This window comes from Stenotrophomonas sp. YJH_SMC_37, assembly GCF_059370035.1.
Window position 1 is genome coordinate 223746 of record NZ_JCAFTG010000006.1, and the last position, 51851, is coordinate 275596.

General features: G+C 68.4%; 43 protein-coding genes and 1 pseudogene (1 of these 44 only partly in view). 19 read left to right on the plus strand and 25 right to left on the minus strand.

The window, feature by feature from the left end; all coding sequences use genetic code 11:
• The 5 genes in view from AC5P8J_RS11140 to AC5P8J_RS11160 are tightly spaced (at most 7 nt apart) and all read left to right on the plus strand, a layout consistent with a single transcriptional unit that may run on beyond the window.
• Window positions 1-56, plus strand: partial view of an AAA family ATPase gene (locus AC5P8J_RS11140; RefSeq protein WP_019661957.1) — the 3' end only. Its footprint begins 928 nt before the window's first position; the window shows 56 of its 984 coding nt (coding positions 929-984); the start codon falls outside the window, past its left edge; its stop codon occupies window positions 54-56.
• Window positions 57-63: 7 nt separating this feature from the next.
• Window positions 64-960, plus strand: coding sequence for a DUF58 domain-containing protein (locus AC5P8J_RS11145; protein ID WP_134729786.1), 897 nt, complete (start codon window positions 64-66; stop codon window positions 958-960).
• Window positions 957-2078 carry a BatA domain-containing protein gene (locus AC5P8J_RS11150; protein WP_134729788.1) on the plus strand — a complete coding sequence of 374 codons (1122 nt, stop codon included), beginning with the start codon at window positions 957-959 and terminating at the stop codon, window positions 2076-2078. Before AC5P8J_RS11145 ends, AC5P8J_RS11150 begins: the two co-directional genes overlap by 4 nt.
• The gene (locus AC5P8J_RS11155; protein ID WP_495216785.1) at window positions 2075-4237 is read left to right on the plus strand and encodes a hypothetical protein; all 2163 of its coding nucleotides are present in this window, start codon (window positions 2075-2077) and stop codon (window positions 4235-4237) included. The genes AC5P8J_RS11150 and AC5P8J_RS11155 overlap by 4 nt, the downstream gene beginning before the upstream one ends.
• The gene (locus AC5P8J_RS11160) at window positions 4234-6042 is read left to right on the plus strand and encodes a hypothetical protein (protein WP_346469886.1); all 1809 of its coding nucleotides are present in this window, start codon (window positions 4234-4236) and stop codon (window positions 6040-6042) included. Before AC5P8J_RS11155 ends, AC5P8J_RS11160 begins: the two co-directional genes overlap by 4 nt.
• A 71-nt stretch (window positions 6043-6113) precedes the next feature.
• Here the strand turns inward: AC5P8J_RS11160 and AC5P8J_RS11165 are convergent, their stop codons facing one another.
• Both AC5P8J_RS11165 and AC5P8J_RS11170 read right to left on the minus strand, forming a co-directional pair.
• The gene (locus AC5P8J_RS11165; RefSeq protein WP_111103581.1) at window positions 6114-6788 is read right to left on the minus strand and encodes a hypothetical protein; all 675 of its coding nucleotides are present in this window, start codon (window positions 6786-6788) and stop codon (window positions 6114-6116) included.
• A gap of 39 nt (window positions 6789-6827) precedes the next feature.
• Window positions 6828-7346, minus strand: coding sequence for a hypothetical protein (locus AC5P8J_RS11170; protein ID WP_111098117.1), 519 nt, complete (start codon window positions 7344-7346; stop codon window positions 6828-6830).
• 498 nt (window positions 7347-7844) lie between these two features.
• Between AC5P8J_RS11170 and AC5P8J_RS11175 the strand changes: the two genes are divergently transcribed.
• The 3 genes from AC5P8J_RS11175 (at window position 7845) to AC5P8J_RS11185 (ending at window position 11746) form a co-directional block, all read left to right on the plus strand.
• A complete protein-coding gene (locus AC5P8J_RS11175) occupies window positions 7845-10334 on the plus strand; it encodes a DEAD/DEAH box helicase (protein ID WP_058983247.1) in 2490 nt (829 codons plus the stop codon).
• Entirely contained in the window at window positions 10331-11353 is a 1023-nt protein-coding gene (locus AC5P8J_RS11180) for a ribonuclease H-like domain-containing protein (protein ID WP_346473770.1), read from the plus strand. The genes AC5P8J_RS11175 and AC5P8J_RS11180 overlap by 4 nt, the downstream gene beginning before the upstream one ends.
• A 78-nt stretch (window positions 11354-11431) precedes the next feature.
• Window positions 11432-11746, plus strand: coding sequence for an I78 family peptidase inhibitor (locus AC5P8J_RS11185; RefSeq protein ID WP_019661967.1), 315 nt, complete (start codon window positions 11432-11434; stop codon window positions 11744-11746).
• 44 nt (window positions 11747-11790) lie between these two features.
• On the opposite strand, the gene AC5P8J_RS11190 is transcribed toward AC5P8J_RS11185, so the two are convergent.
• Window positions 11791-13773 (minus strand): M56 family metallopeptidase, encoded by a 1983-nt coding sequence (locus AC5P8J_RS11190; RefSeq protein ID WP_478436135.1) that lies wholly within the window; start codon window positions 13771-13773, stop codon window positions 11791-11793.
• Window positions 13774-13776: 3 nt separating this feature from the next.
• Window positions 13777-14163: a BlaI/MecI/CopY family transcriptional regulator gene (locus tag AC5P8J_RS11195; RefSeq protein ID WP_019661969.1), complete on the minus strand. Its 387-nt coding sequence runs from the start codon at window positions 14161-14163 to the stop codon at window positions 13777-13779.
• Between the two features lie 189 nt (window positions 14164-14352).
• Here AC5P8J_RS11195 and AC5P8J_RS11200 point away from each other — a divergent pair, with 189 nt between their 5' ends.
• Window positions 14353-15420 carry a serine hydrolase gene (locus AC5P8J_RS11200; RefSeq protein ID WP_134735941.1) on the plus strand — a complete coding sequence of 356 codons (1068 nt, stop codon included), beginning with the start codon at window positions 14353-14355 and terminating at the stop codon, window positions 15418-15420.
• Between the two features lie 30 nt (window positions 15421-15450).
• On the opposite strand, the gene AC5P8J_RS11205 is transcribed toward AC5P8J_RS11200, so the two are convergent.
• Window positions 15451-16557 carry an SDR family oxidoreductase gene (locus AC5P8J_RS11205; protein WP_134732406.1) on the minus strand — a complete coding sequence of 369 codons (1107 nt, stop codon included), beginning with the start codon at window positions 16555-16557 and terminating at the stop codon, window positions 15451-15453.
• A gap of 197 nt (window positions 16558-16754) precedes the next feature.
• On the opposite strand from AC5P8J_RS11205, the gene AC5P8J_RS11210 reads away from it, so the two are divergent.
• Entirely contained in the window at window positions 16755-17063 is a 309-nt protein-coding gene (locus tag AC5P8J_RS11210; protein WP_019661972.1) for a putative periplasmic lipoprotein, read from the plus strand.
• Here the strand turns inward: AC5P8J_RS11210 and AC5P8J_RS11215 are convergent.
• Window positions 17051-18109 carry a DNA topoisomerase IB gene (locus AC5P8J_RS11215; protein WP_019661973.1) on the minus strand — a complete coding sequence of 353 codons (1059 nt, stop codon included), beginning with the start codon at window positions 18107-18109 and terminating at the stop codon, window positions 17051-17053. The two genes, AC5P8J_RS11210 and AC5P8J_RS11215, sit on opposite strands and share 13 nt — an antisense overlap.
• A gap of 111 nt (window positions 18110-18220) precedes the next feature.
• Between AC5P8J_RS11215 and AC5P8J_RS11220 the strand changes: the two genes are divergently transcribed.
• The 3 genes from AC5P8J_RS11220 to AC5P8J_RS11230 all read left to right on the plus strand — a co-directional run bounded on the left by AC5P8J_RS11220 (window position 18221) and on the right by AC5P8J_RS11230 (window position 24746).
• Window positions 18221-18610: an I78 family peptidase inhibitor gene (locus tag AC5P8J_RS11220; RefSeq protein WP_026347258.1), complete on the plus strand. Its 390-nt coding sequence runs from the start codon at window positions 18221-18223 to the stop codon at window positions 18608-18610.
• A gap of 174 nt (window positions 18611-18784) precedes the next feature.
• A complete protein-coding gene (gltB, locus tag AC5P8J_RS11225; protein WP_494539893.1) occupies window positions 18785-23239 on the plus strand; it encodes a glutamate synthase large subunit in 4455 nt (1484 codons plus the stop codon).
• A gap of 61 nt (window positions 23240-23300) precedes the next feature.
• Window positions 23301-24746 carry an FAD-dependent oxidoreductase gene (locus AC5P8J_RS11230; protein ID WP_019661976.1) on the plus strand — a complete coding sequence of 482 codons (1446 nt, stop codon included), beginning with the start codon at window positions 23301-23303 and terminating at the stop codon, window positions 24744-24746.
• Here the strand turns inward: AC5P8J_RS11230 and AC5P8J_RS11235 are convergent.
• Window positions 24732-27140 carry an ATP-binding protein gene (locus AC5P8J_RS11235; RefSeq protein WP_495216787.1) on the minus strand — a complete coding sequence of 803 codons (2409 nt, stop codon included), beginning with the start codon at window positions 27138-27140 and terminating at the stop codon, window positions 24732-24734. The genes AC5P8J_RS11230 and AC5P8J_RS11235 overlap by 15 nt on opposite strands.
• 167 nt (window positions 27141-27307) lie before the next feature.
• Here AC5P8J_RS11235 and AC5P8J_RS11240 point away from each other — a divergent pair, with 167 nt between their 5' ends.
• Window positions 27308-28174, plus strand: coding sequence for a methylglyoxal synthase (locus tag AC5P8J_RS11240; protein WP_134735943.1), 867 nt, complete (start codon window positions 27308-27310; stop codon window positions 28172-28174).
• A 324-nt stretch (window positions 28175-28498) separates the two neighbouring features.
• Here the strand turns inward: AC5P8J_RS11240 and AC5P8J_RS11245 are convergent, their stop codons facing one another.
• Genes AC5P8J_RS11245 through ttcA form a run of 3 tightly spaced genes read right to left on the minus strand, consistent with a single transcriptional unit; the run spans window position 28499 to window position 31200 of the window.
• Window positions 28499-29278 carry a M48 family metallopeptidase gene (locus tag AC5P8J_RS11245; RefSeq protein WP_021202266.1) on the minus strand — a complete coding sequence of 260 codons (780 nt, stop codon included), beginning with the start codon at window positions 29276-29278 and terminating at the stop codon, window positions 28499-28501.
• Window positions 29279-29337: 59 nt separating this feature from the next.
• Window positions 29338-30243 carry a recombination-associated protein RdgC gene (locus AC5P8J_RS11250; RefSeq protein WP_021202267.1) on the minus strand — a complete coding sequence of 302 codons (906 nt, stop codon included), beginning with the start codon at window positions 30241-30243 and terminating at the stop codon, window positions 29338-29340.
• Between the two features lie 36 nt (window positions 30244-30279).
• Window positions 30280-31200, minus strand: a complete 921-nt coding sequence (gene ttcA, locus AC5P8J_RS11255) for a tRNA 2-thiocytidine(32) synthetase TtcA (protein WP_171953210.1) — start codon at window positions 31198-31200, stop codon at window positions 30280-30282.
• A 91-nt stretch (window positions 31201-31291) separates the two neighbouring features.
• Here ttcA and AC5P8J_RS11260 point away from each other — a divergent pair, with 91 nt between their 5' ends.
• Window positions 31292-31495 carry a YdcH family protein gene (locus AC5P8J_RS11260; protein WP_005407501.1) on the plus strand — a complete coding sequence of 68 codons (204 nt, stop codon included), beginning with the start codon at window positions 31292-31294 and terminating at the stop codon, window positions 31493-31495.
• A 116-nt stretch (window positions 31496-31611) separates the two neighbouring features.
• Here AC5P8J_RS11260 and plsB read toward each other — a convergent pair whose 3' ends face one another.
• The 4 genes from plsB to AC5P8J_RS11280 form a co-directional block, all read right to left on the minus strand.
• A complete protein-coding gene (gene plsB, locus AC5P8J_RS11265; protein WP_164145430.1) occupies window positions 31612-34248 on the minus strand; it encodes a glycerol-3-phosphate 1-O-acyltransferase PlsB in 2637 nt (878 codons plus the stop codon).
• The gene (locus AC5P8J_RS11270) at window positions 34248-35201 is read right to left on the minus strand and encodes a hypothetical protein (RefSeq protein ID WP_478436131.1); all 954 of its coding nucleotides are present in this window, start codon (window positions 35199-35201) and stop codon (window positions 34248-34250) included. Before AC5P8J_RS11270 ends, plsB begins: the two co-directional genes overlap by 1 nt.
• 424 nt (window positions 35202-35625) lie before the next feature.
• Entirely contained in the window at window positions 35626-36351 is a 726-nt protein-coding gene (pyrF, locus tag AC5P8J_RS11275) for an orotidine-5'-phosphate decarboxylase (RefSeq protein ID WP_021202271.1), read from the minus strand.
• A complete protein-coding gene (locus AC5P8J_RS11280; protein ID WP_021202272.1) occupies window positions 36348-37271 on the minus strand; it encodes a 5'-nucleotidase, lipoprotein e(P4) family in 924 nt (307 codons plus the stop codon). The genes pyrF and AC5P8J_RS11280 overlap by 4 nt, the downstream gene beginning before the upstream one ends.
• A 101-nt stretch (window positions 37272-37372) precedes the next feature.
• On the opposite strand from AC5P8J_RS11280, the gene AC5P8J_RS11285 reads away from it, so the two are divergent.
• The gene (locus tag AC5P8J_RS11285; protein WP_227854069.1) at window positions 37373-38026 is read left to right on the plus strand and encodes a YceH family protein; all 654 of its coding nucleotides are present in this window, start codon (window positions 37373-37375) and stop codon (window positions 38024-38026) included.
• Between the two features lie 117 nt (window positions 38027-38143).
• Here the strand turns inward: AC5P8J_RS11285 and AC5P8J_RS11290 are convergent, their stop codons facing one another.
• The 4 genes from AC5P8J_RS11290 to AC5P8J_RS11305 form a co-directional block, all read right to left on the minus strand.
• Complete coding sequence (locus AC5P8J_RS11290; protein WP_227854070.1) at window positions 38144-38668, minus strand: GNAT family N-acetyltransferase; 525 nt, start codon at window positions 38666-38668, stop codon at window positions 38144-38146.
• A 91-nt stretch (window positions 38669-38759) separates the two neighbouring features.
• A complete protein-coding gene (locus tag AC5P8J_RS11295; RefSeq protein ID WP_167692791.1) occupies window positions 38760-39203 on the minus strand; it encodes a DUF3592 domain-containing protein in 444 nt (147 codons plus the stop codon).
• Window positions 39204-39265: 62 nt separating this feature from the next.
• Window positions 39266-40006 carry a DUF3592 domain-containing protein gene (locus AC5P8J_RS11300; protein ID WP_177179515.1) on the minus strand — a complete coding sequence of 247 codons (741 nt, stop codon included), beginning with the start codon at window positions 40004-40006 and terminating at the stop codon, window positions 39266-39268.
• A 107-nt stretch (window positions 40007-40113) separates the two neighbouring features.
• Entirely contained in the window at window positions 40114-42090 is a 1977-nt protein-coding gene (locus AC5P8J_RS11305) for a UvrD-helicase domain-containing protein (protein WP_111202213.1), read from the minus strand.
• Window positions 42091-42191: 101 nt separating this feature from the next.
• Here AC5P8J_RS11305 and AC5P8J_RS11310 point away from each other — a divergent pair, with 101 nt between their 5' ends.
• Window positions 42192-42812 (plus strand): thymidine kinase, encoded by a 621-nt coding sequence (locus tag AC5P8J_RS11310; protein WP_021204637.1) that lies wholly within the window; start codon window positions 42192-42194, stop codon window positions 42810-42812.
• A gap of 520 nt (window positions 42813-43332) precedes the next feature.
• Here the strand turns inward: AC5P8J_RS11310 and AC5P8J_RS11315 are convergent.
• From AC5P8J_RS11315 to AC5P8J_RS11330, 4 genes are all read right to left on the minus strand, one after another.
• On the minus strand, window positions 43333-44937 hold the full coding sequence (locus AC5P8J_RS11315) for an OpgD/OpgG family glucan biosynthesis protein (protein ID WP_019658845.1): 1605 nt from the start codon (window positions 44935-44937) through the stop codon (window positions 43333-43335).
• Window positions 44938-45042: 105 nt separating this feature from the next.
• Window positions 45043-45855, minus strand: a complete 813-nt coding sequence (gene mutM / locus AC5P8J_RS11320; protein WP_021204636.1) for a bifunctional DNA-formamidopyrimidine glycosylase/DNA-(apurinic or apyrimidinic site) lyase — start codon at window positions 45853-45855, stop codon at window positions 45043-45045.
• A 19-nt stretch (window positions 45856-45874) separates the two neighbouring features.
• Window positions 45875-46207 carry an EF-hand domain-containing protein gene (locus AC5P8J_RS11325; protein ID WP_021204635.1) on the minus strand — a complete coding sequence of 111 codons (333 nt, stop codon included), beginning with the start codon at window positions 46205-46207 and terminating at the stop codon, window positions 45875-45877.
• Window positions 46204-47406, minus strand: coding sequence for a DesA family fatty acid desaturase (locus AC5P8J_RS11330; RefSeq protein ID WP_021204634.1), 1203 nt, complete (start codon window positions 47404-47406; stop codon window positions 46204-46206). The genes AC5P8J_RS11325 and AC5P8J_RS11330 overlap by 4 nt, the downstream gene beginning before the upstream one ends.
• Window positions 47407-47593: 187 nt before the next feature.
• On the opposite strand from AC5P8J_RS11330, the gene AC5P8J_RS11335 reads away from it, so the two are divergent.
• Complete coding sequence (locus AC5P8J_RS11335; protein WP_020723483.1) at window positions 47594-48379, plus strand: ABC transporter ATP-binding protein; 786 nt, start codon at window positions 47594-47596, stop codon at window positions 48377-48379.
• 128 nt (window positions 48380-48507) lie between these two features.
• On the opposite strand, the gene AC5P8J_RS11340 is transcribed toward AC5P8J_RS11335, so the two are convergent.
• Complete coding sequence (locus AC5P8J_RS11340) at window positions 48508-49710, minus strand: DUF4785 domain-containing protein (RefSeq protein WP_019658840.1); 1203 nt, start codon at window positions 49708-49710, stop codon at window positions 48508-48510.
• A gap of 11 nt (window positions 49711-49721) precedes the next feature.
• Entirely contained in the window at window positions 49722-50600 is an 879-nt protein-coding gene (locus AC5P8J_RS11345; RefSeq protein ID WP_021204633.1) for a lipase family protein, read from the minus strand.
• Between the two features lie 262 nt (window positions 50601-50862).
• On the opposite strand from AC5P8J_RS11345, the gene AC5P8J_RS11350 reads away from it, so the two are divergent.
• Window positions 50863-51702, plus strand: a complete 840-nt coding sequence (locus AC5P8J_RS11350) for an acid phosphatase (protein ID WP_021204632.1) — start codon at window positions 50863-50865, stop codon at window positions 51700-51702.
• Between the two features lie 37 nt (window positions 51703-51739).
• Here AC5P8J_RS11350 and AC5P8J_RS11355 read toward each other — a convergent pair.
• Window positions 51740-51851 (minus strand): annotated as a pseudogene (locus AC5P8J_RS11355) (IS110 family transposase); the annotation flags it as partial.

Sequence of the window (51851 nt, forward strand, 5' to 3'; positions counted from 1 at the left end):
AGCGTGCCGACGACGTGGTCGCCGCCCTGCTGCAGGCCGTGCCGTTCCCGGGTTGAGCCACGCGTGAACGCCGGTACCCCGCTGACCTTGCCACCGGACTTGCGTGCGCGCCTGCGCCTGCTGCGGTTGCGGCCGCGCCTGGCCAGCGGGGCGAGCGGCATCGGCCAGCACGCCAGCCGCAGCCGCGGTGCCGGTCTCGAATTCGCTCAGTACCGAGCCTACGAGCCCGGGGACGAACTGCGCCAGATCGACTGGAAGCTGTACGCGCGCTCGGACCGCTTTTTCGTGCGCGAATCCGAACGCGAAAGCCCGATCACGGTCTGGCTGTTGCTCGATGCCACCGCCTCGGCCGGCCAGGCCGATCGCGCGGTGCCGCAACGCACGCGCCTGGACCACATGTGCGGCGTGGCCGCATGCCTGGTCGAACTGGCCCTGCAGCAGGGCGACCGTTTCGGCCTGCTGGCGATCAATGGCGATGGCCTGCGGCTGGTTCCCGCGGCGAACGGCGCACGCCAGCGTGATCGCGTGCATCTGCAACTGCATGCCTTGCAGGCGCGCGGCGCCTGGCCTGCGGCCGATCGCCTTCGGCCGCTGTGGGAACGCGTGCGCCCGGGCGACCTGCTGCTGGCGATCGGCGACGGTTTTGACGAGGCCGGCATTGTGCTGCTGGAACAGCTGGCCAGCGCACGCCGCGAAGTGGCACTGCTGCAGATCCTGACCGCCGACGAGCGCGACTTCCCGTTCGACGCCGGCCACCGCTTCCGCGACCCGGAAACCGGCGAGGAACTGCTGGGCGACGGCGCGGCGATCCGCGCCGATTACCTGCAGCGCTTCGCTGACGCAAGCAGCGCATTACGTGCGCGCCTGCAGGCCAGCGGCATCGCCAGTGCCACCGGCTGGCTCGACCAACCGTTGGACCAGCCGCTGCAAGCGCTGTTCGGCCGTGGGGGCGCTGCATGACCCTGCTGTTCCCGCTCGGCCTGGCCGCTCTCGCCGCAGGGCTGCTGCCGCTGCTGATCCACCTGGCCCGCCGCCATCCGTATACGCCACTGGATTTCGCCGCGCTGCGCTGGCTGCGTGCACAGATACGGCCGCGCCAGCGCATCCGCTTCGATGACTGGCCGTTGCTGCTGGTGCGGCTGTTGCTACTGGCAGCCTTGGCGCTGCTGCTGGCGCGGCCCGCGCTGACGGGCCCGGCAGCGCCCCCCGCTGCATGGACCGTGGTAGCGCCGGGCCTGGATGCTACGGCACTGCGTGGAGCGGCCGAGGATGGCAACTGGCACTGGCTGGCACCTGGCTTCCCCGCCATCGATCAGGCACCACCGGCATCCAGCGCATCCCTGCCCAGCCTGTTGCGCGAACTGGACGCACAGCTGCCTGCGGGCACCGCGTTGACCGTGCACGTTCCCGATCCCCTGCCCGGCCTAGATGGCGCCCGCCTGCAGCTGTCGCGCGACGTGCAATGGCACACGCAGCCGATGCCGGTCACACCGCCGCAGACTGCAGCGGCATTGCCGCAGCTGCGCGCGCACGGCGAGGCATCCGCCACTGCCCAGCACTGGTTGAACGCACTGCGGCGCGCGTGGGGCGTGCAGGCAACGCTCGCTCCGCTGTCGGTGGATGCCCTGCCCGAACGCGGCGAGATCGGCGTGTGGAGCCGCAGCGATGCACTGCCGGCGAACTGGCAGGCGTGGCTGCGCGACGGCGGTCGTGTCATCACCGCCGGCATGCCCGCTGCCGACGCCCGCATCCTGCTGCGCGACGCGGAGGGCGCACCGCTGCTGTGGCAACAACGCGTCGGCCACGGCTATCTGCTGGCGCTGCCGGGCGACTGGAATACCACGAGCAACGCCGCGCTGCGCGATCCGAACTTGCCGCGTGCCCTGCTGCTGGCGCTGCAGCCACCCACGGCTCCGCGCCTGGGCGATGCACGTGACCAGGCACCGCAGCGGGCCGCATTGCCTGCTGCAACACCACCGCTGCGTGAGCCGACGCCTTGGCTGTTGCTGGCTATCGTGCTGCTGTTCGCCCTGGAACGCTGGATGGCCAGCAGCGCCCGCCGCAGGGTGGCCGCATGAATACCTTGCAGCACGCCTGGCAACGTGCGCGCCGGCGCCGTGCGCTCATCACCCTGCTGCTGGGCCTGCCATGGGCGCTGGCTGCGGCGGGGCTGGCCCTGCGTCTGGCAGGTTTCGATATCGCCTGCGTCGTCGGTACGATCAGCCTGGTCGCGTGTGCGGGCTTCGCCACTGCGCATGCCCGCCAACTGGACCGGCAGTGGCTGCAACGCCACCTTGATGGCAGCGGTGCCAGCGAGGACAGTGCCGATCTGCTGTTCGCCGATGCCGCCACGCTCAATCCGCTGCAGCAGCGCCAGCGTGCGCATGTGCTGGCCACGCTGGAACGCGCGATGCCGGAGCTGCGTCCACACTGGCCGCCTGGGGCATTGGCGCTGTGCTGGATCGCAGGCCTGGCCATTGTTGTGCTGGCAGTCGGCTGGCCACGTTCGAACCCCGGTTCCGCGCCAGTCCGCACCTCAGCGCCGGGCAGCACGGCCGCCGCAGGCCCGCTACGCCTGCAGTCCGCCCGCCTGCGCATCGACGCACCGGCCTATACCGGCCAGGCCACGCTTACCCAGAATGCGCTGGACGCCAAGGTCGCCGCCGACAGCCGACTGTCCTGGTCGCTGCGCTTCGACCGCGCACCGGACAAGGCATGGCTGCAGTTCCACGATGGTCGCAGGTTGCCGCTGAGCGAGCACGAAGGACAGTGGCAGGCGCAGGATGTGGCACGCGCGCCGGTGCTGTACCGCGTGGTGAGCGAACCGGCACTGGCAGAGACCCGCCTGCATCGGCTGGATGTGGTGGCCGACCGTGCACCCAGCGTGCGCGTACTGGAGCCCACGGCCAGCCTGGTGCTGGGCACGCCGGGGCAACGACAGTGGGCACTGCGCTTCGAAGCCAACGACGATTACGGTGTCGCGGCGCAGGCAACGCTGTCGATCACCACCACCCAGGGCAGCGGGGAGAACATCACCTTCGTGAAGCGCGGCATCACGCTTGCCGGCAGCGGCGAAGCCACCGCGCGACGTTTCGCCCATACCCTGGATCTGGCTGCGCTGGGCGCGCAGCCCGGCAACGATGTGATCGCCCAGTTGGAAGTGCGCGACAACCATGCACCCACGCCGCAGACCGGGCGCAGCAGCAGCGTGATCCTGCGCCTACCCAGCGCCGAAGTCGCGCTCGGTGCGGAGCTCGAAGGCCGCATCAAGAAGACCCTGCCTGCGTACTTCCGCAGCCAGCGGCAGATCATCATCGATGCCGAAGCCCTGATCCGGCAGCGACGCAGCCTGGCCGACGAGGACTTCGTGAAGCGCAGCGATGCGATCGGTGTCGACCAGCGCATCCTGCGCCTGCGCTACGGCCAGTTCCTGGGCGAGGAAAGCGAAGGTGCACCGAAGCCACCGCCGACCAGCGACCTGCCCACCAGCGATACGCCGTCCGCCGGCGACCACGACGACGATCACGACCATGGCGCCGAGGCCGGCGCGCACGACGCGCATGACCATGATCACGGCGGCAAGCCGGCCAATGCCGATACGCCACCGGTGTTCGGCAGCGACACCGACGTGCTCTCCGAGTATGGCCACACCCACGACCACGCCGAGGCGGCGACCCTGCTCGATCCGCAGACCCGCGCCACGTTGAAGGCCGCGCTTGACCAGATGTGGTCGGCCGAAGGTGAGCTGCGCCAGGGCCGCCCGCAGCAGGCGCTGCCATTTGCCTACAAGGCGCTGGGCTTCATCAAGCAGGTGCAGCAGGCCGAGCGCATCTACCTGGCCCGGGTCGGGCCGGAGCTGCCACCCATCGATGAAAGCCGCCGGCTGGGCGGTGATCGCGCCGGACTGGCCAGTCGCGAACTGCCATTGGCCGCGCGCACCCCGCCCGATCCGGCCATCGTTGAAGCCTGGCAGCGCCTCGGTGATGACAACGGCGCACCGGATCTCGATGCGCTCGCGGCCTGGCAGCAGCGCAACGCGGCCTACCTGCCCGATGCATTGGATCTGGCTGCGGCCATCGAGCAGCTGCGCATCGAGCCCGACTGCATCGACTGTCGCCAGCGCCTGCGTGCGCAGCTGTGGCGCGCGCTGCAGCGTCCAATGCCGCAGGCGATGCGGCGCAGTGCGGCCGATGCGATGGGCCAGCGCTACCTCGATGCGCTGGAGGCGCAGCCATGACCGCCACCAGCCTGAACCTGTGGATTGCGCTGGCACTCACTCTGGTCGTGGTCATCGCCAGCGTGCGCCAGTTGCGTGGAAGCACAACGCACCCTGGCCGCCGGTGGAGCGTGATCGCACTGCAGGTCATCGTCGCCACGCTGCTGTACTTCTGCCTGATGCCGCCCACCCGCCAGCAGCCCGCAGGCGGGCTGGTCGTGCTTGGCGTCGATGCCGGCAAGGCCGGCGCACCCCCGGCCAGCGAAGGCCCGCTGTTGCTGTTGCCCGAAGCTGCCGATGTGCCCGGCGCACAGCGCGTTCCCGACCTGGCCACCGCGCTGCGCCAGCATCCGGCCGCCACGCTGACGCTGGTCGGTGCAGGCCTGGCCGCACGTGACCGCGACACGGTGCTGCCGTCGGATGTACGTTGGCAGGCCGCACCGGAGCCGCGCGGCTGGATCGCGCTGCAAGCACCGGCCGATGTGGCCCCCGGTGCACGCTTCGAAGTACTGGCCCAGGCGCGTGGCGCGGCAAAGGCCAAAGCAGAACTGCTCGACCCGGCCGGCAGCGTGGTCGATCGCACGGACGTTGCCGACGACGGCCGCGTGCAGCTGAGCGGCATCGCCCGCGCCGAAGGCCGCAGCGTGTTCAAGCTGCGCCTGCTCGATGCCGACGGCCATGTGGTGGACAGCGTCCCGGTGCCGCAGCAGACCCTGCCGGCCGCACCGCTGCGCCTGCTGGTGCGCGCCAGTGCGCCGGGCCCAGAGCTGAAGTACCTGCGCCGCTGGGCGGCCGATGCCGGCATCCGTGTGCAGGTGCAGGCGGATACCGGGGCCGGACTCAGCATCGGCGATGGCGCGGTGGCGATTGATGCAGCATCGCTCACGCGCAGCGATCTGCTGCTGCTGGACGAGCGCAGCCTCGCGGCATTGAGTGCAGGCCAGCTGGCCACCGTGCGCCAGGCACTGCGCGATGGACTGGGCGTGCTGGTACGCAGTGCGGGCGCACCTTCGGCCAGTGCGCGCCAGCGCCTCCGCGATCTGGGCCTGCCCGTGCAGGGCGATGGCAGCAGCCGCACCCTCGAACTTCCCGCCGATGGCGAAGGCGCGATCCTCGCCGCACGCCGTGGCCCGCTCGCCGCCGGCACATTGCCCACCGGCTACGGCGAAGAGGCCGACCGCAGCTCGCACAGTGCCGCGCTGCCTTCGCTGGAAGCACTGGCGTTGCAGGCGCCGGGCGGCAGCGCACTGCTGCACGATCGAGCTGGCAACGCCATCGGTGGCTGGCGCGTGGTTGGCAGGGGCCGCATCGGCCTGCTGCCGCTGACCGACAGCTGGCGCTGGGTGCTGGCCGGGCGCGATGACCGCCATGGCGAACTCTGGAGCAGCGTGGTGGCCACGCTGGCGCGCGCACAGGACAGCGATGATGCGCTGTGGTCACCGCAGCCGATCAGCTGGGCAGGCGAACGGAAGGCGCTGTGTGGCGTGCAAGCGCCGCTGCAGGTCTTCAACAAACGTGGTGACGCTGTACCCCTGATTGTCGATGGCGCGACATCGGCGCTGCGCTGCGCCGGCTGGTGGCCCCGTGAGGCAGGCTGGCAACGCCTGCAGCATGGCGACAGCGTTGTCTGGCGCTACGTGTTCGACCCGAAGGATGCACCGACGCTGCATCGACAGGTGATGATCGATGCGACCACGCGGGCGTTGGCTGCCAGCACGCTGGCAGACGCGTCGGTGGTGCAACCCGTGCCGGGCTCGCGCTGGCCGTGGTGGCTGGCGTTCGTGCTGTGCGCCTCGCTGCTGTGGTGGCTGGAGCGGCGGCGCTGACCGCATCGATTGAATCGCGGGCAGCACCCACGCGTGGCGTGGATCTACTGGCCCCAATCCTCATGCGCCCTTCAACGTTTTCCGGCGCGCCGGTACACACCGTTGAAACGCACGTTCATGCCACCGCATTCGCTGTTGTCGGCCACGATCAGCACCTCACCCAGTGAGTGCACGCGAACCCGGCACGTGTCCTCGGCGAACTCGACATCGGCACCCTGCGGTATGGCACGCGCTTCCACCTGGCCCAAGTTCGGCCCATACGGGCGCTGCTCCGGCGTGGGGTTGGCGGAGGGCCAGTAGGCGTCCCCTTCCACATGCAGTTGCCCACCCTGCACGGTGATGCGCAGGCCGTTGTCGCCGTCCTTCCAGTTGCCCGCCCAGTCCTGCAGCGTGGGCACGGCTACCGGCAACGGTTGCAGCTTGCTGCGGTCGACCCAGCCGGCGCTGCCGCCCACCTTGTTCGGGAAGAACGCGCAGCGGTAACGGCCCAGGTCGCGACCGGTCACCACCGTATCGCCGTTGACCACATAGCTGCGCTGGCGGCAGGCCGGTTCGCCCTTGGCGGGGCAGCCATCCATGTCGCCGAGCAGGTACAGGCGCGGTACATCGACCACCCGCGCCAGCGCGAACCGGCTCTGTTCGGAGGGGAATGCGCCATTGCGGCAGGCGCCGCCATCGGCGATATCGGACGCGAAGGCGGAGGCCGGCAGCAACGCGGCCAGCAGGCAGAACGAACGCAGGGACATGACAGCATTACCGGTGGGGGGCCAGCAGCATATACCGGCCTACTTCACTGGCGCTGTGTCGCCGGCATCCTGCTCCTGTGAGAACCGCAGCGCGCGCTGCTGCTGTTCGGCGCTGAGCTCTGGCGGTGGCCGCGCCACGGCCGCCTGGATCTGGTCCGGCCCGCCGGTGAGTTTGTTGATGCCTTTGGCTGCCGCCATCACACCCTTGACCACGCCCATCATGATGTAGCCACCGCCCATGCTGACCTGCTCCGGCGACGGCGGCTCGCTCCAGTCACGGCTGAAGCGGTTGTCGCCGAACTTCACCGGGTTCTTGAAGCGGTACAGGTCCACCGGCTCGTCATCGGGCTTGAGCGCACGCACTTCGCCGAGTGTGGTGACATTGTCCTGCGGCAGGGTGGTGGAGATCGGCGCGGCAGGTGCTGCCGGGGCATCAACAGGGGGAGCGGGCACAGGATCGGACACCGCTACCGGCGCTGCCTGCTGCGCCTGCGCGACGCCCGCCAGCAACAGGCTGGCCAGCAGTGCTCCCTGCGTTCCCGGTCGTGCCACAGCCATCCACCCTGTTGGTTGCGTCCAGTGAACAAGGATACGGATGCGGGCTTCAGATTTCGTTGGCATCGGCGGGGGCATTCAGGGTGTGTCACGCATCATCGCTGCGCGGCCTGGGCGCCGAAGTTTGCAACGAACTTCATTCCCGCCGGGGGATGGGGACGGCATCCTGCGGTTTTCCCGGTAAGGCCTCGCTGATGACAGCTCCCTCCATACGCCTGCCGCGTCGGCCGCCGTTGTCGCAGCACCTGGAGCTGGGCTGGCCGCTTGCGTCTGGGTGGCGGGCGGCGGCATTGCTGGCGTTGGGCTGGCACGCGATGCGGTTTGTGGTCTGCATGGTGCAGTTCCTCCGCCGCAATGAGGCGCTTGACGCGGACATCGCGCAGCGTCCGGACCCGTCCGTGGCAATGAACGGTTCACGCCCTTCGCGCGCGATGTCTCACATCCTGAGACGTGGATGTGGTGCCATGTGACCCCTCGCAATCCGTCCCCGCTTCCTCTTCCATGGCTTACGAACTCGCCAAGCGCACCGCCGATGCCGAGCAGAAGCTCGCCACCCGCGATGGCCTGCCTGCCCGTGACGGCGCCCTGCTCAGCGCGCGCCTGCAGCGCCGCTACCAGGACCGCATCACCGGCAGCTTTGCCATTCCCGGCCGCGAGGGCCGCTATGCCCCCATTCCCGATGCGGTACCGCCGGCCCTGGCCGCGGCCCTGAAGGCACGCGGCATCGAGCAGCTCTACAGCCACCAGGCCGAGGCCTGGGAGGCCAGCCAGCGTGGTGAGCACGTGGCCATCGTCACCCCCACCGCCAGCGGCAAGTCGCTGTGCTACACCCTGCCCGTGGTCAGCGCGGCGATGCAGGACAAGGCCAAGGCGCTGTACCTGTTCCCGACCAAGGCGCTGGCACAGGACCAGGTGGCCGAGCTGCTGGAACTCAACCGTGCTGGCGATCTGGGCGTCAAGGCCTTCACCTTCGATGGCGATACCCCGGGTGATGCGCGCCAGGCGATCCGCCTGCATGGCGACATCGTGGTGTCCAATCCGGACATGCTGCACCAGGCGATCCTGCCGCATCACACCAAGTGGGCGCAGTTCTTCGAGAACCTGCGCTACATCGTCATCGACGAAGTACACACCTACCGCGGCGTGTTCGGCAGCCACGTCACCAACGTGCTGCGCCGGCTCAAGCGCATCTGCGCGTTCTATGGCGTGCAACCGCAGTTCATCCTGTGCTCGGCCACCATCGGCAACCCGCAGGCACATGCCGAGGCGCTGATCGAGGCGCCGGTCACCGCCATCACCGAATCCGGCGCGCCCAGCGGGCCGAAACAGGTGCTGCTGTGGAACCCGCCGGTGATCAATCCGGACCTGGGCCTGCGCGCCTCGGCGCGGTCGCAGAGCAACCGCATCGCGCGCATCGCGATCAAGTCCGGGCTGAAGACCCTGGTGTTCGCGCAGACCCGGTTGATGGTCGAAGTGCTGACCAAGTACCTGAAGGACATCTTCGACCACGACCCGCGCAAACCGCCGCGCATCCGCGCCTACCGCGGTGGCTACCTGCCCACCGAGCGGCGCGAGACCGAGCGCGCGATGCGTGCCGGCAACATCGACGGCATCGTCAGCACGTCGGCGCTGGAACTGGGCGTGGATATCGGCAGCCTGGACGTGGTCATCCTCAATGGTTACCCCGGCAGCGTGGCCGCCACCTGGCAGCGCTTTGGCCGTGCCGGTCGCCGCCAGCAGCCCGCGCTGGGGGTGATGGTGGCCAGTTCGCAGCCGCTGGACCAGTACGTGGTGCGACATCCGGATTTCTTCGCCGAGGCCTCGCCCGAGCACGCGCGTATCGCGCCGGACCAGCCGCTGATCCTGTTCGACCATATCCGGTGCGCGGCCTTCGAGCTGCCGTTCCGGGTCGGCGATGGCTTCGGCCCGATCGATCCGGAGGTATTCCTGGAAGCGCTGGCAGAGACCGAAGTGATCCACCGCGAAGGCGAGCGCTGGGAATGGATTGCCGACAGTTATCCCGCCAATGCGGTCAGCCTGCGCGCGGTGGCCGACGGTAACTTCGTGGTGGTCGACCGCAGCGATGGCCGCCAGCAGATCATCGCCGAGGTCGATTACTCCGCCGCCGCACTCACCCTGTACGAAGGGGCGATCCACATGGTGCAGTCCACCCCGTACCAGGTGGAGACGCTGGACTGGGAGGGCCGCAAGGCCTACGTCACCCGTACCCACGTGGACTACTACACCGACAGCATCGACTTCACCAAGCTCAAGGTGCTGGACCGTTTCGACGGCGGCGTGGCCGGCCGTGGCGATTCGCACCATGGCGAAGTGCATGTAGTGCGGCGCGTGGCCGGCTACAAGAAGATCCGCTATTACACCCACGAAAACATCGGCTACGGCCCGGTGAACCTGCCTGACCAGGAACTGCACACCACGGCGGTGTGGTGGCAGCTGCCTCAGGCGCTGCTGCTGCGTGCGTTCGCCAGCAAGCAGGATGCGCTGGATGGTTTTCTCGGCGCCGCCTACGCGCTGCACATCGTTGCCACCGTGGCGGTGATGGCCGATGCGCGCGACCTGCAGAAGTCGGTCGGCAACGGCGATGGTTCCTGGTTCGCCATCGCCGACCAGAGTGGCCGTGGCCAGCTACGCGGCAGCGAGGGCGATCCCGCTGGAGTGGAGCTGCTGCAGGAATTCGTGCCCACCGTGTACCTGTACGACAATTTCCCCGGCGGTGTCGGCCTCAGCGAACCGCTGTGGCAACGCCAGGCCGAGCTGGTGCAGCGCGCGCGCGAACTGGTGCAGCGCTGCGACTGCAAGGCTGGCTGCCCGGCCTGCGTGGGTCCGGTGCTGGCCGCGCAGGAAGACGATGAGACTTCGCCGCGCACGCTGGCGCTGCGCGTGCTCGACCTGTTCGATGCCGACGCCTGCCAGCATGTGCCCGACGTGGTGATCACCACGCGCGAGCCGATGGAGTTGCTGGCACCGTGAGCCTGAGCCTGGACAAGCTGCGCCTGCTGCGGAAGCAGGCCGGCGACCCGAAGGCGATCACACCGGCCGCGCCGGACGCGCCCCCTGCGCCACCGGCGCCCGTGGCCGCCAACGATGCGCGGCAACCACCGGCCGAACGTTCGGTGTTCGCCTGGGTCGAACAGGAAATCCGCCACAAGCCGACCGGCGCTGCGGCCTCCGCACCGGCACCCGTACCGCTGCGTCGGCCGGAAGTAGGCAGCCTGCATCGCCTGCTCGGCCTGCGCTCCCGCGGCAGTACCACGCCGGCACGCGCCAGCGCACAGGATCGTCAGCTGCCCGGCGAGCAGATCGCACCGGGCCTGTTCCTGATCGAATCGCTGCAGCCGCAACCAATCCCTACCGCCCCGCTGTCATTGGCCTTCGCCAAGCGCGAGGACCAGCACGTAGCTGCGCGCGACCTGCTGTTCTTCGATACCGAGACCACCGGCCTGGCCGGTGGCACCGGCACGCGTGCCTTCATGATCGGCGCGGCCGACTGGTACGTGTGCCCGCAGCGTGGCGAAGGCCTGCGCATCCGCCAGCTGCTGATGTCCACCATGGCTGCGGAAGAAGCGATGCTGGCCACCTTCGCCAGCTGGCTGCAGCCCTCCACCGTGTTCTGCAGCTACAACGGCCGCAGCTACGATGCGCCGCTGCTGAAGGCGCGCTACCGGCTGGCGCGCCAACGCGATCCGATCACCGCGCTGGACCACGTCGACCTGCTCTACCCCACCCGTCGCCGCTATCGCGGCACCTGGGAGAACTGCAGGCTGTCCACCATCGAGCGCCAGCTGCTGCGCGTGGTGCGCGAGGACGACCTGCCGGGCTCGGAGGCACCGGGAGCATGGTTGCGCTTCCTGCGTGGCGGCGACGCCGTGAACCTGCGCCGGGTGGCCGATCACAATCATCAGGACGTGGTGACGCTGGCCTTGCTGCTGCAGCGGCTGGTGCGCGAGGAACAGCGCGAGCGCGAGACACTGGCGCTGGTCGGGCAGTAATGACACGGGGCAGCGTTGACATGCCCTGACGGTGGCAGCGGTGACACTGCCGCCACCATCCACGCCTGGAGCCCGACGATGCGCCTCAATCCCCTGGTCCTGCTCGCCATCCTGCCCTTGGCCGCCTGCAGCCATGCCGGCAGCAGTACCGCGCATGAGACCACGCCGCCACCGGCGGCCGATGGCCCGCATGAGTGCCAGCCCGATAAGCTTGAACCCTTCACCGGCAAGACCGCCGACGAGGCCACCGTGAAGCAGCTGGTCAGCGCCAGCGGCGCGCGCAATGCACGGGTGGTCAAGCCTGGCATGGCGGTGACCATGGACTTCCGCCAGGACCGCGTGACCGTGCAGGTGGATGCGCAGAACCGCATCGAACGCGCCAGCTGCGGTTGATGTTCCGCTGGTAGCGCCGGGCATGGCCCGGCGCTACCGCCGTTTCAGAGGCGCTCGGCCTTGCCGCTGGCCAGTGCACGCGCGATCACCTGCTGTGCCTGCTGCGATGCCTGCGCATGCACGCGTGCCTGGCGCTCACCCAGCGCGGCCTGCTGGCTGCCCAGTGCCGCCTGGCGGCTGGCCAGTTCAGACTGCTGGTTGGCCAGACGCCGCATGTCACGGGTGCGGCCGGACGGCGTGGCCTCGCTGCGGGCTTCCTGCATCGCACGACGTGCCTCGGCAGCGGCCTCGCGTGCAGCCTCACGCGCAACGGCCATATCGCCGGTTGCACCGCGCGCTGCCTTCGCCGCTTCCGCGGCGGCCTCACGGTTGATGTCGTGGGCGGCCATCGCATTGCGTGCAGCCTCGGCGGCAATCAGTGCGATGCGGCGCGACTCCTCGCCCTGCAGGCGGCTCATCTCACCCATCTGCCTGCCGAGTTCGCCCTGCTGGCGACCCAGCGCACTCTGCTGGCGGCCCAGTTCGCTCTGCTGGCGACCCAGCTCTGCGGCACCACTGTAGGCACGCTGCAGGCTCTGGATCAGCATCGGGTCGCGCACCACATAGCGCTTGTCGCCCTGGCGGAACCACAGCGCCGGGCCCTTGCCGAGCTGCCTGCGGGCCACCGTCACGTCGTCCATGCCGCCGTTGGCGAAAGTCGAATCACCATCGACCAGCACAAAAGCCTCCCGGGGCGACTTGCCCAGGTCCAGGCGGCCGTAGGTGGTGATGGAGCGGGCGGCCGACACCGTGCCTTCATCGTCTTCGGCCATGCCGGTGGAATCGTCGACGTCGGCCACGTCGGCATCGTCGGGCCCGGTCGCGTCAGCAGGTTCGGCCGGGGCTGCCGGTGCGGCAGGTGCCGCTGGGGCAGCCGCGGCCGCCGGCGGTGCGGACGGTGCTTCCGGGGCCCTAGGCGGTGGCGGCGCCACGGCCTTCGGCGCGGCCGGAGGGGCGGGCGGGGCGGGCGGCACCGGCGCTGCGACCAGCCGCATCGGCGCCACGCCCACCACCACCACCGCAGCGGTCAGCGCCACCGCCAGCAGACGCGGGCAGGACCGGGGCGACTGCAGCGAAAGCAGGCGACGCTTGAGGCTGGTGGTGCTCGGTGCGGCGCTGGCCACGCCCAGATGCGGCTGCGGGGCCACGCCCAACTGCAGCAACAGGCGGCCATAGGCCTGGCGGCTGGCGCCATGTTGGCCAACCACGGCTGCATCCACCGCTTCCTCGCGCGCCTGTGCATATTCACGCACCGACAGGCGCAGCAGCGGGTGGAAGAAGAACAGGTGCTGGGCCAGTGCAGGCAGCAGGCCCCATTGCAGGTCACGCCGCTGCAGGTGCTGCAGTTCGTGGGTCAGGGCCAGGTCCAGCGCATCGCCCTGCAGGGCATTGTCGCCGGCCGGCAGCAGCAGCACCGGGCGGAACGGCCCGACCAGCTGCGGTGCGTCCACCTGCGTGCTCATCCACAACCGCGGCGCAGGACGCACGCCGTGCGCATCGGAGGCCAGCTGCAGCGCCTGTACCAGCGCCTCGTCCTCGCAGGGATAGGCCGCAGCCAGCAGTGCGCGGCAGCGGCGCCACTCACCCAAGGTGCGCAGCGCCATCAGCAGCACGCCGGATGCCCACAGCGCAGCCAGTGCAACGGCCCACCACGCCACTGCCGGCACGTCCGCTGCAGGCATCGGCATCGCGGCCAGCAACTGTGCCGAGGCCTCCGGGGCCAGCGGGTAGACCATGTCAGCGGCCACGTCGGTTGCGGTCATCGCCACCGCCTGCGGGGCCGGCAGCCAGGGCAACTGCAACGGCTGGCTCCAGAACAGGCCGAGCACGGCCTGCAGCGAGACCAGCCACCACAGGCGGCAGCGGGTGGCCGCCGACAGCGACGGCAGCACGCGGCACAGGCCGTACACCAGCGCCACCAGCAGTACGGTCTGCAGGCTGGTCCAGCCCAGCCGTTCCAGCATCGGGATCAGCATCGTGGTGTCCATGGCTCAGCCCTCGTGGCGACGCGATTGGAGTTGGGCGACCAGCGCTTCCAGCTCGGCCAGCTCGTTGTCGCTGACCTGCTGGCGCTGCGACAGGTAGGCCACGAACGGCGACACCGAGCCCTGCAGGGTGTTGTCGACGAACTGGGCCACGGCACCCTGCAGCACGCTCTGCGGGCCACGGGTGGCCTGGTAGCGGTAGACGCCGTCCTGCTGCCGGCGCTGAAGATACCCCTTCGCCCGCAGCCGCTCCATCATCGTCAGCACGGTGGAACGGGCCAGGCCTCGGGCCTCTCCATACCCACTGGCGACCTCGCCGACGCTGGCCGGCGCATGTTCATCAATGTACTGCAGCAGGGCCAGCTCCTGGTCCCCGATGGTCTTGCCACGCATGACACCACTCCCTTGACTACACGTGTCGCCACTGTCAGCTTGACGACAGCTGTAGTCAACCCCCCGGAAGTCATGGGCCGACGAACGGTAGCGGCGCCGAGCACTTAAACCTTTGGCGCGCTGTCCGCATCCGATCCGCAACGCCCGCTGGAATTCCGCATGTTCCGTCCAATGCTCCGAGTCGTGCTCATGCTCATCAGTGCCCTGCCCTTCACCGCCGTCTCTGCCAGCCAGGACCATGCCAACGACCAGACCCGCCGCCTGATCCGCCAGATCATGATGCAGCAGCGCATCCCCGGGCTGCAGGTCGCGGTGGTCAAGGACGGGCAGATCGTGCTGTCCGAGGCCTACGGCCTGGCCAACGTCGAGAACGGCGTGCTTGCTTCGCGCCACACCCGCTTCCCGCTCAACTCGGCCACCAAGGCGTTCACCGGCGTGGCCGCCGCGCAGCTGGCGCAGGAGGGGCGATTGGATCTGGACGCGCCGGCCTCGCGTTACCTGGATGATCTTCCACCAGCGTGGAGAGACGTACGCGTACACCAGCTGCTGGCGCATACCTCCGGCCTTCCGGACATCCTTGATGCGAACGGGCTGTTGGGCGCTGGCTCAGAAGCGCAGGCGTGGGCGGCCGTCACTGCGCAGCCGGTCGAAGCCGAACCCGGGCAGCGCTTCGCCTACAACCAGACCAACTACGTTCTTCTGGCACGGATCATCGCGAAGCAATCCGGCATGCCCTACGAACGTTTCCTCGCCACCGGCCAGTTCAGCAGCGCGCGCATGGCACGCACCACCTTCGGCGACAGCTACGACCTGATTCCGGATGCGGCGACGATGTACAGCCTGGCCCCGCGTGCCACCGACGCGGCCGATGCACCGCCACGCCTGTCGCATTGGTTCTACGACATACCGCCTTCGCTGTGGGCCGGTGGCGGCATCCTCACCACCGCCGACGACACCGCGCGCTGGCTGGCCGCGCTGACCGAAGGCCGCCTGCTGCCGGAGGCGGCCCTGCGGCGGATGTGGAGCGCAGAGCGCTTGGCGGATGGCCGTGCCGGCCCGTGGGCGGAGGGCTGGCCGGTACTGCGCGCATCGCCCGACCTGCAGGTGGCAGGTATCGGCGGTGCGCGTGCGGCGTTCGTGGTCTATCCCGAGCGCGGCGTGGCGGTGGTGGTGCTGACCAACCTGGTCGGTGCCAATCCGCAGCAGTTCATTCCACGCATTGCCGATCTCTATGCGCCTGCGCTGACCGTGCCCTGAGGCTGCCGGCCAGCGGCCGGCAGCCCCGTCTCACCCACGTGGACCGCCCATCACCGGCAGGATCACCCCGCTGATGTAACTGGCACAGGCCGGAGAGGCCAGGAACACATAGGCGGGCGACAGTTCCTCGGGCTGTGCGGGCCGGCCCATGTCGCTGTCCTTGCCGAACTGGGCGACGTCCTCGGCCTGCTTGTCGGCCGGGTTCAGCGGCGTCCACACCGGCCCCGGCGCCACGCAGTTCACCCGGATGCCACGTGGCAGCAGCTGGCTGGCCAGCGACTTGGTGAACGCATGGATCGCGCCCTTGGTGGCCGAGTAGTCGATCAGCGCCTTGCTGCCGAAGATGCCCGTTTCCGAACCGGTGTTGATGATGCTGGCGCCCTCGCCCAGATGCGGCAGCACCGCGCGCGCCATCTGGATGTAACCGCCGATGTTGGTCTGCAGGGTCTCCTGCAGGTGCGCGTCTTCCAGGTCTTCCAGCCGCTCGCAGTGCAGCTGGAACGCGGCGTTGTTGACCAGGATGTCGATGCCGCCGAACGCCTTGGCCACCTGCTTCACCGCTTTGTCGCAGAAGCGCGGATCGCGCACGTCACCGGCGATCACGATGCAACGGCCGCCTTCGCGCTCCACGTGCTGGCGGGTGATGTCCGCGTCCTCGGCCTCGTCCAGGTGCAGCACGGCCACGTCCGCGCCTTCGCGTGCGAACAGCACCGCCACCGCACGGCCAATGCCGGAGTCGCCACCGGTGACGATCGCACGCATGCCCTGCAGCTTGCCGCTGCCCGCGTAGTCGGGTGCAAGGAAGCGGGGCGCCAGCTCCAGTTCGTGCTCATGCCCGGGCTTGGCCAGCTGCTGCGCCGGCATCGCCTCCGGCTGGCGCCGTGCGCCGGCCTGGGTCGCGGTCTTCTTCGTGGCCTTGCTGGCCGCCCGGGCGTCCTTGGCCTTCTCCTGGTCCTGCAGGCGCCGCTGCCGGGCCGCGACGCGTGCTGCCCGCGGATCGCTGGCGGCCGCCTTGCGGGTCGCGGTCTTCACTACTCGCGGGCGATCGGGGTCGGCGACCGCCTTGGCCGGGGTGCTGCCTTTACGCACTTTCGGCGATGCCTTTCGGCGGGCGGGTGTCTTCTTGGTGGTGGCCATGCAGGTCTCCTCGGGAGGGAACGGGGCTGCCGGCCAGCGGCCGACACTACCGGGGGGGCGGCGCGCGCCGCACCTGCAGTCTCTCTACGCACGCTGTTGGCGGCAGTGAGCGCGCCGTGTCCACGATGTGCACGGCATTCATTCCGCCACCACGTGCGCCGTCGCACCCTGCACGCAACCACACAGGGAACGCCTCCATGAAACATGCCATCGCCACCGCCGCCGTCTGCTTTGCCCTCGCCGCCTGCAGCAGCACACCGATGGCCCAGGTGCAGCCGATCGACGGCGTGATTTCCGGCCAGTGCCACAGCGACAGGGTGCGCGGCGCGGTGGGCCTGGCCGCCTCGGACGCCACTGTGGCCCGTGCACGCGTGGACAGCGACAGCCTGCACGTGCGGGTCCTGCGCCACGACGGCCCGCGGGTGCCACCGGCCAGCGAAGGCGGCGACCGCCTGACCATCGAGAAGGGCCGCACCAACAATATCGTCGCGATCTACTGCGGCTGACGACTGCGGCTGAGCCGGCGTGCCCTGCGCAGCACGCGCAGGGTGGCCTGCTCCCACTGGCGCGGCCCGCGCAGGCCGGCCAGCTTGGCCAGTTCACCGCGCTCCCAGCCGACGAACACGCACGGGTCGATATAGGCCTTGCGGCACACCGCCGGCGTGTTGCCCAACCGGGCCGCCACCTGGCACACCACGCTGCGCTGTGCCTGCGCCAGCGCACGCTGGCTGGCCGGTTCCGGCAGCTCGGTGGCAGCAAACGCCTGCACCGCCGCGACGGTCCCGCCCCAGGTGCGGAAATCCTTGGCAGTGAAGTCCTCGCCCATCACCTCGCGCAGGTAGTCGTTCACCGCACCGGAGTCGACCGGCTGCAGCGCACCGTCGTCATCGCGGTACTGGAACAACGCCTGCCCCGGCAGCTGCTGCAGGCGCCGCACCAGCAGCCCCAGCCTGCGGTCGCCCACGGTCACCTCCTGCAGCTGCCCGGACTTGCCGCGGAAACGCATGCGCACCCGGCCGCCACGCAGCAGCTCCAGATGACGGTTACGCAGTGTGGTCAGTCCGAATGACCGGTTCTGCTGCGCATAGGTCTCATTGCCGACCCGCACCAGGGTGTCGGCCAGCAACGCGACCACCATGGCCAGCACCTTTTCCTTAGGGAAACCCGGCCGTTTCAGATCCCGCGACAACCGCCGCCGCAGCGTGGGCAAGGCCTCGCCAAAGGCGATGATGCGGTCGAACTTGCCGGCGTCGCGCTCCTTCGCCCAGTCGGGGTGGTAACGGTACTGCTTGCGCCCGCGCGCATCGCGGCCTGTGGCCTGCAGGTGGCCGTTGGCGTGGGCGCAGATCCACACCGCGGTGTAGGCCGGTGGAATCGCCAGTGCGCGGATGCGTTGCAGGGTGGTGGCGTCGCGTATCGCGTGGCCATCAGCATCGCGGTAACTGAAACCTTTTCCGGCGCGGCGCCGGCTGATGCCCGGCTGGGTGTCGTCGACATAGCGCAGGCCGGCCGCGCGCGCGGCCTGTCGTTCGGGAGTGGAGGCGGTCGGCATGCCAGTAGTGTCGCGGTCGCCGTGCCGCGATCCTGTCGATAACACAAGACAAACACGTGAGGGCCGGTTCGCCGCTATGCTCGGGTCTTCACAACCCCTTCCGGAGTCATGATGTCGTTCCCGATTCGCGCCCGTTCGCTCTCCGCCCTGCTGCTGCCGGCCGTGCTGGCCTTGACCGCCTGCCAGGCACCGGCGCTGGATGAACAGGATTCGGCCACGGCCCACGCCCAGCAGGCGGCCGAAGCCGCCAAGGCACCGGCCGACGAAGCCGGCAAGGCCATCGAGGCGCCGCCGGTCGGCACCTGCGATGCCAGCCAGGTGCAGAGCCTGGTCGGCCAAGCCTACACCGATGGGCTGGGCAAGCAGGCGCAGGAAGATGCAGGCGCCAGCCAGGTACGCGTGCTCAAGCCCAATGATGTGGCCACGATGGAGTTCCTCGGCGACCGCCTGAACATCGAAGTGGACGCCAAGGGCGCCATCAGCGGCGTGCGCTGCGGCTGAGTCCCGCCCCGCGCCGGCACTGGGTTGCCGGCGCGTTCTGTTGCACCTGCAACCGTGTATTGCGGCATTGCAGCAACCTGTGATCTAGTCGAGGCATCCGGTGGCCTCACGATGCGCTCCAGGGAATGAGCGGGGACGAGTGTCGCCGCCAACCCTATACGCATCGAGGTAGAGATGGCCCCCCGCAACCGCCAAGGGCTTTACGACCCGCGCTCCGAGCGCGATGCCTGTGGATTTGGCATGGTCGCCCAGCTCGACGATCAACCATCGCGCCTGTTGGTTGATACCGCCATCGCCGCGCTTTCGCGCATGACCCACCGTGGCGGTGTTGCCGCCGATGGCCTGACCGGTGATGGCTGCGGCCTGCTGCTGCGCCGCCCCGATGCGTTCCTGAAACTGCTGGCCAGCGAAGCCGGCATTGCCGTCGCCACACGCTTCGCCGCCGGCCTGGTATTCCTACCGCACGACGCCGACGCGGCGCAGGCCTGCCGCGCGCAGCTGCAGGCGCAGGTGGAAGCGGTGGGCTGCAAGGTCGCTGGCTGGCGCGAGGTACCGACCGACGACAGCGTCTGCGGCCAACTGGCGCGCGACACGCTGCCGCGCATCGAGCAGGTGTTCGTCGATGCGGGGGTTGGCCAGGATGATGCCGGCTTCGCGCTGGCGTTGTTCCTGGCCCGCCGCCGCAGCGAACAGCAGCTGCGCGATCACGCCGACTTCTACGTCACCACCCTCACCCCGGATGCGATCAGCTACAAGGGCATGGTGCTGCCGGACAAGCTCAGCCGCTTCTTCCCGGACCTGCAGCGCCGCGAGCTGGCCTCCAGCGCGATCGTGTTCCACCAGCGCTTCTCGACCAACACGCTGCCGCGCTGGCCGCTCGCCCATCCGTTCCGCATGCTCGCCCACAACGGCGAGATCAACACCATCGAGGGCAATCGTCGCTGGGCGCAGGCGCGCAGCAAGGTGTGGAAGACGCCGCGCTTCGATATTGGTGAATTCGACCCGGTCATCTCCATGCACGGTTCGGATTCGCAGAGCCTGGACAACATGCTGGAGCTGATGGTCGCCGGTGGCATGGAGTTGATCCAGGCGCTGCGCATCCTGGTGCCGCCTGCCACGCAGTCGCTGGAATTCAAGGATCCGGACCTGGCGGCCTTCTACGAGTTCCACGGCCTCAACAGCGAGCCGTGGGACGGCCCGGCCGGCATCGTCGCCTGCGACAGCCGCTATGCGGTGTGTACGCTGGACCGCAACGGCCTGCGACCGGCGCGCTGGATGCTCACCGCCGACCGCCACTTCCTGGTCGCCTCCGAAGCCGGCGTGTGGGAAGTGCCGACCGAGCGCGTGGTGCGCAAGGGCAAGCTCGGCCCCGGCGAGATGATCGCGATCGACCTCAAGCGCGGCGACCTGCTCGACTCCGATGCGGTCGACCGCATCAACCGCGGCCGCGCGCCCTACAAGCAGTGGCTGCAGCAGGGCGTGACCTACCTGCAGACCGAACTGATCGACCCGTCGCTGGTGGAAGAGCCCTTCGACGAAGGCACCCTGCGCAGCTACCACAAGCTGTACCAGCTCAGCAGCGAGGAGGTGGAGCAGGTGCTGCGGCCGCTGGCCGAGACCGAGCAGGAAGCCACCGGCTCGATGGGCGACGACACGCCGATGGCGGTGCTGAGCCAGCGCAGCCGCCCGCTGTACGACTATTTCCGCCAGGCCTTCGCGCAGGTCACCAACCCGCCGATCGACCCGCTGCGCGAAGACTGCGCGATGTCGCTGTCCACCCAGCTCGGCAAGGAAACCAACATCTTCCATGCCGGCCCGGAGACGGTGAACCACGTCATCCTCAATTCGCCGGTACTGAGCCAGCGCAAGCTGCGCCAGCTGTTGAAGATGGACCAGTACGTGCAGGCCAACCGCCTGCTCGACCTGTCTTACAGCGAAGACGAAGGCCTGCGCGCCGGCATCGAACGCATCTGCAGCGAAGCGGAACAGGCCGCGCGCGATGGCATGGTGATGCTGCTGCTGTCCGACCGCTACCCGGTGGCCGGGCGGCCGATGGTGCACGCGTTGCTGGCCACCAGTGCCATCCACCACCACCTGTCTCGGCTGGGCCTGCGCTGCGACGTGAACCTCATCGTCGAGACCGGCACCGCACGTGACCCGCACCACATGGCCTGCCTGCTCGGTTTCGGTGCCACGGCGGTTTACCCGTACCTGGCCTACCAGACCCTGTTCGACCTGGGCCGTCGCGGCATCCTCAAGCTCAGCAAGGGCGGCGAGCAATCCCAGATCGGCCGCCGCTACCGCAAGGGTATCTACAAGGGCCTGTCGAAGATCATCTCGAAGATGGGCATCTGTACGGTGGCCAGCTACCGCGGCGCGCAGCTGTTCGAGATCATCGGCCTGGAACCGGAAGTGGTGGACCTGTGCTTCCCCGATACCGCCTCGCGCATCGGCGGCGCCGGCTTTGCCCGCCTGGATGCCGACGCGCGCGAACTGTGCGCGCAGGCCTGGGACGCGCAGCAGGGCGTGGATGTCGGCGGCCTGCTGAAGTACGTGCACGGCGGCGAATACCACATGTACAACCCGGACGTGGTGACCACCCTGCAGCGCGCGGCGCGCAGCGGTGACCCGCGTGCGTGGCAGCAGTACTGCGATGCGGTGCATGCGCGCCCGCCATCGGCGCTGCGTGACCTGCTGGAGCTGGTGCCGGCGGCCGCGCCCGTGCCGCTGGACGAGGTCGCTCCAGCCAGTACCCTGTTCCCGCGCTTCGATACTGCGGCGATCAGCCTGGGCGCACTGTCGCCGGAAGCACATGAAGCATTGGCCATCGCCATGAACCGCCTCGGCGGCCGCAGCAATTCCGGCGAAGGCGGTGAGGATCCCGCGCGCTATGGCACTGCGAAGCGCAGCAAGATCAAGCAGGTCGCCTCGGGCCGCTTCGGCGTTACCGCCGAGTACCTGGTCAATGCCGAAGTGCTGCAGATCAAGGTCGCGCAGGGCGCCAAGCCCGGCGAGGGCGGCCAGCTGCCCGGCCACAAGGTCAACGAACTGATCGCACGTCTGCGCTACGCGCGGCCGGGCATCGGCCTGATCTCGCCGCCGCCGCACCACGACATCTATTCGATCGAAGACCTGGCGCAGCTGATCTACGACCTCAAGCAGGTCAACCCGACCGCGCTGGTATCGGTGAAGCTGGTCAGCCATGCCGGCGTTGGTACCATCGCCGCCGGTGTGGTCAAGGCCGGTGCGGACCTGATCACCATCTCCGGCCATGACGGTGGCACCGGTGCGTCGCCGGTCAGCTCGATCCGCTATGCCGGCGTGCCGTGGGAGCTGGGCGTGGCCGAAGCGCACCAGGCGCTGCTGGCCAACGACCTGCGCGGGCGCACCCTGCTGCAGACCGATGGCGGGCTGAAGACCGGCCTGGACGTGGTCAAGGCCGCGCTGCTGGGCGCGGACAGCTTCGGCTTCGGCACGGCGCCGATGATCGTGCTGGGCTGCAAGTACCTGCGCATCTGCCACCTCAACAACTGCGCCACCGGCGTGGCCACCCAGGACGAACGCCTGCGCGAGAACCACTTCACCGGCCAGCCGGAGCGCGTGGAGAACTTCTTCCGGCTGCTGGCCGAAGAAGTGCGTGGCTGGCTGTCCTACCTGGGCGCGCGTTCGCTGGAAGAGATCGTCGGCCGCACCGACCTGCTGCGGCAGATCGAGGCAGCGCCGCGTGATGGCGTGCGCGTGGACCTGTCACGCCTGCTGGCCGACAGCCGCTACGAGGGCAGCCATTGCGCCGCGCAGCGGCTGTACGAATCGCCGGACAGCCTGGCCACGCAGATGGACGGCCTGCTGGCCGAGGCCATCGAACACAAGCGGGGTGGCGAGCATCGCTTCCTGATCCACAACACCGACCGCAGCATCGGCAGCCGCCTGGCCGGCGCCGTCGCCCGCGCACACGGCAACCAGGGCATGGCCGAATCGCCACTGGAGCTGCGCTTCCGCGGCAGTGCCGGGCAGAGCTTCGGCGCCTTCAACGTCGGCGGCCTGCACCTGGAAGTGGAAGGCGAGGCCAACGACTACGTCGGCAAGGGCATGGCCGGTGGCCGCCTGGTGGTGCGACCGCCGCGCGGTGCCCGCTTCGAGGCACGCAGCACCGCCATCATCGGCAACACCTGCCTGTACGGCGCCACCGGCGGCGAGCTGTTCGCCGCGGGCAGGGCGGGCGAGCGCTTCGCGGTACGCAACTCCGGCGCGCTGGCGGTAGTGGAGGGTGCCGGCGACCACTGCTGCGAGTACATGACCGATGGCGTGGTACTGGTGCTGGGCAAGGTCGGGCTGAACTTCGGTGCCGGTTTCACCGGCGGCCTGGCCTACGTGCTGGACGTTGATCGCGATTTCGTCGACCGCTACAACCACGAGCTGATCGACATCCATCGCGTGTCCGCCGAGGGCTTCGAGAACTATCGCCAGCACCTGCACCGCCTGATCGGCCGCCACCGCGAGCTGACCGGCAGCATCTGGGCGCAGCAGATCCTGGACGAGTTCCGCGATTACATCGGCAAGTTCTGGCTGGTCAAACCGAAGGCCGCCAGCATCGAGTCGCTGACCGAAACCCTGCGACGCGCCGCGTGATGTTTTCCGGTAGTGCCGGCCGCTGGCCGGCAACGTTCCCCCTCGCATTACAGAGCCCGCCATGAGCCGCAAGCACGCTTTCCAGTTCCTCGACCTGCCCCGCACCATGCCGCAGCGCATTCCGGTGGAACTGCGCACCTCCGGCGACTGGGGTGAGCTGTACGGCAGGTTCGGCAAGGAAGACGCGCAGTACCAGGCCGGCCGCTGCCTGGACTGCGGCAACCCGTACTGCAGCTGGAAGTGCCCGGTGCACAACGCCATTCCGCAGTGGCTTCAGCTGGTGCAGGAGAACCGCATCCACGAGGCGGCCACGCTGTGCCACAGCACCAACCCGCTGCCGGAAGTGTGCGGCCGGGTGTGCCCGCAGGACCGGCTGTGCGAAGGCAGCTGCACGCTGGAGGAGTTCGGTGCGGTCACCATCGGCGCGGTGGAGAAGTACATCGTCGATACCGCATTGGCCAGTGGCTGGCGCCCGGATCTGGCCGCGGTGCAGCCGACCGGCCACAGCGTGGCGGTGATCGGCGCCGGTCCGGCGGGGCTGGCCTGTGCCGACCGCCTGGCTCGCGCCGGCATTGCCGCCGTGGTCTATGACCGCTACGAGCAGATCGGCGGCCTGCTGCAGTTCGGCATCCCCAGCTTCAAGCTGGACAAGGACGTGATCCGTCGCCGCCGCGACGTGCTGGAGGGCATGGGGGTGCAGTTCCGCCTCGGCGTGGAGATCGGCCGCGACATCAGCCTGCAGCAGCTGCTGGATACCCACGATGCGGTGTTCGTCGGCACCGGCGCCTACCGCTACACCGATGGCGGCCTCGACGGCCAGGACCTGAAAGGCGTGCTGCCGGCGTTGCCGTTCCTGGTGCAGAACAGCCGCATCGTCGGTGGTGATGATCCGAAGGGCCGGCCGATTGCCGGCTGGGAAGACACCATCGCCCTGCCCGATCTCAACGGCAAGCGCGTGGTGGTGCTCGGCGGTGGCGATACCGGCATGGACTGCGTGCGCAGCGCGATACGGCTGGGCGCGGCCAAGGTCACCTGCGCCTACCGCCGCGACGAAGCAAACATGCCCGGCAGCGCGCGCGAGGTCGCCAATGCACGCGAGGAAGGTGTGCGCTTCCTGTTCAACCGGCAGCCGCTGTCGATCGAAGCAGGCGCCGATGACGAAGTAATCGGCGTAACCGTGGTCGAGACCCGGTTGGGTGAGCCGGATGCGAACGGCCGCCAGAACGCGGTGCCGATCGATGGCAGCGAATCGCTGCTGGAGGCCGACGTGGTGATCATCGCCTTCGGCTTCTCGCCGACCGTTCCGGCATGGCTGGCCGAGCACGGCGTGGAAGGCCGGTCCAACGGCCGTATCGTGGCCGGAGGCAAGGATCGCCTGCCGTTCCAGACCGCGCATCCGCGCCTGTTCGCCGGTGGTGATGCGGTACGCGGTGCCGACCTGGTGGTAACCGCCGTGGCCGAGGGCCGCGATGCCGCCGCCAGCATCGTCCGGCTACTGGCCCACTGAGTCCGGCGCCAGCAGTACCGCCAGCAGCGCCCGCAGCACGTGCGGCTCCACCGGCTTGGCCAGGAAGTGGTCGATGCCAGCCGCGCGACAGGCTTCGCGGGTGCTTTCCATCACGCTGGCCGTGAGCGCGATGATCGGCACCTGCGCACGTGCCGGGCAGGCATCAGCGCGGATCGCCCGCGCCAGTGCGAAGCCGTCCATGCCCGGCATGTGGCAGTCAGTGATCACCAGCTCGAACGGCTGCGCCTGCCATGCTTCAAGCGCCGACTGCCCATCGGTACAGGCGTGGACCCGCAGCCCTAGCGCGCACAGGCGCTGCTCCAGCAGCTGCAGGTTGGTAGGATGGTCTTCAACCACCAGTACGCACGCCGCCGGGAATGGATGCTCATCCGCTGATGCCGCCGAAGGTGCGGCTATGGGTGCCTCGCAGGCCTCCAGGTCCAGATCCATCCATACCGTGGTGCCCTGCCCAGGGGAGCTGCGCAGCTGCAGCTCCGCCCCCATCGAGGTTGCCAGCTCGCGGCAGATCGCCAGGCCCAGCCCACTGCCGCCGAAGCGCCGCGTGGTCGAGCGCTCCGCCTGGGCATAGGCGGCGAACACCGCCTGCTGTCGTTCCTCGCTGATGCCCACGCCGCTGTCGCTTACCTGCAGGCGCAGCCGCTGCCCGCGGGCATGCTGCTGCAGTACCTGCAACCGCAGTTCCACGTGGCCGTGCCGGGTGAACTTCAGTGCGTTACCGGCCAGGTTGAACAGGATCTGGCGCAGGCGCAGGCCATCGGCCAGCGATCCCGGCTGCATCTCCGGATCAAGCACCACCTGCAGGTGCAGGCTGCGGCTGGCGGCCACCGGCATCAGCAGCTGCTGCACCGCGCGCACCAGTGCCGCCAGATCGGTGGGCCGCAACTGCAGCGGTGCGCCCTGCAGGCGCTGGCTGTGCAGTACATCGTCGAGGATCTGCCGCAGCATCCGCGCCGCATCATCCACCGTGGCCAGCACCTGCTGCTGGCGTGGCTCCAGCCTGCTGCCCGCCAGCCGTTCGAGCATGCCCAGCAGCGTGCTCATCGGCGTGCGGATCTCATGGCTCATCGTGGCCAGGAAGTGCGCCTTGGCCTGTGCCACCTGCTCGGCCTCGCGGCGCGCGTCGGCCAGCGCGCGGGTACGTGACTGCACCTCGCTGACGTCGATCCAGTAGCCGCTCCACTCGACGTAGCTATCGTCGCAGGACAACGGTCGCCCATGCGAACGCACCCATCGCCAGCCCTGTGGTGAACGGGTACGGAAAGTGACATCGATCGGGCCACGCGCCAATGCGGCTGTCTCGATAGAGGCCATCACCCTGCTGCGGTCCTCGGGGTGGACCGCGGCCAGCAGCCACTGGTGATCGATGCGCGCGCTCTCCACGCTGATTCCGAACAGGGACTGCACGTCGCCGGCGATCTGCGGAAAGCTGTAGTGACCGCACGCCGAACGGCGCGCCTGGTAGACCACCGCCGGCAGGTTCGCAGTCACCTCCTGCAGGCGCTGCTCCACGACTCGGCGCCGCACGCTTTCGCGATGCACCCGCCAGTAACCGTAGGCATGTACCAGCGCCAGTGCGAGCAGGATCAACGAGGCCGGCACCAGCCAGCGCAGGGGTGACGATGACGGCCAATTGCGCGGCCGGTCCGGCAGCCAGGCCGCGCGGATCTGATCGCGCTCGGGATCGGTCAGCTGCGACAGCGCCTGCTCGAAGCCGGCGATGACATCGGCGCAGGCGGGCGTGGTCGCCAGCACCAGGGCATCATCGAAACCGGCCGGCGCAGCGATCAGCAGTGCATCGCCCTGGTAGCGGCGCAACGCGGCCTCGACTTCGCCGAGGTTGGCAACCACGGCATCGATCAGGCCGGTGCCCAGCAGCGGGAGCGCATCGTCCAGCGCTGCCGGTGGCAGCAGCTGCGCACCCGTTGCCTGCTCGGCCAGCAGCCCCTGCAGCGGCATCCGGCTGGGGCTGGCTACGGTTCGCTCACGCAGATCTTCCAGGCCCAGCACCGGCGGCGTACCCTCCCGGCGCACGATCACCTGTGGCAGCTGCAGGTAGGGCGTGCTGGCCACCCACCCGGCGGGCAGCTGCGAGCGTGGCCATCCCAGCAGCGCCTGGGTGCTGGCCGGCAGCTCATCCCGTTCCACGCTGGCGGCCGGCACGGGCAGCAGCTGCAGCGGCCGTTGCCGGCCCAGCAGCTCCAGGTACACCGCGCCGAGCCCCCGTGCCTCACCCTGTTCGCTGGACGACAAGGGTGCGCGGTCGGAAGGCCAGGCAATGCGCAGCGGTGTCCTGCAGCCCGTGGCGGAGGCCGTGGCAGGCAGCAGCAGGCTGGCCATGACAGCAATGGCTGCCGGGAGGCCGGCGACATTCACGGTAGGCATCCTCATCTCGCGGGCGGAAGGAACGGCCGCGCTGCGGTACCGCTGCCTGCCACGCTATCGACGTGCGGACCGACGGCAATGAAGAAAGTTGTAAAAGCATCCAGATAGGGGAATGCCGACATACACTGCCGCCTTCACCCGTAACTGCGGAGCGTTCGATGCGCATCGGCCTGGCTGCCAACCGTCTTCATCACCACGACGCGCGCGCCGCGCTGTTCCGTTGGCTGCGCAGCAGCGAGGCCGGCCTGCGCGAGCTGGGCGTGTCGCTGCATGCGGTCGGTCGCACCCATGACGCGATCGAACGACAGGGTTTCCTGGCCGGGTACGCGGGCCTGCACCGTTATCCCTACGGTCGCGAGGGTGGCCTGATGAAGCTGGTCGCCGAAGTCGTTGGCATGGGTCCGGATCGGACACTGGATGGCGCGATCTACCTGATCGATCCGGTCGACCCATCCTCGGTGTTTCCAGAAGCCACGGCGCTGAAACGGCAGTGCGTGATTCACGGCAAGCCGTTCATTTCGACCGTGGCCACCGCACGCGACTGGGTCGAAGTGGAGCGCGTCCACGCCGGGCTGCCGGCAGACCGCGGCGCTGACGACCTGCATGCGTTCGAAAGCCAGACGCTGGCACTGATCGCGCATGATGCGATGAAGCCGGCGATGCTGGCCTTCGCCGATGAGCATTTCGATGTGCTGGCCCGGTTCGGCGAGCGGGTGGCGACCGGCACCACCGGCCAGCGTTTGAACGAACTGGCCTGGAGCCGGGGCTGGCCGCGTGATACGCCGTGGGTGACGCGCTACCAGAGCGGCCCGATGGGCGGTGATGCGCAGATTGCCGACCGGGTACTGGAGGGGCGTTGCCAGCGTGCGATCTTCTTCGAGGACCCGCATGTGGCGCGCCAGCATGAGGCGGATATCCAGCTGCTGGAGCGCGCGGTGACGACGGTGACCGACCAGGCAGTGTGCATTACGGCGCCGCGGGTGGCGGCGCGGTGGGCGGCGGCGGCGGCGCTGCGGGCGGGGTGAGGGTTTCGGCCAACGGCTGCGCCCTCGTGGCGGGTCGTTCAAATCAGAAGCCGTGCTCGGCCGGCCGGGGTGGATTGCGCAGGGGTCGCTGCAAGTACGTCCTTGTAAGCTCGGTCGCCGCTTGCTCGTGTGCGCTTTCCTGCGCACACGGCAAGACCGGGGTTGGGCGTCCTGCCCAACCCGCCCGAGGCATGCCTCGGGCCCATGCGGCTCACGCCCCTGCCCACCACGGACACTCCCTGTAGAGCCGAGCCATGCTCGGCTGCTCTTCAACGTGATGACTGGAACCCGCGCCACGCGCGTCAGCCGAGCATCGGCTCGGCTCTACAGCAGCTGGCGAAGCATCGCCTTCAGCCTGCGGCCTTCCAGCTGGAAGTAGTCGCGCTGCTCGCGCCAGGCGGGGAAGCGTTGTTCCACTTCGTGCCAGAACGCAGGCGAGTGATTGGGCTGGATCAGGTGGCAGAGCTCGTGCACCAGCACATACTCGAACGCTTCCGGACGACCGAGCACCAGGGCCAGGTCCAGTGCCATGCTGCCGTCGGGGGCCAGCGAGCCCCATTGCGAGGACATCACCTTCAGCCGCAGGCGGCTGGGGGCGCGCGGCAGAGTGGGCAGGTACTTCGGCAGCCAGCGGCCGACGTCGGCGCGGGTCTGGGCTTCGTAGAATTCGCGCAGCAGACGGCGCAGGGTGGCGTCGCCGCCGCGGGTCGGCCACTGCACGCAGGCGCCGTGCGCGTCGATCTCCAGGCGCGCGTAGCGGCCTTCCTGCCAGCGCAGCGGCAGCAGTTCGCCGCGCAGGGGCAGCACACCGTCTTCGCCCGGCTGCAACGGTGGCGGCAGGCCCTGGCCCTGGTACTGCCGCAGCTGCAGCGCCAACCAGTCGCGGTGCTGTTCCAGGAAGCGTTCGCCCATCACCAGGCTTGCGCGCGGCGGCAGGGTCAGGCGTGCGCCGCGTTCGTCCACGCTCAGCTTGATGCGCCGCGCACGCGGATCACGCACGCGCAGGACCTCGATCTCGGCATCCTCCAGGCGCAGGCGAACGGTGTCGCGCTGTACGGTGGCGGGCGGGGTCGGGCTGATCAGGCGGCGCAGCAGACGGCTCATGCGCCCAGCATAGCGCCGCTTCGGGCCGCCGGATGACCGGCGGCCGTCGCGCTGCCTGTTCAGTCAGCCTTGCTGAGCTTGAAGGCTTCTTCCAGCAACAGGAACAGGCGGCGGATCTCGGCGCTCTGCAGGGCAAAGCGGGCGTCGAACTCGGCGCGGCGTCCGTCTTCGTCGGCATGCTCCAGCTGGTCCAGGGCGCCGTCGAGGAACTTCAGCTTGCGCACGATCAGGTCGTCGCCGATGACGAAGGACAGGTTGTCCTCGAAGATCAGCGCCAGCTTGGTCACCTGCTTGCCGGCGTCCAGGTGCTTGTCGATCTCGTCGCAGCGCAGTTCCTGGTGCTGGCACTTGACCACCGCGCCGCCTTCCACCGGGTCCTTCATCTCGCACTCTTCGCCCAGGCTCAGTCCGGTCGGCAGCGGCTCGCCGGCGATCCAGCCGGTCAGGATCGAGCGCGGCGCGACTTCGGCGTTCAGCGGCATCGCCGGGAAGCTGCCGAGCAGGCCGCGGATGTCGGACATGAAGTACTCGCCGGTCTTGCGGCTGGAGGTATCCACCGCCACATAGCCGTGCTGCAGGTCGATGAAGGCGTCGTTGCGCGAGGACTTCACAAAGGCGCGCGGCAGCAGTTCATGCAGCAGGTCGTCCTTCATGCGCTTGCGCTCGCGGCCACCTGGGCGGCGGCCTTCCTTCTCCTCGATCTCCTCCAGCTTGCGCTCGAGCAGGTCGTTGACCACCGCTGCCGGCAGGATCTTGTCCTCGCCGCCCACGGTCAGCCACAGGTGTTCGGCGATGCGGTGGGAGAGCTGCTCCTTTTCCTCGCGGCCGAACGGCGAGATGAAGCCGCGCGAGTTCATTTCCAGCGCGCCAACAGGCTTGAGCACGGCGTGCGGCAGCAGGGTATCGACTTCGGAAAAATCGGTGGCGGTCGGAAAACGGAAGAACGTCAGGTTGCGAAAGAACATGGAATTCCGGATGGCAAAGAGGAAGGGCGACCGACCTTAAACGGTGGGCGTCTCGGGATCTGCGTCGGCATCGGCCGGGGAACCGGCCAGCCAGGCATGGGCATCGGGCAGCGGCGCGTCGTCGCGACGGCCCAGCGCCATGAAGTCGAACAGGGTAGTGTCGGCCAGCTGCGAGGGCCGGACGTCGCCCATGGCGCGCGCGATCTGCTCGATGCGGCCGGGATGGTCCTTTTCCCACTGCTTCAGCATCAGGCCGACCTGGCGGCGCTGCAGGTTCTCCTGGCTGCCGCACAGGTTGCAGGGAATGATCGGGAACCGACGTGCCTGCGCGTAGTCGACGATGTCGCTTTCGCGCACGTAGGCCAACGGCCGGATCACCACGTGCCTGCCGTCATCGCTGCGCAGTTTCGGCGGCATCCCCGCCAGCTTGGCGTGGTGGAACAGGTTCATGAAGAAGGTGGCCACCATGTCGTCGCGGTGATGGCCCAGCGCGATCTTGGTGAAACCGTGGGTTTCGGCGTAGTTGTAAAGCGCGCCACGACGCAGGCGCGAGCACAGCGAGCACATGGTCTTGCCTTCCGGAATGACCCGGCTGACCACCGAGTAGGTGTCCTGCTCGATGATGTGGTACGGCACGCCCAGCCCGGCCAGGTACTCCGGCAGGATGTGCTCAGGGAAGCCCGGCTGTTTCTGGTCCAGGTTCACCGCCACCAGCTCGAACGGCACCGGTGCCTTCTTCTGCAGCTGCAGCAGCACGTCCAGCAGGGTGTAGCTGTCCTTGCCGCCGGACAGGCAGACCATGACCTTGTCGCCGGCCTCGATCATGCCGAAGTCGGCGATCGCCTCGCCGACCTGGCGGCGCAGGCGCTTGGCCAGCTTGTGCTGCTCGCGCTCGGCCACGCGTGGATCGCGGGCGGCGCGCGGCTGGGGATCGGGAAGGGAAATCACGGCACTCATGGGCTCCATTCTAACGGCTCGGAGCGGCCCCGGCCGGGGGTCGGTATTCCCCTCTCCCGGCGGTCATCATCGCTGTGTATGCTCGGGACCTGTGGACACCTACGACCCCGCCGAGATCGTCGAACGCCTCGCCGCCCTGCGCGCCGAGCACCGCCTGCTGGATGAACAGATCACCCGCATGGCGGCCAACGGCGAGGACGAACTGGAAGCCAAGCGCCTGAAGCGGCGCAAGCTGCAGTTGAAGGATTGCATCGCCAGGCTGGAGAGCCTGCAGATTCCCGACGAGCCGGCCTGAGCCGGGTTCAGGTGGGTGCCAACCCGGGTTGGCCTCCTGCTCCGGTACGTGCCAACCCTGGTCGCCACGACGGGAAGGTGTGCGGACCAAGGTCCACACCCACCGCAGGATTCAGTTCAATCCTGCGGAGCCGGCTCGTCCGGGCGTGCCGCTTCCGGGCTGACCCGCTCGATGGTGTGGCGCAGCTCGCGGCCGAGGATGAACTTGGCATCCTTGGCCCAGGCATCCAGGCGCTCGTCGAACAGCAGCTTGCTGTTCTCGTCCGGCCACACCAGGCGCAGCTCGCGCAGCTTCTGGATGAAGCCACGGAACAGGGCCTTGTCGAAGAACTCCGGCGCCGCCGGCGCATAGAGCAGGCTCAGGCGCTGCGCGGCCTGCTGGCACAGGCTTTCCAGTTCGGCGGCGCCAAGCACGCCGGGGCCGTTCTTCACCAGCACCGAAATGGCGATGTAGTAGCGCTCGAACGCCTGCTGCAGCGAGTGCCCGATGGCGCGCAGGCGGAACACCTCGTCGGTCTGCCCGGTGTTGCGCGCCAGAATGCCGCCGTCGTCGTCATTGACGTTCTGCAGCAACCCCTCACGCACGAACACGTTGATGGTCTGGTCGATGCGCTGGGCGAACTCGTCCTCGCTCCACGGCAGGAACAGCTCGGCCTGCAGGAACGGGTACACCGTACGGCCCAGCTGGACCAGGCCGGCGCGGCTCATGCGGCGGTTGTTCTGGAAGCAGCAGGCCACCCACGACGAGGCGGTGAACAGGTGCAGCACATTGTTGCGGAAGTAGCTCAGCAGCACCGCGGTATCGCCGCTGACGCTGAGCACATCGCCCAGCGGGTGCTTGATGCGGGTGAGGACGTTGATCTCCTCGGCGTGGGCGATGATCCGCTCCGGCGAGTGCGGGGTCACCGTCACCCGGTCCGAGTACGGCATCTCGACCAGCAGCGTCTTGCACAGCTCGATCTGCGCGATCAGGTCGGCCTCGCCCATCGCGTGCTTCGGCGTGGACAGCAGGGCCAGCGCCAGCAGGTTGATGGGGTTGACGTCGGCAGCGCCGTTGATGCGCACCTGGATGCGTTCGGCCAGCGTATCCACCGTGGTCGACAGCCAAGCCGGCTTCTCGTCCTCGGGCACCGCCTCGCCCTTCCACTCCGGGGCCTTCTCGGCCAGCACATCGTTCAGCGCGATCGGCTCGCCGAAGTTCACCACCACCTGGCCGTAGTTCTGCTTGAGCACCTTGGGGATGCCCCACAGCAGCGACCAGATCGATTCCTTTTCCTTCGGCCGGCCGGACAGTTCGTCCAGATAGCTGCCGCCTTCCATCAGTTTCTCGTAGCCGATGTAGACGGGCTGGAACAGCACCGGCTTGCGCGGCTGGCGCAGGAACGCACGCAGCGTCATCGAGATCATGCCGCCCTTGGGCTGCAGCAGGCGGCCGGTGCGCGACCGGCCACCCTCAACGAAATACTCCAGCGAATAGCCACCGGCCACCAGCTGCGCGACGTACTCGCTGAGCACCGCCGAGTACAGCGCGTTGCCGCGGATCGAGCGACGGATGAAGAACGCACCGCCCTTGCGCAGCAGGGTACCCACCACCGGCAGGTTCAGGTTGATGCCGGCCACGATGTGCGGCGGCACGATGCCACGGTCGTACAGCAGGTAGGACAGCAGCAGGTAGTCCATGTGGCTGCGGTGGCTGGGCACGTACACCACTTCGTGGCCCGGCGCGGCAGCCTTGAACTTGTCCAGGTGGTGCACCAGCACGCCCGCATAGATGCGGTTCCACACGTGGCTGAGCATGAAGCTGGCCGAGCGCACGACCGGGCTGGAATAGTCCGCGGCGATTTCCCAGGCGTAGGCGTGTGCCTTCTTCCAGGCATCGGCCGGCTTCGAATTGTCGCGCTTGGCCTGTGCGGCGATCGCCTCGCGCACCGGTTCGGCAGCCAATACCTGGTCCACCAGCAGGCGCCGCGTCGACAGGTCCGGGCCGATCACCGATTCACGGATGCGCCGGAAGTGCGTACGCAGCACGCGCTGCAGCTTGCGCACCGTGCGCTCCGGCTCCAGGCCTTCGTCCACGGTGCTGCGCAGCGAGATCGGCGGGGCGAAGCGCACGATGGTATTGCGCCCGTTCAGCAGCAGGCCCAGCAGGCGGCGGAAGCGACCGACCAGCGCCCAGTTTTCCGAGAACAGCACCGCGAACCAGCCGCTCTGCTTGTCCGGCGCGCGGCCGACGAAGATAGACACCGGCACCAGGTGCACATCCAGGTCGTCGCGCACGCGGTGCGCCTGCAGGACCTTGGCCAGCGAATCGGAGTGGGTCTTGGCGCCGCGCTGCTCGGGAATCAGCGAGTTGCTGGAGCTGCGCCGCGACAGCGCCAGGTAGGCGCGCTTGCGCCCGGTCGGGTCACCGGCCAGCGGCACCAGCGGCGAGGGCAGCCCGGCCTGGCGGCAGGCCTTGTCCAGGATCAGCGCGTTGGACAGGCCGTAGTCTTCCAGCACGTACACGACCGGACGGCCATCGTTGTACTGGCCTGGGTCTTCCGGCTCGATCTTCAGCGACAGCCACGGCTCGACCAGGCGGCCCAGCAGGCGAGCCCACAGCGGGCGGCGGCCGGCCGGACGCGCGTGCACGGGCGGCGGTACCGGGTTCGGGCCGGTGCCGGTCGAGGGGGACGCCGGCACCGTATCGGCGGGCGTCGACTGGGATTCTTCGCCGGGAAACGGCAGCGGGTTCTGTTTCGACATCGGCGCCATTATGGCTTAGGCGGCGGCGTTGCTGCTTCCCCACCCCCAGCAGGGGCTTCAGCCGGTGATGGCGAGGCCGCGGCGCGGGCCGCGTCGGCCTTGCGCAGCAGCGCATCGGTGTCGGCCAGGGTGCGGGTCAGGTACCAGTGGCCCTCGCGGCGGCTCAGCGGCAGCTGCAGGATCATTTCGCGGCCAGCCAGGTCGTAGTGCAGGCGTACCAGCGCATTGTCACCCTCCACCGAGAGCAGCTCACCGCGCACGCTGCGCAGCGCATCGTCCACGCCCAGCCCGTAGCTGCCCAACACGGCCTTGAGGGTGTGGATGAACGGCGCCAGCTGCTGCAGGCTGCCTTCCATGCCGGCGGCCTGCAGGCCGGCCTCATCATCGAACCCAACCTTGCCGGCCGCGCCAACCAGTGCGGCGATGGTGCTGCGCGCGCGGGCGCGGTCACTGATCGGTGCGCCCTGCGCCCAGATGGCGAGGGTTTCCACCAGGGCGATGTAGTGCGCCTGTTGGCCGGGCGTATAGCCCTTCTGGTGGCGCAGGTACTGCACGCCGAAGTTGCCCATCGACTGCGCGGCCTGGCGAACGGCGCCGGCCTGTCCGGCCAGCTGGCGATCGAAGCTGCGCTGCAGTTCGGCGCTGGCGTTGGGCTTGCGCAGCGCGGCCAGCATCGGCAGCAGCTGGTCACCCAGCGGCAGTTCGGTCAGCGGCCACTGGCTGTGGCCTTCGGTCCAGGCCTGTTGCAGGCGCTGGTACTGGCTCGGCGGCACCGACAGCTTCGCGTAGCCGACCAGATCGTCCTCGGCCAGGCGCAGGGCCATCGCCTGCACCGCCGCGACCGGTTCGGCTGCCGGCTTGGCCGGATCATCGGCTGATTCGCGGCACGCGACCGCCGCCAGCAGCAGCATGGCTGCCAGCCCCCATCCACGCGCAGACCTTCCTCGCACCGCCACGCTCATGCAATCGGACTCCCCGGACCGGTCCGCATCTTGCGGCCTGCGACGTGACAGCGGCAAGCCGGGACGTCACGGTTTCCGCTGTTGCCTGTGCAAGTCACTGACGGGGATAAAAAAAGAGCCGGGATCACGGGGATCACAGGCTCTTCAAACCGGCGCAGGGCCGGTGGACAGTGTTGTGGCACATGTCCGGTCCGAGGACCGGATGGCGGCGATCCTACGCTGCCGCTCAAGTTAAGGCAACACTTCACGTAACGCGCCTTAAACTATTGATTTTATTGATTCACCTGATGATGGGGGTGGACGCAATGAAATCTACGGCAGGTTTTGCGGCGATTCGGGCACAACCGCTCGGTAGACAGATGCAAAAACGCCATCCCGCGCGGGCCGGGATGGCGTTCGGGCCTGCAGCCTTCGCAACGGAACCTCAGCGCGCACCCAGTGCCGACGCGATTTCCTGCTGGATGGCCCGGGCCGCGGCCTGCGGATCGGTGGCCAGGCGGATCGGACGGCCAACCACGATGGCATCGGCACCATCGGCAAACGCCTGGGCCACGCCAACGGTACGCTTCTGGTCATCGCCGACCGGGCCACCGGGGCGGATGCCCGGGCAGACGATCGAGAACCCGGCGCCGGTCGCGGCGCGAATCGGGCCGGCCTCCTGGCCCGAGGCGATCACGCCATCGATGCCGGCCGCCTGCGCGGCCAGCGCGCGTTCGACCACCACCTCCACCGGTTCACGGTCGATGCCCATCTGCGCCAGGTCCGGGCGGCCCATCGAGGTCAGCACGGTCACCGCCAGCAGGCGCATGTCGCTGCTGTTGGCGGCGGCGCAGGCTTCCATCATCGCCGGGTGCCAGCCGTGGATGGTGGCGTAGCTGACCGGCCACTGCGAAAGGCGCTTGATCACCGCCGCGGCGGTGGCCGGGATATCGAAGAACTTCAGGTCGACGAACACGCGCTTGTCGCGGCGGGCCAGCTCGTCCAGCACCTGGAAGTACTCGCCCGACGCCAGCAGTTCCATGCCGATCTTGTAGAACGCCACGCTGTCGCCGAGGCGGTCGACCCACTCCAGCGCCTGCGCGCGATCAGGCACGTCCAGCGCGAAGATCAGGCGCTCGTCGTCGCGCAGCGGCAGTGGCGCGCGGCTCATGGTGCGTAGTCCAGGGCAGCGCGCTTGGCGTCGTGGCGGGCCTGGCGCGACTGGCTGTAATCGTTGTTGAACTGCGCCGGCTCGAAGCCACCGTAGGTCGGGTTGGGCAGCATCCACCAGCGCTCGCCGAACCAGTCGTGGTACTGCTGCAGCAGTGCGTCACGGCCTTCGTTGGTGTTGGCGGTCACTTCCACGAAATCGCCCAGCTGGTCGCCGAACTGCATCAGCACGCGGTACTTCTGCCCGGCCAGGCGGCGGCGGCAGTTCTTCTCGCTACCGGCCTGCTCGCACCCTTCGACCACGGTGCCCAGGCCCAGGAACACGCTGTCATCGGCCACCGGCAGGCCCTGCTCGCGCAGGTTGGCCAGGGTCGCGTCCTTCAGGTGCACGGCGCGGTTGGAGATGTACAGCAGGGTCACGCCCTTGGCGTTGGCAGCCTTGGCGAAATCCACCACGCCCGGAATGGCCTTGGCCTTCTTCTCGGCCACCCACTGGTCCCAGCTCAGCTCGTCGTATTCCTTACCGTCGCGCACCAGGCGCGCCTGGTAGGGCGAGTTGTCCAGCACGGTCTCATCCACGTCCAGCACCACGGCCGGCTTCAGGCCCTTGGCCTCGTTGCCGCGTTCTTCCGGCACCAGCGCATCCCAGTGGGCTTCCTTCAGCGCGGCGTCCAGGTGGTCGGCGGCGGCGCGGTAGGTCTGCTCGGTGATCGCCTTGTACTCCTGCGCACGCTGCATCCACAGCACTGCATTGAGGTTGTCATTGGCAGTGGCATCGAGCGCGCCGTCGGCTTTGGCAGCGGCGGCCGGGGCCTCCGGTGCGGCGGCTTCAGCGGCAGGCGCATCCACGCGCTTGCAGGCGGACAGGCCCAGCGCCGCAGTGGCGAGCAGGGTCAGGGACAGGGAAACGGGACGACGCATGGATTCACCGGCAATCAGATATACCGGCGCATTTTACCGGCAAAGGCGGCGCCGGGACGGCTATGCTTGGCGGTTGACCCGTTGCCCTTCCGGAGGCCGCCATGACCGATTCCGTCCAGACCCCCGACGTCCCCCTGCTCGACGCCGTGCAGGCCCGCCTGCTGGGCTGCCTGGTGGAAAAGGAGGCGACCACGCCGGACACCTATCCACTGACGGTCAACGCCGCCCAATCGGCCGCCAACCAGAAGACCGCGCGCGAGCCGGTGATGAACATCGACGCCGGCAGCGTGCAGCACGCGCTGCGCCAGCTGGAGGCGTTGGGCCTGGCCCGCCAGCACTTCTCCTCGCGCGCGGACCGCTACGAGCACCGCCTGCAGGCCGCGCTGGACCTGACCCGGCAGCAGACCGTGCTGCTGGCGCTGCTGCTGCTGCGTGGGCCGCAGACCCTGGGCGAACTGATCACGCGCAGCGAGCGCCTGCACCGCTTCGCCGACACCGACGAAGCCCGCCACGCCATCGAGCGCCTGCAGCAGCGCGCGCTGCTGGTGGTGCTGCCGCGTGCCAGCGGCCAGCGCGAAGACCGCTACATGCACCTGCTGTGCGGTGAAGTGGACGGTGCGGCGCTGGCGGCCAGGTACGCCAGCAGCGGCGGTGGCATCAGCGATGCAGCCGACCCGGGCCTGGCCGAGCGCGTGGCCCAGCTTGAAGCGGCCGTGGCCGAGCTGCAGGCGCAGCTGGCCGAACTGCGCGGTTGAGGGGGTGGGTGCCGACCGTTGGTCGGCACTGCATCTGAATAGTGCCGACCAACGGTCGGCACCTACCATCAGCCGCTACTGTGCCGGCCAGCGGCCGGCACCTACCAACATCAAGGGTCAGACCTGCGCCGCACCGGGCGTTGCATACAACCGGCTCGGGCTGTCCACGCCCGGCAACTGGATCACCCCGCGCGTCTGCATACCCAGGCCCTGCAGGATCTTCCCGGACACCACGTTGTCCAGATCGGTGATGCCATACAGATCGTGCAGGCCCAGCGCTCCGCGTGCATGCGCGAACACCGCCCGCGCCGCCTCACCGGCATAGCCCTGCCCGGCGAATTGCGAAAGCACCGCATAGCCGATATCCGGCCCCGGCAGGCCATCCCGCCGCACCAGCCCGGCATTACCCACCCAGGCACCATCGGACAGCCGCTCGATGGCATACATGCCGAAGCCATTCAACGCATAACTGTGCAGCACCCGCAGCGCGATGTACTCCCGCGCCTGCGCCTCGCTGCGCACGTTGCGGTCGCCGATGAAGCGCACGAAGCCTGGATCATTGAGCAATGCCAGCATCGGCGCAGCATCCCGGTCTGGTTCCAGGCGGCGCAGCCGCAGGCGTTCGCTTTCGATGGGATGCATGGGTGGACTCCGGAAGGAATACCTCGATTTTGCAACGCCAGCGCCCGCCGTGCAGCACGCTCAGGCCAAGTGGGCCACTACGATGCCCAGCCTAGCCACATGCCCCGTCACGCTGGCCGAACAGGATCGGCCAGTAGCACACGCACAGGCGATGGACGCATGCGGCGATCAGGCAGAACCCCATGCCCATCAGCGCCAACAGCAGCGGTGCGCCCCAGCGCAATCCCGGGTGCTGGATACGAGCCTTGGAAGGCATGCCGCCGGGATATAACACCTGTACCTGTTCGCCGACCACGTACAGTGGTGCCCCGGTAGCAAAGGACGCAGTGAACTGAATCATCTGCCCCTGTGCGGTCTGGAACCTCACCACCGGGCGATGCAGGGTGATGTCACGTGCGGGCATCCCCTCCATTTCCGACCGGGCATCCTCTGCCTGGACGGCCACCACCGTTCCGGTTACGGAAACGGCCTTGCGCGCGAAACGCTGGACGTCCACGAACAGCCAGGCGGCGGCCAGAAGGATCAGCAGGCCCACGGCAAAGAAAACAGCAAAAAACATCTGAGGAGGGTGGGCATGGTGCTGGCCGGGTTGATCGATCAGCGTGCAGGTGCCGGCGCTGATCGAATGAAGGAAATATCGACATGGTAGTAGCGCGGATTGCCCGGCATGACATGGACATCCAGTTCACGTCCACTCACCTGTGCACGGGGATCGGCCCAGAGATACGCACTGTGGAAGACATGCCATCGAGTGGTTTCAGGATCGCGCCAGGCGCAGACGATGACGAACGGATGCCTTCCCCCCGAGAATACTCCGCGATCGCGCTTGATCGCCCGGACCTTGGCTTGCACCCGTGTCCCGTGGCGAAGGAGCTGCCTGCGCCGCCATGCCCTCGCCGCCTGCGGCAGGTGCAGAAGTCCCACCCCCAGCAAGAATGGGCCGCCGGTCACTCCCAGTATGACGCTCAGGCCCCAGGGTGATGAGAGCGAACGCACCAGGGCCTTGTCCGGGCGGTCCGGCAGGTACAGCACATCTACATGATCGCCCGTCATGTAGGCACGATGGCGGGTACGACCTGCGAAGAACCGCATCACTTGCCCGCTGCTGGTAGTGAAGTCCACCCAGTACAGGAACTTCACCCCTGAAGTGCGCGAACCACCGCGATCAACGCTGACGGCATCCACATGGGTGATCCTGCCATCGGCAATGACCGCCGCATCGAGGAAGCGCCTGGCCCCAACGTAGGCCAGAAGCGCTGAAACAAGCAGGACCAGGCCCAGCCCGAGGAAGGTACGGGTGAGAACAGCAGGGATATCGTTGGACACGATGAAAGACACGGCGCGCACTCCGGGTGCGCTCACACTAGGCCTTAACCCGATGCAGGCTCAAGGCCAGAAGCGTCAATCGGACGGATTGGAATACCACTTTAGTGGCTTTTCGATCCTCAATCGAACAGCGCCTCGATCGCGGCCAACCCCGCCGTCGCGCGCTCCTTCTTCCGCGCCGCATCGGCCACCGGGTCCGCGCCATCGCGCTGGATCTCCTCGGCCGGAATCTCCTCGAAGAACCGGCTCGGCTTCAGCCGCACATGCTCGCCGAACTTGCGCGTCAGCTTGCTGTAGCTCATCCACAGCTGGATCTTGGCGCGGGTGATGCCCACGTACAGCAGGCGCCGTTCTTCCTGCAGGTTGCCCTCGTCCAGGCTGACCTGGTGCGGCAGCACGCCGTCTTCGCAGCCGACGATGAACACGTACGGGAATTCCAGGCCCTTGGAAGCGTGCAGGGTCATCATGCGCACCTGGTTGCCGCCCTCGTCCTTGTCGCTGCGCGACAGCAGCGCCAGCTGGCCGGCCAGGTCGGCGGCGGTTGCACCGCGCGGGCCGCCCTCGAACCACTGCGCCAGTTCCTCGATGTTGTTGGCGCGGCGCTGGTAGCTGGCCTCTTCCTTGGCCTGCTGGCGCAGCTCGCTCAGCAACCCCGATTCCTTGGCCACCTTGCGGATCATGTCGCCGGACGTCACTTGGCGCATCTGTGCACGCAGGTCGCGCAGGATGTCGGTGAAGCGCGCCAGGCTGTTGGCCGCGCGCGGTGGGAGCTGCTGCAGGGCACCGATGGTTTCGGCCACATGCGCCATCGGCATGTCCTTTTCCTGGGCCAGCTCGGCCAGCTTGGCCAGCGTGCCGGCACCGACGTCGCGCTTGGGCGACTGCACCGCACGCATGAACGCGGTGTCGTCATCCGGGTTCACCAGCAGGCGCAGCCAGGCCAGCGTGTCCTTCACTTCCTGGCGTTCCAGGAACATGGTGCCGCCGGTCAGGTGATAGGGAATGCGCAGCAGCTGCATCGCCTTTTCCAGCGGGCGCGACTGGAAGTTGCCACGGAACAGGATGCAGAAGTCACTCCACGGCACGTTGCGCGATTGCGCCACGAAGGCGATCTCGGCGGCGACCTTCTCCGCTTCATGTTCGCTGTTGCGGCATTCCCAAACACGGATGCGTTCGCCGTCGGCCTGGTCGCTCCACAGCTTCTTCAGGTGCTCATGCGGATTGTTGGCGATCAGCGCGTTGGCGGCGCGCAGCACGCGGTTGGAGCAGCGGTAGTTCTGCTCCAGCTTGATGATTTCCAGCATGGGGTAATCGCGCCCCATCTGCTGCAGGTTTTCGGGATTGGCGCCACGCCAGGCGTAGATCGACTGGTCATCGTCGCCGACGCAGGTGAAGTTGCCCTTCTCACCGGCCAGCTGCTTGAGCAGGCGGTACTGCGCGTCGTTGGTGTCCTGGCATTCGTCCACCAGCAGGTAGCCGATGCGCTCGCGCCAGGCCAGGGCGATGTCCGGATTCTCTTCCAGGATCTGCACCGGCAGACGGATCAGGTCATCGAAGTCCACCGCATTGAACGCGGTCAGCCTCAGCTGGTATCGCTCGTAGACGCTGGCCGCTTCCTTCTCGCGGTTGCTGCGTGCGGCGGCCATCGCCTGTTCGGGCGACAGGCCGGCGTTCTTCGCGCGCGACACCAGGTTCTTCATGTCCTCGATGTCGTCGGGCTTGGCCCCGTGCATCAGGTCCTTGATCTGCGCAGCGGCATCGTCGGCGTCGAAGATCGAGAATCCACGCTTCAGGCCCACCGCCGCGTGCTCGATCTGCAGGAACTTCAGGCCCAGCGCATGGAAGGTGCAGATCGTCACCTCGTCGGCATCCTGCTCGCGCAGGCGCTTGGCCACACGCTCGCGCATTTCCTTGGCCGACTTGTTGGTGAAGGTGATCGCCGCGATGCGGCGTGCCGGGTAGCGGCCACAGCTGATCAGGTGGGCGATCTTTTCCACGATCACGCGCGTCTTGCCGCTGCCCGCGCCGGCGAGCACCAGCAGCGGACCTTCGATGTGCAGGACGGCGGCGGCTTGGGGGGGATTGAGACCGTGCATGGGATGGGGATTGTAGCGGGGCGGGGTGACGACCACAGCGGCCTGCCGGCGGGGTTGCTGAATGGCTTCGGCGAAGCGGGGCCGCGGCGTACAATCCGTCGATGGCCAAGCTCTACTTCTACTATTCGGCGATGAACGCCGGCAAGACCACCACCCTGCTGCAGAGCGCCCACAACTACCGCGAGCGCGGCATGCGGGTGGCGATCCTGACCCCGCGCCTGGACGATCGTGCCGGCGCCGGCGTGGTTGCCTCGCGGATCGGCCTGCGCGCCGAGGGCATGGCCTTCGACCGTGATACCGACCTGCAGCGCTGGGTAGAGCAGGACCTGGCGGCGAACGGTCCGATGGGCTGCGTGCTGGTGGACGAAGCCCAGTTCCTCACCCGCGCCCAGGTCTGGCAGCTCAGCGAGGTGGTCGACCAGCTGCGCATTCCGGTGCTGTGCTACGGGCTGCGCACCGACTTCCGCGGCGAACTGTTCGAGGGCAGCCAGTACCTGCTGGCCTGGGCCGACGAGATGCAGGAGATCAAGACCATCTGCCACAGCGGCAAGAAGGCAACGATGACGGTACGCGTGGATGAGCATGGCCACGCAGTACAGGACGGCCCGCAGGTGGAGATCGGCGGCAACGACCGCTACGTGTCGGTCAGCCGCGCCGAGTTCAAGAAGATCACCCGCGGTGAAGGGCGTATCGATCCGGCGCAGGCCCCGCTGCCGCTGTAAGGGGTGTTCTTTTGCAGGGCTTGCAGCCCTGCACCTGCTCAACGCAACGGCAACGGCCAAAGCCAAAGCGGCATTCCGCGGGATGGCGGGACGGTGTGGGTGGGCAGGACACGCCGTAAACCCGTCCCTGGGGGCTCGATGGCGCCATCCATTGCTCCAACGGTCCTGCCCACCCACACCGCCCCACCTCTGACAATTTCACGCGGCTGTTGGTGGGTGCCGACCGTTGGTCGGCACATCTGTCAGATATCGAAATTCATCTGGGGTCAGAGCCCGTTGCGCAGCAACGGGATCCGACCCCGTGCTCCGACAGATCGCGGCGATCTGTCGAAGGCGGGGTGGGTCCGGTTGAGGGGGCGTGAGCGCCATGGATGGCGCGACCGAGGCTACATGGACGTATTTACGCCGTCCCCCTCAACCGGACCCACCGCGCCTCCCCACAGGAAACCAGCTTCTGCCGTTGCTTCGGCTCTGGCCTCTGCAGGTGCAGGGCTGCAAGCCCTGCAAACCCAACCCCCTCTTAGTACAGCGTGCGCTCCGGCGCTCCGGCCGGCGGCGGGGTGTACTGGTACAGCCAGGTCTCCGTGAGGGTCTTGCCACCACTGCGCAGGAACAGGCGGATGTCGATCTGCTCGGTACTGCCTTCCGGCGGCACCAGGTCGAACATCGCGCGGTAGCCGTTGATCTCGCGCAGCGGCCGCGCCGACACGATCTCGACCCGGCCCCGGCTGGCTTCCACCACCGCCTCGACCTCGCCCTTGTCGATCAGCCTGGCCAGTTCGCCACCTTCGAAGTCCACCGCGAAGCGCCAGCTGAAGTACTCGCGCTTCTTGCCGACCACACCGCCCAGGCCGGTGCGGCTGGCCACGCAGTGCGCCATCGGCGGCCGTGCCGGCGGCTCGGCGCCCCAGTACAGGCGGTAACCGACCAGCAGCTCCTGGCCCGGCTGCGGCTTTTCCTTGGGATTCCAGAACGCCACGATGTTGTCGAAGGTCTCGTCCACGGTGGGGATCTCCACCAGCTGCACCGAGCCCTCGCCCCATTCGCCCTTCGGCTCCACCCACAGGCACGGCCGCTTCTCGTAGAACACGCCGTCATCCTGATAGTGGTCGAAGTTGCGGTCGCGCTGCAGCAGGCCGAAGCCGCGCGGGTTGCGGTCCACGAACATGTTGAAGCGCAGGTTGCGCGGGTTCAGCAGCGGGCGCCAGATCCATTCGCCGGCACCGGTCCACAGCGACAGGCCGTCGGTATCGTGGATCTCCGGGCGCCAGTCCCAGCCCATGCGGCGGTCGTTCTCGCCCACCTGGTACATGCTGGTGCACGGCGCGATGCCCAACCGCTCGATCGCCTTGCGCGGGTACAGCGCGCTGTCGATGTCCATCAGCAGCACGTCACCGTTGGTGATCGCGAAGCGATAGGCACCGGCCACGCTGGGCGAATCCAGCAGGCCGTAGACCACGATCGTGTCCGAATCAGCCGACGGCTGTTCCAGGTAGTAGGCGATGAAATCCGGGAATTCCTCCGGCTTGCCCATGCCGGTATCGATCGCCAGGCCACGCGCGGACTGGCCGTACTGACCCTCCTTGCCGACCGCGCGGAAGTAACTGGCGCCGAGGAAGGCGGCGAAATCGCGGTCGGTGTCCTTGCGGGTGTTCAAGCGGAAACCGGCGAACCCCAGGTCGGCCGGCAGCTCGCCGTCCTTGATGCCGCTCTTGCCGTAGTTGAATGCCGCGCCGTCATAGGCCAGCTCCTGCGCCTTGCCGTCGACCACGTCGAACATGCGCACCGGCGAATGGAAGTACAGGCCCAGATGGAAGAACTTGGCCTGGAACTTGCCTGGCTGGTCAGCCCACAGCGCATGGTCCTGGCGGTAACCGATCGACTGGTACTGGTCCCAGTCCAAGCCTTCCAGGCGGCCCGGCAGCACCCGCTTGTGGCTCTTGTAGGGCGCCTGTGCCAGCGCGCGCGCCTGGCCCTTGAGGGTAGCGAAGTCGAACGGCTGCGGCTGGCCGAGGCGGCGCAGGCCCATCTGGCCGCTCCTGCTGGCCGCGCACGCGGGCAGGGACGGCAGGCCGAATGCTGCCAGGGCGAGGGAGGCATTGCGGATGAAGTCGCGTCGTTGCATGCAGGCGCGTCAGGCACGAAGGGAAGGTCGGCCATGATAGGCAGACAAACGTTAACGGGCAGCGGAGACGTCTCCTGCCCGTTCAGCTGCCGCTGGCCGCCCGGCTCAGCGCTGGCAGTGGTTGCACCAGACGCTGGCGCGCTGGCCGATGGTGGCGTGCTTCAGCGCGCGGCCACAGTTCGGGCATGGCAGGCCGTCGCGGCCGTACACCAGCAGTTCCTGCTCGAAGTAGCCCGGTGCGCCGTCAGGGCTGATGAAATCGCGCAGCGTGGTGCCGCCCCGGGTGATCGCATAGCCGAGGATTTCCTTCACCGCCCCGGCCAGCCGCTGGTAGCGTTCGCGCGAGATCTTGCCCGCCTCGCGCAGCGGGCTGATGCCGGCCTTGAACAGGCTCTCGGCGGCATAGATGTTGCCGACGCCCACCACCACCGCCTGGTCCATCAGGAAGGTCTTCACCGGCGCACTGCGGCCCCGGCTGCGGGCGAACAGGTAGTCGCCGTCAAACACGTCGTCCAGCGGTTCCGGGCCCAGCCCCTGCAGCAGCGGGTGGACTTCGCCGGCCGGCTGCCAGAGCAGGCTGCCGAAGCGGCGCGGGTCGTTGAAGCGCAGCAGGCGGCCGTTGTCCAGGCTGATGTCGACGTGGTCGTGGGCGCGCAGCGGGGTATCGCCAGGCAGCACGCGCAGGCTGCCGGACATGCCCAGGTGCAGCACCGCGCTGCCGACGGCGGTGTCCAGCAGCAGGTACTTGGCGCGGCGACGGATCTCCTCGATGCGCTGGCCCGGCAGCAGCTCGGCCACTTCCGGCGGAATCGGCCAGCGCAGGTCGGCGCGGCGCAGGATCACGCCATGCACGCGACGACCCTGCAGGTGCGGCGCCAGGCCGCGGCGGGTGGTTTCTACTTCGGGCAGTTCGGGCATGGGGTGATTCTACGCCCGCTCAACGCGGCGGCGCGGACAGCTCACGGGCGTCGAGGAAGCCATCACCGTTGGCATCCTGCTTGTGGAAGCGCTGCACGATCACCTGCCGCTGCTGCTCGCGGCTGATCGCCCTGCCCTTGCCACCGGGCAGCTCCTCGGCCGTCAGCACACCATCACCGTTGCGGTCCATGCGGTCGAAGGCATACAGCATCCACTGCACGTACTCGGATTCACTCACCCGGCCGTCGCCATCGCTGTCCATCCGCTGCAGATAGCTGGCGGTATCGGTGACCTGGGCCAGCGCCGCACCCGGCAGCAGCGCCGCCAGCAGTAGTCGGTACCTTGCCCTCACGCGCCCACCAGGCTGTAGCCCTTCAATCGCGCGGCGTAGGCCTGCAGCGCGGCAATGCCACTTTCCTCGGCCTCGTGGCACCAGGCCTGCAGCTGATGCAGGCGCTCGGCCGCATCGTGGCCGCGCGCTTCCAGCAGCGCGGCCAGGCGCCCCCGGTACTCGACCAGGGTGCGGATGCGCGGGCGCTGTGCCACCCATGCGCTGAGCTGGGCACGACTGTCCGGCTTCAACCAGCGACCGTCGTTGACCAGGCCACGGCGCAGCCGGCGCGGCAGCAGGCGGCGCAGCTTGGCCCCGGCCTGTGCCGCTTCCTCGCGCAGGGCCGGCATGAACACGTTGCGCTGGTAGTCGGTCATCGCCTGGAAGCGGTGCGACAGCAGCGCCTTAAGGGTCTCGGCATCGGGCACGGCGATGTTCGGGCGTACGTCCATGGCCGGTGCCACCCGCAGCACCTTGGCCAGGCGCAGCGCCTCCAGCAGGCGGATCGCACTCCAGCCGATGTCGAATTCCCAGCGCCGCATCGCAAAGCGCGCCGAGCTGGGGAAGGCATGGTGGTTGTTGTGCAGCTCCTCGCCACCGATCCAGAACCCCCACGGCGTCAGGTTCGTGGAGGTATCGGCGGACTCGTAGTTGCGGTAGCCCCACCAGTGGCCCAGGCCATTGACCACGCCGGCTGCCCAGAACGGGATCCACGCCATCTGGATCGCCCACAGGGCCACGCCGGGCAGGCCGAACAGCACGCTGTTGATTGCCAGCAGCAGCACCGGGCCCAGCGTGGCGTGCGGGGTGTACAGGTGGCGCTCGATCGCATCGTCCGGGGTGCCGCGCCCGTACTGCTCAATGTCCGCGCGCATACCACGCGCTTCCCGATACAGCTCCACGCCGTGCCAGAACACCCTGCCGATGCCGCGGGTGACCGGGCTGTGCGGATCGTCCTCGGTCTCGACCTTGGCGTGGTGCTTGCGGTGGATGGCCACCCATTCCCGGGTGATCATCGAGGTGGTCAACCACAGCCAGAAGCGGAACAGGTGGGCCAGCGCCGGGTGGAAGTCGACCCCGCGATGGGCCTGGCTGCGATGCAGGTACAGGGTCACCGAGAAGATGGTGATCTGGGTGAAGACCAGCAGCACGGCCAGCATGGCCCACCACCCCAGGCCGAGAACACCACCGGTCAACAGGGACATCAGGGCATCAGGCATGGCAGCTCTCCGGATCCACGCGGGGATGGCAGACATGATGGGCGCTTGCGTTGCAAACTGCATCCCTGCGGCGGTGCTTGGCATCGCCATCCGTGGCACCGTTCACAGTTGGGGACCTGAGTTGTCGAGCCTTGATCCACGCGCCAGCCGCATTTCCGCCGCCCCGCCCGTCGCGGAGCTGCCCCCCTTGATCGAACTGGACCGCGCCACCGTGGTGCGTGGCCAGGTGAAGGTGCTTCATGGGCTCAGCCTGCGCATCGCGCAGGGCCAGCACACCGCCCTGCTCGGCCCCAACGGCTGTGGCAAATCGACCTTCATCAAGCTGATCACCCGCGAGCTGTACCCGCTGGCGCAGGTCGACGGCTCCGTCGCGGTGAGGGTGCTGGGCCAGAACCGCTGGCAGGTGGACCGGCTGCGCTCGCAGCTGGGCATCGTCACCGGCGACCTCAGCAGCAACCTGGCCGACATGCCGGGGCTGACCGTGGAACAGGCGGTGCTGTCCGGCTTCTTCGCCAGCTACGTGGTGCCCGGCTTCCGCGAGGTGACCGCCGACATGCGCGCACGTGTCGGCGAGACACTGGCGATGACCGGCGCGCTGTCCCTGCGTGAACGTGCCTACGCCGAGCTGTCGGCCGGCGAAACCCGCCGCGTGCTGATCGCGCGCGCGCTGGTCAACCGGCCGCAGGCGCTGCTGCTGGACGAACCCTCCACCGGGCTGGACCTGGTCGCCCGCGAGCAGCTGGTGGCGACCATGCGCGTGCTGGCCCAGCAGGGCATCACCCTGGTGCTGGTGACCCACCACATCGAAGAGATCATTCCCGAGATCGAACGCGTGGTGCTGCTGCGTGACGGCCGCGTACTGGCTGACGGTACCCGCGCCGAGCTGCTGCGCAACGAACCGCTGTCGGCGGTGTTCGGTGGCGCGATCACGGTATGCGAGCAGGAAGGCCGGCTGACCGCGTACGCGGGATAATCGACATGCCACTGTAGAGCCGAGCCTATGCTCGGCTGCTTCTGGCCGCGGGGAACGGCAGCCGAGCATAGGCTCGGCTCTACAGAAAACGGTACAGCGGGCCGGAACCCCGCCCGCTGCACCCTTGCTCAGAACTTCAACGCCAGCGCGCGCGACTCGATCGGTGCCATCCGGCTCTGGTCCTGCAGCTGCAGGTCGCGCAGTTCGTAGGGTGCGCCGAAGCCAGCCGGCAACGCGGCCTGGTCGAATGGCAGCACCAGCTGGCCACGCCCCGGTCCATCGAACCACGCGGCCGCATGCGCCTGCGCCACCGGCTTCAGCTGGCCATCGCGGCCGGTGGCATACAACGTGCCACGCGCCTCGTAGCGACCGGCGGCGGCCACCTGCAGCGGCAGCGCGACCTGGCGGCTGGCCGGGTCGGGTGCCGCCTGGCCACTGAAGCGAGCAGTGGGCCGTGCCACCGCGAAAGCCACCTTGCCGTCGCGCAGCACGCCATCGGCCTGGGCGAACACCTGCAGTTCCCACAGCCCCTGCACGCTGCCGACATCAGCCGGAATCCGCACCTGTGCACGCAGGGCACCATCGGTGGTGCGCAGCAGGCGCTGCGGCCAGCTGCGGCCATCCGGTGCGACCAGCAGGGCTTCACCGCCCAGGCCGCCACGGCGCGAGGCCAGCTGCGCGGTGGTGGCGCCGTCTTCCAGCAGGCGTGCCTGCAGCTGCACGTTGCCACCGGCCAGCACCTGCGCCTGGTTGGCCTGCACTTCCAGCCGCAGCGGGCTGTTCGGCTCAAGCACCTGCACCACATAGCGGCCCTGCGCCTGCGTGCTCTGCAGCGTGTACGCACCGGCCGAACTGGTCGCGCCGGTGCGCAGCATGCTGCTGCCATCACTCACCGGCATGCCGGCATCCTGCAGCGCGCGCGCATCGACACTGCGGGCCACGCTGCTGCGGCCAGCCGGGTCGCGCATCTGCAGGGTGTTGGCAGGCAGCGCGCGGGCACCTGCGGCCGGGCTCAGCTGGATCACCGCATCGGGCGCCGTCAGCGGCAGGTCCAGGCCGCGTTGCAGCTGCGAGCCATCGACCTGCTGCCAGTAGCTGCGGCTGACCGAGGCATACGGCGTGGCCGCCTGCAGCGGTTGTGCCGGGTCCAACGCCCAGGCGAAGGACAGCGGTGCACGTTCGCTGTCATCGGCCGGCAATGGCGCGGCAACCAGCGCCGCAGGCACCTGGTCGCCCACGCGGGCCGCCTGCAGAGGCTGCGCGGCCTGCGCGGCGGAAAGGGACAGGACTGCCAGCACCGCACTGGCCAGCAGGGTGGAATGAATCGTCATGGTCGTCTCCCTCACTGGGTCAGGTCGTTGCGCAGCAGGGTGCCGAGGCCGAAGCACTCGCGGCGGCTCTGGTTGTGGCTGAGCGGCTCTGCCCCCTGGGTGCGCTGCGTGTCGGTGAACCAGGTGGTGCCGGCGGCCTTCTGGCTGCTGCACTCCAGGAAGCCATCGGAGCAGGAGGACAGCCAGTTCTGGGTGAACTCCAGGCCGACATTGGCGGCGTAGCCACCGCAGTAGCTGTTGCTGTCCCATACCGCCGATTCCACGTCGCTGCCGACCACCGCACGGAACGGCTTGGGCAGGGCGGGACGGCCTGCGGTGCCGTACAGGTTCTGCGCGTTGTAGGTAGCCATGCTCGCCACCTGCTGCTGGCGCACCGCGTCGTTCTTGTAGCCCAGCAGCCAGCCCAGCGAGGTTTCGAAGGTATTGCCGTTGAGCACCGCATCGGCCAGCGGCGTGCCGGCCGAGGACGGTGCCAGCGCGTTGACCTTGCGCACCGTGCGGATGATCTTCGGATAGCGGCTGTCGTAGGTCGGGTTGGACAGGATCCAGCGCACCACGTTGCCGCCGTTGGAGTGGGTGATCACCACCAGCTGGGTGATACCACGGCTGTCGATGAAACGGGTCAGCTGGTTGGCCAGGCAGCCGGCCGCTTCCGGTTTCCACATGTACTGGGTGAAATCGCAGTTGATGACCACGTAATTGCTGCTGTTGGGCAGGCCCTGGCGCACGGTGTCGATGATGGTCGGCTGCCAGTAGTCCTGGGTGGCGTTGGTCTGCGCGCCGGTGCCATGCACGAAGGCCACGCCGACCACGTCGGCGGCCTGCGCCGGCGCTGTTGCAAGCCCCAGGAGCAGGGCCAGGACGGTACTTCCTGTTGCGGTGCTGCGCATCGCGTCTCTCCCTCTGTCTTCGGATCCCCCCGACCCGGCTGGAACTGGACGGCCTCTGGTGCCTGCCGATGTGCCGATGCTCACGGCGCGGGCGCGTGAAAGTCCGTGCGCTGCGCCCGGATTCAGGAGACTGGCGTCACTTGATGACGTTTTTCATCTTGTTTCGATGACCATGCCGGTTCTGGCCGTATGACCGATGGCCACTGCGGTGCCGCACTGGGACTGCGATCATGACGCGATGTTCTTTCTCCGGAGCCCGTCCATGTCGCTGATCTCCCACCCTGCCCGCCCGCTGCTCGGCCTTGCCGTGGCCGCTGCCCTGGCCGGTTGTGCCGCCACCGCCGCCAAGCCGACCGCCGTCGAAGCCAACATCACCACCAAGGCGGTGGGTTATCTGGACAAGAGCGCGGTTCCGGCCAGCCTCGACCTGGTACCGGCACCACCGGTGGCCGGTTCGGCCGCGTTCGCCCTGGACGAGCAGGTCAGCCGTGAGGCCCGCGCGCTGCGTGGCAGCCCGCGCTTCGCCCAGGCCGGCGTCGATGCGGAACTCGGTTTCCCCGAAGGCGCCAACCACTTCTCCTGCGCCGCCGACATCGACGTCGATGCGGTGAAGACCCCGGCGCTGTATCGCCTGCTGGAGCGCAGCCGGATCGACGCCAGTGCGGCGACCAAGGCGGCCAAGAACCACTACCAGCGCCCGCGTCCGTTCATGGTCAACGGTGAACCGACCTGCTCGCCGAAGGACGAAGACGGCCTGCGCAAGAACGGCTCGTACCCGTCCGGCCACACCTCGATCGGCTGGGCCTGGGCACTGATCCTGTCGGAGATCGCGCCGGACCGCGCCGATGCCATCCAGGCCCGCGGCCGCAACTACGGCGAGAGCCGCCTGGTGTGCAACGTGCATTGGCAGAGCGACATCCTCGAAGGCCGCTTCATGGGCGCGGCCGCCGTGGCCCGCCTGCACGACAACGCGGCCTTCAACAAGGACCTGCTGGCCGCACGCAAGGAGATCGAAGCGGCGCGCAAGGCCGGCCTGCACTCCAGCCGCGACTGCGCCACCGAGAATGCGGTGCTGAAGGTGCGCCCGCAGAGCGCGCTGTAGGCCACGCCTCTGTAGAGCCGAGATCCTATGTTCGTGGTCAAGCCTGCTGGAAGCAGGCTTGACCCACTTTCAGCATGGCCGGGTCAAAGTCCCGGCCGCTCTTGAAGACGCCCCAAGCGATCCTGGCCAGCTTTCTGGCCAGGATGTTG

Bases quoted from the DNA above. Each gene is read 5' to 3' on its own strand.
- AC5P8J_RS11150 (WP_134729788.1), top strand. From the start codon at position 957: ATGACCCTGCTGTTCCCGCTCGGCCTGGCCGCTCTCGCCGCAGGGCTG.
- AC5P8J_RS11155 (WP_495216785.1), top strand. From the start codon at position 2,075: ATGAATACCTTGCAGCACGCCTGGCAACGTGCGCGCCGGCGCCGTGCG.
- AC5P8J_RS11160 (WP_346469886.1), top strand. From the start codon at position 4,234: ATGACCGCCACCAGCCTGAACCTGTGGATTGCGCTGGCACTCACTCTG.
- AC5P8J_RS11165 (WP_111103581.1), bottom strand. From the start codon at position 6,788: ATGTCCCTGCGTTCGTTCTGCCTGCTGGCCGCGTTGCTGCCGGCCTCC.
- AC5P8J_RS11170 (WP_111098117.1), bottom strand. From the start codon at position 7,346: ATGGCTGTGGCACGACCGGGAACGCAGGGAGCACTGCTGGCCAGCCTG.
- AC5P8J_RS11175 (WP_058983247.1), top strand. From the start codon at position 7,845: ATGGCTTACGAACTCGCCAAGCGCACCGCCGATGCCGAGCAGAAGCTC.
- AC5P8J_RS11185 (WP_019661967.1), top strand. From the start codon at position 11,432: ATGCGCCTCAATCCCCTGGTCCTGCTCGCCATCCTGCCCTTGGCCGCC.
- AC5P8J_RS11190 (WP_478436135.1), bottom strand. From the start codon at position 13,773: ATGGACACCACGATGCTGATCCCGATGCTGGAACGGCTGGGCTGGACC.
- AC5P8J_RS11195 (WP_019661969.1), bottom strand. From the start codon at position 14,163: ATGCGTGGCAAGACCATCGGGGACCAGGAGCTGGCCCTGCTGCAGTAC.
- AC5P8J_RS11200 (WP_134735941.1), top strand. From the start codon at position 14,353: ATGCTCATCAGTGCCCTGCCCTTCACCGCCGTCTCTGCCAGCCAGGAC.
- AC5P8J_RS11205 (WP_134732406.1), bottom strand. From the start codon at position 16,557: ATGGCCACCACCAAGAAGACACCCGCCCGCCGAAAGGCATCGCCGAAA.
- AC5P8J_RS11210 (WP_019661972.1), top strand. From the start codon at position 16,755: ATGAAACATGCCATCGCCACCGCCGCCGTCTGCTTTGCCCTCGCCGCC.
- AC5P8J_RS11215 (WP_019661973.1), bottom strand. From the start codon at position 18,109: ATGCCGACCGCCTCCACTCCCGAACGACAGGCCGCGCGCGCGGCCGGC.
- AC5P8J_RS11220 (WP_026347258.1), top strand. From the start codon at position 18,221: ATGTCGTTCCCGATTCGCGCCCGTTCGCTCTCCGCCCTGCTGCTGCCG.
- gltB (WP_494539893.1), top strand. From the start codon at position 18,785: ATGGCCCCCCGCAACCGCCAAGGGCTTTACGACCCGCGCTCCGAGCGC.
- AC5P8J_RS11230 (WP_019661976.1), top strand. From the start codon at position 23,301: ATGAGCCGCAAGCACGCTTTCCAGTTCCTCGACCTGCCCCGCACCATG.
- AC5P8J_RS11240 (WP_134735943.1), top strand. From the start codon at position 27,308: ATGCGCATCGGCCTGGCTGCCAACCGTCTTCATCACCACGACGCGCGC.
- AC5P8J_RS11245 (WP_021202266.1), bottom strand. From the start codon at position 29,278: ATGAGCCGTCTGCTGCGCCGCCTGATCAGCCCGACCCCGCCCGCCACC.
- AC5P8J_RS11250 (WP_021202267.1), bottom strand. From the start codon at position 30,243: ATGTTCTTTCGCAACCTGACGTTCTTCCGTTTTCCGACCGCCACCGAT.
- ttcA (WP_171953210.1), bottom strand. From the start codon at position 31,200: ATGAGTGCCGTGATTTCCCTTCCCGATCCCCAGCCGCGCGCCGCCCGC.
- plsB (WP_164145430.1), bottom strand. From the start codon at position 34,248: ATGGCGCCGATGTCGAAACAGAACCCGCTGCCGTTTCCCGGCGAAGAA.
- AC5P8J_RS11270 (WP_478436131.1), bottom strand. From the start codon at position 35,201: ATGAGCGTGGCGGTGCGAGGAAGGTCTGCGCGTGGATGGGGGCTGGCA.
- pyrF (WP_021202271.1), bottom strand. From the start codon at position 36,351: ATGAGCCGCGCGCCACTGCCGCTGCGCGACGACGAGCGCCTGATCTTC.
- AC5P8J_RS11280 (WP_021202272.1), bottom strand. From the start codon at position 37,271: ATGCGTCGTCCCGTTTCCCTGTCCCTGACCCTGCTCGCCACTGCGGCG.
- AC5P8J_RS11285 (WP_227854069.1), top strand. From the start codon at position 37,373: ATGACCGATTCCGTCCAGACCCCCGACGTCCCCCTGCTCGACGCCGTG.
- AC5P8J_RS11290 (WP_227854070.1), bottom strand. From the start codon at position 38,668: ATGCATCCCATCGAAAGCGAACGCCTGCGGCTGCGCCGCCTGGAACCA.
- AC5P8J_RS11305 (WP_111202213.1), bottom strand. From the start codon at position 42,090: ATGCACGGTCTCAATCCCCCCCAAGCCGCCGCCGTCCTGCACATCGAA.
- AC5P8J_RS11310 (WP_021204637.1), top strand. From the start codon at position 42,192: ATGGCCAAGCTCTACTTCTACTATTCGGCGATGAACGCCGGCAAGACC.
- AC5P8J_RS11315 (WP_019658845.1), bottom strand. From the start codon at position 44,937: ATGCAACGACGCGACTTCATCCGCAATGCCTCCCTCGCCCTGGCAGCA.
- mutM (WP_021204636.1), bottom strand. From the start codon at position 45,855: ATGCCCGAACTGCCCGAAGTAGAAACCACCCGCCGCGGCCTGGCGCCG.
- AC5P8J_RS11330 (WP_021204634.1), bottom strand. From the start codon at position 47,406: ATGCCTGATGCCCTGATGTCCCTGTTGACCGGTGGTGTTCTCGGCCTG.
- AC5P8J_RS11340 (WP_019658840.1), bottom strand. From the start codon at position 49,710: ATGACGATTCATTCCACCCTGCTGGCCAGTGCGGTGCTGGCAGTCCTG.
- AC5P8J_RS11345 (WP_021204633.1), bottom strand. From the start codon at position 50,600: ATGCGCAGCACCGCAACAGGAAGTACCGTCCTGGCCCTGCTCCTGGGG.
- AC5P8J_RS11350 (WP_021204632.1), top strand. From the start codon at position 50,863: ATGTCGCTGATCTCCCACCCTGCCCGCCCGCTGCTCGGCCTTGCCGTG.